Origin of the sequence: Priestia megaterium (assembly GCF_009497655.1) — a bacterium.
In the GTDB taxonomy this organism is placed as follows: domain Bacteria; phylum Bacillota; class Bacilli; order Bacillales; family Bacillaceae_H; genus Priestia; species Priestia zanthoxyli.
In genome coordinates this window covers 1740592-1798262 of sequence record NZ_CP023317.1, presented here as the reverse complement: position 1 = coordinate 1798262, position 57671 = coordinate 1740592, and the positions used below count along the sequence as shown (strand labels likewise).

65 protein-coding genes and 4 pseudogenes (1 of these 69 running past the window's edge) are annotated in these 57671 nt (G+C 34.8%); 16 read left to right on the top strand and 53 right to left on the bottom strand.

The annotated features are described in order from the left end of the window. Positions 1-555, bottom strand: partial view of an NADP-dependent glyceraldehyde-3-phosphate dehydrogenase gene (locus CEQ83_RS09060; RefSeq protein ID WP_049164067.1) — the beginning only. It extends 897 nt beyond the left edge of the window; the window shows 555 of its 1452 coding nt (coding positions 1-555); its start codon is at positions 553-555; its stop codon lies off the left edge, out of view. 524 nt (positions 556-1079) lie between these two features. On the opposite strand from CEQ83_RS09060, the gene CEQ83_RS27005 reads away from it, so the two are divergent. Next, a complete protein-coding gene (locus CEQ83_RS27005) occupies positions 1080-1220 on the top strand; it encodes a hypothetical protein (protein ID WP_165573386.1) in 141 nt (46 codons plus the stop codon). A 491-nt stretch (positions 1221-1711) separates the two neighbouring features. Next, complete coding sequence (locus CEQ83_RS09055; RefSeq protein WP_016763750.1) at positions 1712-1867, top strand: aspartyl-phosphate phosphatase Spo0E family protein; 156 nt, start codon at positions 1712-1714, stop codon at positions 1865-1867. A 135-nt stretch (positions 1868-2002) separates the two neighbouring features. On the opposite strand, the gene CEQ83_RS09050 is transcribed toward CEQ83_RS09055, so the two are convergent. Further along, the gene (locus CEQ83_RS09050) at positions 2003-2971 is read right to left on the bottom strand and encodes an extracellular catalytic domain type 1 short-chain-length polyhydroxyalkanoate depolymerase (RefSeq protein WP_049164062.1); all 969 of its coding nucleotides are present in this window, start codon (positions 2969-2971) and stop codon (positions 2003-2005) included. Positions 2972-3269: 298 nt separating this feature from the next. On the opposite strand from CEQ83_RS09050, the gene CEQ83_RS09045 reads away from it, so the two are divergent. Then, positions 3270-4031, top strand: coding sequence for an SDR family NAD(P)-dependent oxidoreductase (locus CEQ83_RS09045; protein WP_049164060.1), 762 nt, complete (start codon positions 3270-3272; stop codon positions 4029-4031). An 84-nt stretch (positions 4032-4115) separates the two neighbouring features. Here CEQ83_RS09045 and CEQ83_RS09040 read toward each other — a convergent pair whose 3' ends face one another. The 14 genes from CEQ83_RS09040 to CEQ83_RS08975 all read right to left on the bottom strand — a co-directional run bounded on the left by CEQ83_RS09040 (position 4116) and on the right by CEQ83_RS08975 (position 18932). After that, positions 4116-5462 (bottom strand): MFS transporter, encoded by a 1347-nt coding sequence (locus CEQ83_RS09040; RefSeq protein WP_049164058.1) that lies wholly within the window; start codon positions 5460-5462, stop codon positions 4116-4118. A 64-nt stretch (positions 5463-5526) separates the two neighbouring features. Further along, positions 5527-6546 carry a TAXI family TRAP transporter solute-binding subunit gene (locus CEQ83_RS09035; RefSeq protein WP_080974249.1) on the bottom strand — a complete coding sequence of 340 codons (1020 nt, stop codon included), beginning with the start codon at positions 6544-6546 and terminating at the stop codon, positions 5527-5529. Positions 6547-6684: 138 nt separating this feature from the next. After that, positions 6685-8097 (bottom strand): sigma-54-dependent transcriptional regulator, encoded by a 1413-nt coding sequence (locus CEQ83_RS09030; RefSeq protein ID WP_049164051.1) that lies wholly within the window; start codon positions 8095-8097, stop codon positions 6685-6687. Then, a complete protein-coding gene (locus CEQ83_RS09025) occupies positions 8069-10132 on the bottom strand; it encodes a transporter substrate-binding domain-containing protein (RefSeq protein WP_098999833.1) in 2064 nt (687 codons plus the stop codon). The genes CEQ83_RS09030 and CEQ83_RS09025 overlap by 29 nt, the downstream gene beginning before the upstream one ends. A gap of 374 nt (positions 10133-10506) precedes the next feature. Beyond that, a complete protein-coding gene (locus CEQ83_RS09020; protein WP_049164040.1) occupies positions 10507-10917 on the bottom strand; it encodes a GNAT family N-acetyltransferase in 411 nt (136 codons plus the stop codon). 87 nt (positions 10918-11004) lie between these two features. Then, a complete protein-coding gene (locus tag CEQ83_RS09015; protein ID WP_028413748.1) occupies positions 11005-11289 on the bottom strand; it encodes a DUF5316 family protein in 285 nt (94 codons plus the stop codon). Positions 11290-11453: 164 nt separating this feature from the next. Then, complete coding sequence (ybaK, locus tag CEQ83_RS09010) at positions 11454-11936, bottom strand: Cys-tRNA(Pro) deacylase (protein WP_045289895.1); 483 nt, start codon at positions 11934-11936, stop codon at positions 11454-11456. 294 nt (positions 11937-12230) lie between these two features. Then, positions 12231-12779, bottom strand: coding sequence for a hypothetical protein (locus tag CEQ83_RS09005; protein ID WP_154991450.1), 549 nt, complete (start codon positions 12777-12779; stop codon positions 12231-12233). 101 nt (positions 12780-12880) lie between these two features. After that, positions 12881-13255 (bottom strand): hypothetical protein, encoded by a 375-nt coding sequence (locus CEQ83_RS09000; RefSeq protein WP_154991451.1) that lies wholly within the window; start codon positions 13253-13255, stop codon positions 12881-12883. A gap of 230 nt (positions 13256-13485) precedes the next feature. After that, complete coding sequence (locus CEQ83_RS08995; RefSeq protein WP_098112787.1) at positions 13486-14475, bottom strand: ABC transporter ATP-binding protein; 990 nt, start codon at positions 14473-14475, stop codon at positions 13486-13488. Continuing rightward, positions 14468-15466: an ABC transporter ATP-binding protein gene (locus CEQ83_RS08990; RefSeq protein ID WP_098626723.1), complete on the bottom strand. Its 999-nt coding sequence runs from the start codon at positions 15464-15466 to the stop codon at positions 14468-14470. Before CEQ83_RS08990 ends, CEQ83_RS08995 begins: the two co-directional genes overlap by 8 nt. Beyond that, entirely contained in the window at positions 15463-16371 is a 909-nt protein-coding gene (locus tag CEQ83_RS08985; RefSeq protein ID WP_034264721.1) for an ABC transporter permease, read from the bottom strand. The genes CEQ83_RS08990 and CEQ83_RS08985 overlap by 4 nt, the downstream gene beginning before the upstream one ends. A gap of 9 nt (positions 16372-16380) precedes the next feature. Beyond that, positions 16381-17334: an ABC transporter permease gene (locus CEQ83_RS08980; RefSeq protein ID WP_028413754.1), complete on the bottom strand. Its 954-nt coding sequence runs from the start codon at positions 17332-17334 to the stop codon at positions 16381-16383. A gap of 59 nt (positions 17335-17393) precedes the next feature. Then, positions 17394-18932, bottom strand: coding sequence for an ABC transporter substrate-binding protein (locus CEQ83_RS08975; RefSeq protein WP_154991452.1), 1539 nt, complete (start codon positions 18930-18932; stop codon positions 17394-17396). 291 nt (positions 18933-19223) lie between these two features. On the opposite strand from CEQ83_RS08975, the gene CEQ83_RS08970 reads away from it, so the two are divergent. Then, positions 19224-19970: a gamma-glutamyl-gamma-aminobutyrate hydrolase family protein gene (locus tag CEQ83_RS08970; protein ID WP_154991453.1), complete on the top strand. Its 747-nt coding sequence runs from the start codon at positions 19224-19226 to the stop codon at positions 19968-19970. 140 nt (positions 19971-20110) lie between these two features. Here CEQ83_RS08970 and ppsA read toward each other — a convergent pair whose 3' ends face one another. From ppsA to CEQ83_RS08935, 7 genes are all read right to left on the bottom strand, one after another. Then, entirely contained in the window at positions 20111-22717 is a 2607-nt protein-coding gene (ppsA, locus tag CEQ83_RS08965; RefSeq protein WP_154991454.1) for a phosphoenolpyruvate synthase, read from the bottom strand. Between the two features lie 369 nt (positions 22718-23086). Next, positions 23087-23470: a hypothetical protein gene (locus CEQ83_RS08960; RefSeq protein ID WP_033578688.1), complete on the bottom strand. Its 384-nt coding sequence runs from the start codon at positions 23468-23470 to the stop codon at positions 23087-23089. Between the two features lie 349 nt (positions 23471-23819). Then, positions 23820-24263 carry a hypothetical protein gene (locus CEQ83_RS08955; RefSeq protein WP_063247207.1) on the bottom strand — a complete coding sequence of 148 codons (444 nt, stop codon included), beginning with the start codon at positions 24261-24263 and terminating at the stop codon, positions 23820-23822. 289 nt (positions 24264-24552) lie between these two features. Beyond that, complete coding sequence (locus tag CEQ83_RS08950; RefSeq protein ID WP_154991455.1) at positions 24553-24930, bottom strand: SMI1/KNR4 family protein; 378 nt, start codon at positions 24928-24930, stop codon at positions 24553-24555. 13 nt (positions 24931-24943) lie between these two features. Next, complete coding sequence (locus tag CEQ83_RS08945) at positions 24944-25459, bottom strand: SMI1/KNR4 family protein (protein ID WP_154991456.1); 516 nt, start codon at positions 25457-25459, stop codon at positions 24944-24946. Positions 25460-25579: 120 nt separating this feature from the next. Then, positions 25580-25912: a YolD-like family protein gene (locus CEQ83_RS08940; protein ID WP_098112796.1), complete on the bottom strand. Its 333-nt coding sequence runs from the start codon at positions 25910-25912 to the stop codon at positions 25580-25582. A gap of 14 nt (positions 25913-25926) precedes the next feature. After that, a complete protein-coding gene (locus CEQ83_RS08935) occupies positions 25927-27192 on the bottom strand; it encodes a Y-family DNA polymerase (RefSeq protein WP_155017190.1) in 1266 nt (421 codons plus the stop codon). Positions 27193-27451: 259 nt separating this feature from the next. Here CEQ83_RS08935 and CEQ83_RS08930 point away from each other — a divergent pair, with 259 nt between their 5' ends. From CEQ83_RS08930 to CEQ83_RS08920, 3 genes are all read left to right on the top strand, one after another. Next, positions 27452-28141, top strand: a complete 690-nt coding sequence (locus CEQ83_RS08930; protein WP_154991458.1) for a hypothetical protein — start codon at positions 27452-27454, stop codon at positions 28139-28141. Between the two features lie 29 nt (positions 28142-28170). Beyond that, positions 28171-28416 carry a hypothetical protein gene (locus CEQ83_RS08925; protein ID WP_228123044.1) on the top strand — a complete coding sequence of 82 codons (246 nt, stop codon included), beginning with the start codon at positions 28171-28173 and terminating at the stop codon, positions 28414-28416. A 353-nt stretch (positions 28417-28769) separates the two neighbouring features. Continuing rightward, positions 28770-29126, top strand: a complete 357-nt coding sequence (locus CEQ83_RS08920) for a DUF4181 domain-containing protein (RefSeq protein WP_155017189.1) — start codon at positions 28770-28772, stop codon at positions 29124-29126. 895 nt (positions 29127-30021) lie between these two features. On the opposite strand, the gene CEQ83_RS08915 is transcribed toward CEQ83_RS08920, so the two are convergent. From CEQ83_RS08915 to CEQ83_RS08880, 9 genes and pseudogenes are all read right to left on the bottom strand, one after another. Further along, positions 30022-30447, bottom strand: coding sequence for a hypothetical protein (locus CEQ83_RS08915; protein ID WP_033578676.1), 426 nt, complete (start codon positions 30445-30447; stop codon positions 30022-30024). 310 nt (positions 30448-30757) lie between these two features. Continuing rightward, positions 30758-31174, bottom strand: a complete 417-nt coding sequence (locus CEQ83_RS08910) for a WapI family immunity protein (protein ID WP_420812519.1) — start codon at positions 31172-31174, stop codon at positions 30758-30760. Between the two features lie 51 nt (positions 31175-31225). Continuing rightward, on the bottom strand, positions 31226-31504 hold the full coding sequence (locus CEQ83_RS08905) for a hypothetical protein (RefSeq protein WP_033578673.1): 279 nt from the start codon (positions 31502-31504) through the stop codon (positions 31226-31228). A 69-nt stretch (positions 31505-31573) separates the two neighbouring features. Then, positions 31574-32098 (bottom strand): DUF2695 domain-containing protein, encoded by a 525-nt coding sequence (locus CEQ83_RS08900; RefSeq protein WP_049164023.1) that lies wholly within the window; start codon positions 32096-32098, stop codon positions 31574-31576. Positions 32099-32114: 16 nt separating this feature from the next. Beyond that, entirely contained in the window at positions 32115-32399 is a 285-nt protein-coding gene (locus CEQ83_RS27405) for a hypothetical protein (protein ID WP_049166355.1), read from the bottom strand. Positions 32400-32525: 126 nt separating this feature from the next. Beyond that, positions 32526-32882, bottom strand: a pseudogene (locus CEQ83_RS27400) (barstar family protein); the annotation flags it as partial. Between the two features lie 80 nt (positions 32883-32962). Next, the gene (locus tag CEQ83_RS08890) at positions 32963-33301 is read right to left on the bottom strand and encodes an Imm8 family immunity protein (protein WP_033578671.1); all 339 of its coding nucleotides are present in this window, start codon (positions 33299-33301) and stop codon (positions 32963-32965) included. 39 nt (positions 33302-33340) lie between these two features. Beyond that, positions 33341-33823 (bottom strand): hypothetical protein, encoded by a 483-nt coding sequence (locus tag CEQ83_RS08885; RefSeq protein ID WP_154991460.1) that lies wholly within the window; start codon positions 33821-33823, stop codon positions 33341-33343. Between the two features lie 98 nt (positions 33824-33921). Next, entirely contained in the window at positions 33922-34836 is a 915-nt protein-coding gene (locus CEQ83_RS08880) for a DUF4240 domain-containing protein (protein WP_049164020.1), read from the bottom strand. A gap of 155 nt (positions 34837-34991) precedes the next feature. On the opposite strand from CEQ83_RS08880, the gene CEQ83_RS08875 reads away from it, so the two are divergent. The 3 genes from CEQ83_RS08875 to CEQ83_RS08865 all read left to right on the top strand — a co-directional run bounded on the left by CEQ83_RS08875 (position 34992) and on the right by CEQ83_RS08865 (position 36219). Beyond that, a complete protein-coding gene (locus CEQ83_RS08875) occupies positions 34992-35327 on the top strand; it encodes a hypothetical protein (RefSeq protein ID WP_033578669.1) in 336 nt (111 codons plus the stop codon). Between the two features lie 113 nt (positions 35328-35440). After that, a complete protein-coding gene (locus tag CEQ83_RS08870; protein ID WP_228123043.1) occupies positions 35441-35917 on the top strand; it encodes an immunity 26/phosphotriesterase HocA family protein in 477 nt (158 codons plus the stop codon). Between the two features lie 65 nt (positions 35918-35982). Continuing rightward, positions 35983-36219, top strand: coding sequence for a hypothetical protein (locus CEQ83_RS08865; protein WP_033578667.1), 237 nt, complete (start codon positions 35983-35985; stop codon positions 36217-36219). An 86-nt stretch (positions 36220-36305) separates the two neighbouring features. On the opposite strand, the gene CEQ83_RS08860 is transcribed toward CEQ83_RS08865, so the two are convergent. The 8 genes from CEQ83_RS08860 to CEQ83_RS08825 form a co-directional block, all read right to left on the bottom strand. Continuing rightward, positions 36306-36683, bottom strand: a complete 378-nt coding sequence (locus CEQ83_RS08860; protein WP_154991461.1) for a hypothetical protein — start codon at positions 36681-36683, stop codon at positions 36306-36308. Then, the gene (locus CEQ83_RS08855) at positions 36680-37288 is read right to left on the bottom strand and encodes a YxiF family protein (protein WP_154991462.1); all 609 of its coding nucleotides are present in this window, start codon (positions 37286-37288) and stop codon (positions 36680-36682) included. Before CEQ83_RS08855 ends, CEQ83_RS08860 begins: the two co-directional genes overlap by 4 nt. 127 nt (positions 37289-37415) lie before the next feature. After that, positions 37416-37742 carry a DUF6678 family protein gene (locus CEQ83_RS08850; protein WP_154991463.1) on the bottom strand — a complete coding sequence of 109 codons (327 nt, stop codon included), beginning with the start codon at positions 37740-37742 and terminating at the stop codon, positions 37416-37418. A 71-nt stretch (positions 37743-37813) separates the two neighbouring features. Further along, the gene (locus CEQ83_RS08845) at positions 37814-38218 is read right to left on the bottom strand and encodes a hypothetical protein (protein ID WP_033578663.1); all 405 of its coding nucleotides are present in this window, start codon (positions 38216-38218) and stop codon (positions 37814-37816) included. A gap of 86 nt (positions 38219-38304) precedes the next feature. Next, positions 38305-38838 (bottom strand): hypothetical protein, encoded by a 534-nt coding sequence (locus CEQ83_RS08840; protein WP_033578662.1) that lies wholly within the window; start codon positions 38836-38838, stop codon positions 38305-38307. A 477-nt stretch (positions 38839-39315) separates the two neighbouring features. Then, on the bottom strand, positions 39316-39687 hold the full coding sequence (locus tag CEQ83_RS27395) for an aromatic ring-hydroxylating oxygenase subunit alpha (RefSeq protein WP_228123042.1): 372 nt from the start codon (positions 39685-39687) through the stop codon (positions 39316-39318). A gap of 128 nt (positions 39688-39815) precedes the next feature. Then, positions 39816-40397, bottom strand: a complete 582-nt coding sequence (locus tag CEQ83_RS08830) for a hypothetical protein (RefSeq protein ID WP_033578661.1) — start codon at positions 40395-40397, stop codon at positions 39816-39818. 75 nt (positions 40398-40472) lie between these two features. Continuing rightward, positions 40473-40949: a hypothetical protein gene (locus CEQ83_RS08825; RefSeq protein WP_033578660.1), complete on the bottom strand. Its 477-nt coding sequence runs from the start codon at positions 40947-40949 to the stop codon at positions 40473-40475. 211 nt (positions 40950-41160) lie between these two features. Between CEQ83_RS08825 and CEQ83_RS08820 the strand changes: the two genes are divergently transcribed. Continuing rightward, positions 41161-41832 carry a hypothetical protein gene (locus CEQ83_RS08820; protein ID WP_033578659.1) on the top strand — a complete coding sequence of 224 codons (672 nt, stop codon included), beginning with the start codon at positions 41161-41163 and terminating at the stop codon, positions 41830-41832. Positions 41833-42480: 648 nt separating this feature from the next. Here CEQ83_RS08820 and CEQ83_RS27390 read toward each other — a convergent pair. The 4 genes and pseudogenes from CEQ83_RS27390 to CEQ83_RS08800 all read right to left on the bottom strand — a co-directional run. Further along, positions 42481-42903, bottom strand: a pseudogene (locus CEQ83_RS27390) (DUF7832 domain-containing protein); the annotation flags it as partial. A gap of 278 nt (positions 42904-43181) precedes the next feature. Then, positions 43182-43745, bottom strand: a complete 564-nt coding sequence (locus CEQ83_RS08810; protein ID WP_033578658.1) for an SMI1/KNR4 family protein — start codon at positions 43743-43745, stop codon at positions 43182-43184. A 382-nt stretch (positions 43746-44127) separates the two neighbouring features. Next, positions 44128-44391 (bottom strand): hypothetical protein, encoded by a 264-nt coding sequence (locus tag CEQ83_RS08805; protein WP_033578656.1) that lies wholly within the window; start codon positions 44389-44391, stop codon positions 44128-44130. 71 nt (positions 44392-44462) lie between these two features. Further along, positions 44463-44903: a hypothetical protein gene (locus CEQ83_RS08800; RefSeq protein ID WP_049164015.1), complete on the bottom strand. Its 441-nt coding sequence runs from the start codon at positions 44901-44903 to the stop codon at positions 44463-44465. A 151-nt stretch (positions 44904-45054) separates the two neighbouring features. Between CEQ83_RS08800 and CEQ83_RS08795 the strand changes: the two genes are divergently transcribed. After that, entirely contained in the window at positions 45055-45627 is a 573-nt protein-coding gene (locus CEQ83_RS08795) for a hypothetical protein (RefSeq protein ID WP_052191885.1), read from the top strand. 572 nt (positions 45628-46199) lie between these two features. Here CEQ83_RS08795 and CEQ83_RS08790 read toward each other — a convergent pair. The 4 genes from CEQ83_RS08790 to CEQ83_RS08775 all read right to left on the bottom strand — a co-directional run bounded on the left by CEQ83_RS08790 (position 46200) and on the right by CEQ83_RS08775 (position 49093). Next, positions 46200-46943: an alpha/beta fold hydrolase gene (locus CEQ83_RS08790; protein WP_154991464.1), complete on the bottom strand. Its 744-nt coding sequence runs from the start codon at positions 46941-46943 to the stop codon at positions 46200-46202. A gap of 181 nt (positions 46944-47124) precedes the next feature. Next, on the bottom strand, positions 47125-47376 hold the full coding sequence (locus CEQ83_RS08785) for a DUF5316 domain-containing protein (protein WP_228123041.1): 252 nt from the start codon (positions 47374-47376) through the stop codon (positions 47125-47127). Between the two features lie 203 nt (positions 47377-47579). Beyond that, entirely contained in the window at positions 47580-48506 is a 927-nt protein-coding gene (locus CEQ83_RS08780; protein ID WP_155017188.1) for an aldo/keto reductase, read from the bottom strand. A gap of 215 nt (positions 48507-48721) precedes the next feature. Beyond that, positions 48722-49093, bottom strand: coding sequence for a MerR family transcriptional regulator (locus tag CEQ83_RS08775; protein ID WP_033579506.1), 372 nt, complete (start codon positions 49091-49093; stop codon positions 48722-48724). A gap of 261 nt (positions 49094-49354) precedes the next feature. Here CEQ83_RS08775 and CEQ83_RS08770 point away from each other — a divergent pair, with 261 nt between their 5' ends. Beyond that, positions 49355-50533, top strand: coding sequence for an MFS transporter (locus tag CEQ83_RS08770; RefSeq protein WP_033578650.1), 1179 nt, complete (start codon positions 49355-49357; stop codon positions 50531-50533). Positions 50534-50853: 320 nt separating this feature from the next. Here the strand turns inward: CEQ83_RS08770 and CEQ83_RS08765 are convergent, their stop codons facing one another. The 3 genes and pseudogenes from CEQ83_RS08765 to CEQ83_RS08755 all read right to left on the bottom strand — a co-directional run bounded on the left by CEQ83_RS08765 (position 50854) and on the right by CEQ83_RS08755 (position 53420). Then, positions 50854-51513 (bottom strand): DUF3885 domain-containing protein, encoded by a 660-nt coding sequence (locus CEQ83_RS08765; protein ID WP_033578649.1) that lies wholly within the window; start codon positions 51511-51513, stop codon positions 50854-50856. Between the two features lie 215 nt (positions 51514-51728). After that, positions 51729-52439, bottom strand: a complete 711-nt coding sequence (locus tag CEQ83_RS08760; RefSeq protein ID WP_049164005.1) for a type II CAAX endopeptidase family protein — start codon at positions 52437-52439, stop codon at positions 51729-51731. Between the two features lie 728 nt (positions 52440-53167). Then, positions 53168-53420 (bottom strand): annotated as a pseudogene (locus tag CEQ83_RS08755) (SunI/YnzG family protein). 195 nt (positions 53421-53615) lie between these two features. Between CEQ83_RS08755 and CEQ83_RS08750 the strand changes: the two are divergent. Next, a pseudogene (locus tag CEQ83_RS08750) lies at positions 53616-54085 on the top strand (DinB family protein). Positions 54086-54394: 309 nt separating this feature from the next. On the opposite strand, the gene CEQ83_RS08745 reads toward CEQ83_RS08750, so the two are convergent. Next, positions 54395-54838, bottom strand: coding sequence for a hypothetical protein (locus CEQ83_RS08745; RefSeq protein WP_063247023.1), 444 nt, complete (start codon positions 54836-54838; stop codon positions 54395-54397). 185 nt (positions 54839-55023) lie between these two features. Here CEQ83_RS08745 and CEQ83_RS08740 point away from each other — a divergent pair, with 185 nt between their 5' ends. Both CEQ83_RS08740 and CEQ83_RS08735 read left to right on the top strand, forming a co-directional pair. Continuing rightward, on the top strand, positions 55024-55749 hold the full coding sequence (locus CEQ83_RS08740; protein WP_154991467.1) for a ZIP family metal transporter: 726 nt from the start codon (positions 55024-55026) through the stop codon (positions 55747-55749). A 453-nt stretch (positions 55750-56202) separates the two neighbouring features. Then, the gene (locus tag CEQ83_RS08735; protein WP_081213958.1) at positions 56203-57138 is read left to right on the top strand and encodes a cation diffusion facilitator family transporter; all 936 of its coding nucleotides are present in this window, start codon (positions 56203-56205) and stop codon (positions 57136-57138) included. A gap of 333 nt (positions 57139-57471) precedes the next feature. Here the strand turns inward: CEQ83_RS08735 and CEQ83_RS08730 are convergent, their stop codons facing one another. After that, complete coding sequence (locus CEQ83_RS08730; protein ID WP_155017187.1) at positions 57472-57621, bottom strand: hypothetical protein; 150 nt, start codon at positions 57619-57621, stop codon at positions 57472-57474. Positions 57622-57671 lie beyond the last annotated feature (50 nt).

Below are 57671 nucleotides of genomic sequence, written 5' to 3'. Positions count from 1 at the left end.
TTTGAAGATAACTGCATTTCCTGAAATAAGCGCAGGCGCAAGCTTAGCAGCTGACAAATTTACCGGATAATTAAATGGAGGAATCGCAAGTACCACGCCTAAAGGCACGCGTTCAACAATGGCAACTTTAGACTTAGAACCTCCAGGAAAACTATCTCCTTTCATGCTTTCTCCATTCATATGAAGGGCTTCTTCAACTGTATAGCGAATAAAATCAGCTGTGCGCACGACTTCATTCCTTGCATCTTTTAAGCTTTTTCCAACTTCTCTCATAATAATTTCGGCAATTTCACTCTGCATTTTTACCAGCTCATCTGCCCACTTATATAAATATTTGGCACGGTCTTGCAGAGAAGTTTCCGCCCACTCCTTCTGAGCTTTCTGTGCGGCATGTACCGCTTCATCGACTTCTTCTTTTGTGATAGCCTGCACTTTTCCAATCACATCATGACGGTATGGAGAAACAATATCGATCGTCTGCCCTGATTTGCTTTCTTTCCACTCACCGTTAAGATAAAAAGAATAAGTTGATACATTTAAAACCGTTGTTGTCATAAAAAGTCCCCCTTAATAAAAGTGAAATTTATTATCAAAATTTTCAGTCTTTTTTACGAATGAAAACTATGTGAATATTTGAGCAAAAAGAATTCTACTTGTATTCATTTCTATAACTTTTATATTTCGTGTAACTCCCTAATCTTATACTGCTTACTTGTTGCCTTTAAAGCAGCAGCTTCTTTCTTTTTAACTTAAAACAAACCCTCGTATAATTTAATGAATATTTCGTATTTTTAATATATATAAATTTCTTTCATTCGTACAATATAAATAAGTTATCTTAATGATTAATAATTTTAATGATTCATGCCCCGAATACGAAGAAATCTTTATGGTTTCCTACTTTTTTAAGTGAAATGTCTGTTTTAAGCTCCCTTGATTGTATTTACTTTGGATGGATATTCAGGCGATGCATACACTCTTTTTATTCTATGTGTTGAGAAAATAAAATAAGGGTATAAAATAAATATAGGAAAATGAAGATGAAAGTAGAATATATATTCTAAAGGGAGGGATTTATTGTGATTGTTACTTTAGGTTTTGTGGCATCAATTATTGCGTTGTTTATGCTTTTTACTAACCGGACGTCCAATATCCCGGAAGAAATAATCCATGAAACAACAAATGCCAATAAAGAAGAGCAGTATATGTATTATATATAAAGCGTCTTAACAGACGCTTTTTTGTTGCGCTTTTTACAAAGTCTATAGCGGTTAGAAACGGCCCTCACCTATCATTTATCTTTATTTGTCAGTGCCCGATACCCATAAATAGTTAAACAGAAACCAATAAATGAAAAAAAGATATGTTTTGGTTTAAAGTTGACTAACTTAAATAAGTCCAATCTTATGTTAACATGCCTAAATGTAATCTGATTATGCCTATATCCAAAAAACAGGGTAAGCTCTGTTACTCCGTCAGTTATTTACAACCGGTGGAACAATCATAATTAAGACAGAGCGCAGCTTCCAGCAAAACGTTTAAGAGTCAATTCTTTTTAAATGAAAATATCTGAATTCAAAATACGACAGACTTCGACACTATCTATTTGTTACTATATTTTTTAGGTTCTATTTTTAGATTTGAACCGTTTTTACATAAAAAATTCAATAATTTAAACCTTTAAAATGACGTGGCAAGTGGAGGAAACTTAATGTGTTTCAAATGTAGGCTACTGCTGATAAAGATAGAATTTATACGAAAAATGATGATGATGATTGCCCTAGAAGAAGGGTTTACAAGTAGTAATACGATTAAAATCAGTCAGGATCTAGATGTATTGTTAAATCGGTTTGAAGCTACTTGTTAAGAAATGCTGGTTGATAACAGAAAAAGGATCTTTCGATAAGATCCTTTTTTACTGTTGATCGACAATTATTTGTTTCAAAAAAATGAAGGCAGATGTTATTTAGTAGTACATCTTGATCGTTCGTTCATATTTTATTTAATCATTCTGTGCCTCAAAAAAATCCCACATCATTTTTGAAGCATTAGGACCTTTTGAATCAGTATCTGATCCATTGTCATTTCCACCTGACCATGCATGCCCCATATCCTCTACCATAATTTTTTTCATCCAGATTTTATTTTCTGCATCTACGTAGTCATAAGTTATGTAACTATAATGATTTTCGTTTTCCCTTGAAGTGTAAGAAGCAGCATTTTCATGTAGGTCGATACCGAAATGCTTATATGTATAAATCCACTGCTGAATTAATGTAGACGCATTAATTGGATTAACTGTTGTATCTGATTGGCCATGAAACGTAATGATGGGAACAGGCCGTGCGTAAGGTCCCATTTTCTTATAAGCTTCATCACCGTCAAATTCAGGATTTAGAGATCCATATAGCATAACTTCTCCGGCTGTTATGAGGTCTACAGCATACGCATTACTGCCTGCTGAATGAATGCCTACCGCTTTAAATATATCAGGATAAGCAATAGCCATCACATTCGCCATAAAGCCTCCAGCTGACATGCCAGCAAGGTAGATATTAGTAGAATCAATCGCATATTTAGTGGTTATGTGATCAATCATATCTTTTATTATGTCTGGCTCTCCATTACCGCGAAACTGGTTATACTCATAAAACCAATTCCAGCACCCGTTGGAATTAGCAAAGTAATTCATTTGGGGATAGAGAACAATAAAACCTTTTTCTTCCGCTAGCTTATTCATTTCCGTACCCGCAGCAAAATCATCTGCGTCTTGTTGACATCCATGAAGCATAACGATTAATGGTACTTTACTTAACCCAGTATATGTACTTGGAACATATACCTTGTAGGTAAAGTAATCATCATAATTATACTCTTTCCAAATAGGGCGAAAGAACGCACTCTGTAATTCTATTAAAAAAGTTGAAGCGCTTAAAACTGGATTCATAAAAAAGGAACATAAAGTATTCACGGAGTTTACCCTCTCTCTATTTCTGATGTATATACTCTCTATTTCGTTATATCACAAAATAATCCTTTTATTATGTATCTTATCTTTCATATATGTCTTTCATTATTTTTCTCTTCACTCTTTAGTGGTACAAATTCATAGAGTAAGTTATGCTCTGCGTTGGGTAACAACTTTAGGTGATTTAGTATGTTTAATACAAGTATACGCGTGGAATATTAGACAAAGATAATGAACTTCATTTCGAATGCATCCCGCTGCTAATCAGTGGGATAAATTTGTGATAAAAGGAGACATACACATGAAATATACAGTCATCACCGGAGCAAGTTCAGGAATTGGATATGAAACGGCTCTCGCGTTTGCAAAGCGTGGCAAAAACCTTATCTTAGCTGCTCGCCGAGAAGATAAATTAGAAGAGTTAAAAACTGAAATTACAAGTAACCATCAGAACGTCGACGTTGTTATTAAATCTGTTGATTTATCAACTGCAGAAAACGCGCATGAGTTTTATAAGTCGTTGCAAGGTTATGAACTAGAAACGTTTATTAACAACGCAGGCTTTGGAGATTTTAGTTTGATTGCAGATCAAGATTTAAATAAAGTGGAGAAAATGCTTCATTTAAATATCGAGGCATTAACCATTCTTTCATCTTTATTTGTAAAAGATTATGAAAACGTTGAAGGCACACAGCTTATCAATATTTCTTCAAGAGCAGGCTATAACGTAGTAGCTACTTCCATTACGTATTCCGCCACAAAATTTTATGTAAGTGCATTTACAGAAGGCATAGCTCAGGAACTAAAAACAAAAGGAGCTAAAATGCAGGCAAAAGTATTAGCCCCTGCTGCTACGGAAACAGAATTTGCTCAGCGCTCGTTTGGTACAGACAGCTTTGAGTATAAGGGGAAAGTTGCTAAGTATCACACGTCAAAAGAAATGGCTGAATTTCTGTTAGCCCTCTACGATAGCGATAAAACAGTGGGTCTTATCGAAGAAGGCACGCGTGAGTTTAGCTTAAAAGACCCTATCTTTCCTTATTCTGAACCAACTACAAAATAAATATCTTTTAAGTGTATAAAAAAGGACTGGCTTTTTATAGCCAGTCCTTTTTATGTTATCGAACGATTATTTGTTTAAGCAAAATTAAAAACTCACATTATTTGGCGGGATGTTGTCGTCTTTGTCATCTGTTTTCAACTCGGACTCTATGTATGAATCTTTAGAGGATTCTCCCATACGCCAATAAACAAGAAAGCTGATGGCAATACACCCTGCTACATAGAAGAAGAAAATTGATTCATGGCCAATACTTTTTAGCCATAGGGCGATAAATTCTGCTGTCCCTCCAAATATGGCAACTGTAAGTCCGTACGGTAATCCTACACCAAGAGCTCGAATTTCCGTTGGAAAAAGCTCAGCTTTTACAATAGCGTTAATAGATGTATAGCCTGTTACAATGATAAGTCCAACTGTCATTAATAGAAAGGCCATGACTGGGTTATGTGCTTGTTTCATAAAAAGAAACAGCGGTACAGTCAGCAATGTTCCCAAAATACCAAAGCTCATTAACAGAGGTCTGCGTCCAATTTTATCAGATAGCATCCCTGCTATTGGCTGAATGACAACAAATACAAGCAGCGCACAGAAGTTAATCCAGCTTACGACCCCTTTATCCAGCCCTACACTGTTTACCATAAATTTTTGTAGATACGTTGTATACGTATAAAATGCAACCGTTCCTCCTAATGTTAAACCAATAACGGTCAACACTGCTTTAGGGTGCTTCATGAGTGCTTTAATAGTCCCTGCATTTTCACGGCTTTCAGAGTCCATTTTAGAAAATTGCTCTGACTCATCCATCGTACGTCGCAGCCATAAAACGCTTAGCGCGCCGATGGCTCCAATAACAAAAGGAATACGCCAGCCCCATGAAATCATATCTGCTTCACTAAGAACGTTTTGCAGAATAATTTGAACACCTAATGCTACCAGCTGACCAGCAACAAGCGTTACATACTGAAAGCTTGAATAAAATCCTCTTCGCCCGCTGCTCGCCATTTCAGAAAGATAAGTTGCAGACGTTCCGTATTCTCCCCCTAAGGAGATTCCTTGAAGCAAACGTGCGAGTACTAGAATAATAGGAGATAATAACCCTATTGTGCCATAGCTAGGGGTACAAGCGATAATCAAAGAACCGCTCGCCATGATGGTAATAGATAAGGTAAGCGCAGCACGGCGACCATATCGATCGGCATAGCGTCCCATTAGCAAACTACCGATTGGACGCATTAAGAAACCAACAGCGAAGATTGCGGCTGTGTTAAGCAGCTGACTTGTTGGATCGCCTTCTGGGAAAAATTGCGATGAAAAATAGACGGCAAAAGCAGAGTAAACGTACCAATCGTACCATTCAATTAAATTTCCAACAGATCCTTTAAAAATATTACTTGTAACACGCCTGTTGTTTGCAGCTTCACTAGTATGAGCCATAATTAATCCCTCTTTTCTTTAAGTAGTGTTTTCTTCTGTACAACTTTATAGATAAAGATTTAGTTTATTTTATAATGCCTTTTTCTTCATAATACTTTTTTGCACCCGGGTGCAGTGGTAAAGGAAGTTGTTCTACCGCTTTTGCTAACGTTATTTTTTCAGCAGAGCTATTTGTTTGCTCAAGCTCTTCTATGTTTTCAAACAAAGCTTTTGTCAGTTCATATACTTTTTTTTGCGGCATATCTTTATTAGTAATCAAAAGGTTTTTAACCATGACTGTTTTTGTTTCTGTGTTGACATCCTTATATGTATCAGCCGGAATCATCCCACTCCCTAGTGGCGGGTATGATTTTTTTAATTTTTCTGTCACTTCTTCAGGCACTGAAATCAGTTCAATTTCGTTCGTTGAGGCTAACTCTGTAATTCCTGAGTTAGGATATCCAGAAGAAAGAAAAGCTGCATCTGCGGTTCCATTTTTAATTCCTTCAATCCCTTCAGAAAAAGGTAGAAACCGTGCATGAAAATTCTGAGTGCTGATGTCCATGCTGTTTAGAATTCTCATAGCCAATACCTCTGTACCACTGCCAAGCGCTCCTACTACCACGTTTTTCCCTTTTAAATCTTGAAGCGTATGAATTCTAGCCGACTTCAGAGCTACAATTTGCATATAGTTTGGATATAAAGAAGCTACTGCTCTTACATTGGATAAATCTTTCTTATTAATTACGGCTTTTTCTTTTCCCCGAGAACTTGCCAGCATATCTGCCATCGAAAAGCCGAGCTCGGCTTTTTTTTGCGCAATTTTACTAATATTTTCTACAGAAGCGTCCGTTGTCTCTACGCTGGCTTGGATTCCTAGCTTTTCTCCATAAACTCTGGCTAGAGCATTGCCTAACTGAAAGTAAACACCTGTTGGTCCTCCTGTTACAATAGTAAGCGGTTTGTCGTCAAACCCTTCACTAGCCTTTGCGTTAGAGTCAGTGCTGTTTTCTTTTTCCTTATGAATAGTTAGTAAATCTCTATTTAAGACGGCTATGATAAATAGTAAACAGAAAACGAGCGCCACCCCTATATATCTCTTCATTTATTCACCTCTATTTTCTTTGATGTGGGCGCTTACAATAATATGTTGCAATTTTCGTGCCAACAAAAAAACGCTTAAATGGCAGAGGAACTGACAAGAACCCGGCAAAAAATGCCGGGTAGAAACGGAAATATGTTCCTACTCGGCATTTTTTGCCTCCTTTTGTTGAATTGTGCGGTAAAGATGAAGTTTGTTACGGATACTTCGTTCACTGATACCGAGTGCCTGAGCTGTTTTTCTGCGGTTGCCTCCACACTCTTCAAGGACTGATTCGATAATTAGCTGTTCTGCTTCTTTCATCGTGTAGTTAATTGGAATATTAATTAATTTTGTTTCTTCGGTGAAATTTTCATTCTCATAGCGTGACAAAGAAATCTCTTGTTCGTGTTGAACAGTTATAGGTAAATCTTTTTCCATAATCGTTCCATCTTTGGTCATAGCAACTGCATATTCAAGAATGTTCCCTAGCTGTCTTATATTTCCAGGGTAATCATACGTTAAAAGCTTTTTATATGCATTTGAAGACAGCACACAAAGCGGTTTCTCCATTTCTTCTGAGTATTTTTGCAAAAAGTATGGAATAAGCAGCGCTATATCTTCCTTCCGTTCCCGTAATGGCGGTAGTGTGATAGGGATGACATTCAAGCGGAAATATAAGTCTTCGCGAAAGCCATTTTCTTTTACCATACGATTTAATTCTTTATTAGTGGCACTCACAATCCGAACATCTACTTTTCTTGTTTCCGATGAGCCAAGAGGCGTTATTTCTTTTTCTTGTAAAAATCGAAGCATTTTTGCTTGCAACGACGGAGGCATCTCACCAATTTCATCTAAAAAAAGAGTTCCTCCATCAGCTGCGGCTACTTTCCCGTTTTGATTGCGAGTAGCTCCTGTAAAGGCGCCTTTTACAAAACCAAAAAGTTCACTTTCAAGTAAAGTCTCTGGAATAGCCGCACAGTTAACGGAAATAAACGGTCCGTTTGCTCGCTTTCCCTGACGGTGAATCCCTCGCGCTACTAGCTCTTTTCCAGTACCGCTTTCACCGAATATAAGCACGTTCGAATCAATGTCTTTTACTCTATTAATAATCGAAAAAACTTGTTTCATAGCTGCACTTTCACCAATCATTTGATCGTAGCCTTTTATTTTCTCAATCGTTTCGCTTAATTCACGAACTTTATCATGAAGCTCCTGGTGTTCAAGCGTTTTTTCAATTAATATATGAAGCTCTTCAATATCAAGAGGCTTTGTAATGTAATGGTAAGCTCCTCTTTTAATAGCTTCTATAGACGATTCAATCGTCCCGTAAGCCGTCATCATAATAATGGATGTTTGAGGCTGAATGTCTTTAATTTTACTTAGCACTTCAAGCCCATTATATTCGCCGAGTCGCCAATCCAGCAAAACAACGTGGACAGGCTGACTGCGTAAAAATTGATAAGCTTCCGGTACTTCTGTAAGATTGGTCACTTCGTAGTTTGTTTCTAGAGCAAAACGAAGAGATGAACCAATAGCAGGTTCGTCATCGAGAATGAGAACAGTCGGTTTCATATGAATGGCCTCCTTTTTCTTTCGTAACAGGCAAGACAATCGTAAATGTTGTACCATTTCCTTTTTTTGTTTGCATCGTAATTTCTCCATTATTCTCTTCTATCCACTGATAGCATAGTGATAAACCAAGACCCACGCCCTGCTTTTTTGTTGTATAGAAAGGTTCCATAATATGTGGGACGTCTTTTTCATCTATGCCTTTTCCTGTATCACTAACATTAATAAAACCCAATCCATTTTCTGTTACAGCCCTGATAGAGAGCTCCTTACGAGGACTGCTTTCCATCGCGTCCAGCGCATTTAACATCAGGTTTAGCATAATTTGTTTAATTTGATCGGGATCACTGTAAAGACGCATACCCGGTTCAATATCAAGAGATAAGTGAACCGCTTTTTTTTTTAACGTAGGGCTAATAATAACCGCTACAGAGTTTATAAATGTTTCTACGTCAAAAGCTATTTTCTGAGGGTATTTAGGCCGGGCATAATCTACTAAACTTTCAACAATACGATTCATTCTTCTCAGTGCTTCTGGAACGTGCTTGGACAGTTCTTTTCGAAACTCTGGATTTTCATATTTATTTGGCAGCAAATCAATAAACGTTTTTACGGATGTAAGCGGATTACGAATTTCGTGTGCCACACCTGCGACCAGCTGACCTAACGCACGCATTTTCTCTTGAGTTGCTAACTTCTTCTCAAGCAGTCTTTCTTCAGAACGATCGGCTAGTGTCAGTAAATAACCGTTCATTTTAGTTGTATCTTCATAAAGCGGAATTACTCGATACAATACAAAATAGACTTCTCCATTTTGTTTGTGCTGAATTTCTTTTGTAAATGGCAATGCCATTTGCGATTGCTTTATCGTATTATACGTTTTAAAAATTTGCTGGATAAGCGGATGTTGATGAATATGACTAGATTGAAATGTTTTATCCTCTATGAGAAGAATTTCTTTTGCCCGCTGATTGATAGTTGTAAGGTTTAGCGATTGATCAAATGTAAGAATTCCGTAATACATATGGTTAATAACTTGTGTCTGAAATGCATGCGCCTGTGAAATTGCTTTTTGCTGAATCTGCAGCTTTTGATTCGCATCAGCAAGCGCCGATGTACGTTTTTTTACTTCTTTTTTTAATCGCTTGTTCCAAAGATATATGGTAAATAAACTACCTAGTGTTAAGACAACTATAATAAGAAGAAAAACAATCCAATTGCGCAATTCTTTTAGGCGTTCTTCTGAAGAAGAAACAAACCATTTTCTATATAGTTCTTGATATGTTCCATCCGCCTGCATACGTGAAATTGAACGGTTAATGATCGATAAAAATTTTGCGTTTTCAGGTCGAGTTGCAACCGCAAACTCTGAAGGTATTCCTACATTATCGAGTATAGTGTACTGTCCTTTTTTCTTTGATTTCTCAAGATAAAATTCCGCGGTCCACTTGTTTGAAAAAAAAGCATCAGCCCGATTTAAAAACAGGAGATTGAGCGCATCCTCTGGATTTAAAGCCACTTGAAACTCTATGTTTCTTACATTCATCAGCAGTTCAAAGGAGATTTTATCTTCCCGCATGGCAACTGTTTTGCCTCGTAAATCGGTTAAAGATGTAACCGAGGATTTTAATGAGTTTGGAATGACTACGGCATCTGCCATCGTAAAATATGGATCGGAAAACTTAAACACTTGATTTTGATTAGCCGAATACTCCAAGCCCATAATGGCATCAATTTTACCTTCTTGCAGTGCTTTTGTTGCTTGATAAAGATCCATTGGAATATATGTAAATTTCACATTCTCTTCTTTCGCTATTTGATTGAGCATATCAATACTAAAACCAGTAAATACTCCTTCATCGTTCACGTAAGAAAAAGGCGCAAGATGTTTTTCTCCAGCAATGCGGTATGTATTTTTTTCGGCTGCGTAATTTGCTTTTTTATTGGGTACAGTTTCTGCTTTTACAGAAACCGGAAGATAAGCTAGAAATAAGATAATAGATAAAATAAAACAAAACGGGCGGAGTGTAACATACATAAGATATAGCTGTCTCCTTTTAAAAAACCTTTAGTTAAGTAGATGAAAAATGTCTTTTATTATTATGTATTTCTTAAGGTATTGGAATTTCAAGAACCAAAATAAAATGATATTGAAATATTCTGTCAATCTTTTTTATAAAGAAAAGCCTCTTTCTAGAGGCTTTTTGTTATCGCAAACAAAACATATTTGTTCGGTAATTAATATTCTTTTACTCTCGGCCTTTAGCTTCTTTGATGTTAAGTTGTATGTAATTTTAGCCCTATAAATATAAGGAGCTGCTAAATGTATTATATCATATTTTGAATGCCTTTTATTTGCTTTCGTTATTGGTCATCTTGCAGCTCTCTTTTTCTTGCAATCCAAAATTTATCTCATTTAACTTTAAATTCACACAAAAATCGCTCCACTCCGGGATATTTTTCACCTAAACTTGTTATTTGGAAGCCAAACTTAGAATAAAAGTTTACTGCCTCTTTATCTGTCTCAGCAAAAATAGAATGTATATCATAGTTCTTACAAAGAAAGCGAATGATGCTGCTTCCTATTCCTTTCCCTCTCTCTTTTGGTAAAACAGCTATATGTTTTATAACAGCTTCCTTGGCGTTAAGAAATTTAACTCCTATACAGCTAACTGTGTCTCCATTTACTTCAATACTATATAATTTCCGACTTGGCAAACACGTGTATTTTTTATACTCTCCATCAACCTTCTCTTCTAAAGTTGCATAAGATAACAGCTTTTTTATTGTCGGGTTCACCATAGTTGAAGTGATTTCTTTCATCCTAGCACCTCTTTTCGCTATTATCTTATGAATAATTAGTTTGTTTTTTAGGACCTTGCGGGTTGCTCTTACATGTCGAAGAATAAACTATACAAAGTAATGAATGAGAAGAAATACCCCGAGAACTGGAGCGGCAGCTAACATAAGGTTTATAGAATTTGTTATTCTCCACTTCTTGTCTGCTTTTGATTCTGTGGAAAGGTTAGCTCTCATTCGATCACCGCTTACAGCTGCTCCAGATATGATAAGAGCTAGCCCCACTAATATAATGAAAGCGGTGAAAAGTACTGTTTCTGAATTTACGTTAGCTATTGTACATGCTACTAAAAGTATAAAAGATAAAATGAACCCACCAATAATTGATTTAATCATTTTTGTCCTCCTCCTATCCTTTTTATAAAGTTTCCATATATTAACTATATAATATCATTTTTTCTGTCTTTTTACTTTTGTTTTTGTTATTCCAACAGTAATTAAACCAACTAAAAAAGCGAAACGCTTATGTCTAAGTGCGTTTCGCTCAAGGGAACTACATTTTAACTATCTTTTGTGATGTCTGCCGGACGTATACGAATTACTTTTGATAAGTCACTTAGTGGTAGCTGTATCTGATGACCTACACGCCCGCCTGAAAAGTAAATCGTTTCACAGTCTTCTGCCGTAGAGTCAATGAAGGTTGTGAACTGCTTTTTCATCCCGATAGGAGAACACCCTCCGTGAACATATCCTGTCAGAGGCAACAGCTCTCTTTGAGGAATCATTTCTAGGGATTTTTCACCAGCTGCTTTTGCCGCTTTCTTTAAATCAAGCTCCTTTTCAACCGGTACCATGAAGACATAATGTTCTTTTGATTTTCCAACGGTCACAAGTGTCTTGAAGACTTTAGCAAGATCCTCTCCGAGCGAAGTAGCTACCTGTACTCCACTCAGATTTTTAGTTTCATAAGAATAATAATTGTACTCAATTTTTTTCTGATCTAAAATTCGCATTACGTTCGTTTTGTCTGCTTTTTTACCCATAATTATCACCGATACCATCATAACACGTTTTGTTTTCATATCTCCATATATTAGGATAGGTAGGTTAAAAAGGGCCATTCATCTATCTTATCGTGATACAATCATTGGTCGTAAGGCACTAAACTTTTTTTAATATCACCCGCCCCTATGTCACAAAAATTTCTTTTCTAAAAGAAAACAAAGGCTTTATCTAAGGAATAACTTGTAGAATAAATGCCGTAATTAAATAGTTAGAGGCAACATAGACCTTCCTTCTTTAACACAAAAAACAAGTCAATAGGCAAAACTTCTTGTTTAATATGCATCATTAAGTAAATCAATAATTTCACCTGTCTTAGGATTTACTGAGTACCATCCATAGGTAGCTTCGTGTGCTTCGCTGTAAGGTGTATTAGGGTCGTCTTTTACATCTTCAAGATCGTGGATAACATAATTCCCATCCTCATCATCGTGGTCATAAACAACAATGTGTACCGGATCATTAATAGAATAACCTTGTTGTTTTCTAACTAACTCCTCCGCTTGTTCGTGAGTCAGTAATGTTTGCGTATCCTCGGCTGGTGCGTCTTCAGCAGCAGATTTTTCGCTACCTTGTGGATTTTGTTGTGAATCCTCAGCATCATCTGTTCTTTTTGCTTTTATCTGAGGTGTTTCCGACATACTTCCTTTTTGATATTTTCCATCATAGTAAACGCCTATTCCTCCACCAGAACTGGTACAGCTTGGCTGATAATCAACTTTTATATAACTTGTATAGTTAGTCATCGTAATCATACAACCACCGTCTATATCATCCGTTATTTGAGTAGCGACATTTCCTTTAATCTTTGCAGTTCCTTCCACATCCCCTGCACTCACAATTCCAGTACTAACATCTTCTGGGTTGTCAAAATGATTTGCGTTTAATTTGAACTTAAACGTGTCGCCTTTTAAATTAGTAATATCTATTCCAGCGGGGTCTGTATCAATATTTCTGCTCCACGTGCTACCCCAGTCAACTTGACTAGGCGCTGATTCAGTTTTATCTGCTGCTTGCGTAGAATCTTCTTTCTGTTTATCCCCTGGTTTTGAGGAGTCTTTCTCTTTTTCTGTGACTTTATTTGTTTTTTTATCCGACTCTTCTGTAGCATTGTCTTGAGGCTCTTTTTTCTTGATTGCTTCGTTACTTTCTTGATTGCTTCTACGTTTTTCTTTGTTGCGTTCTCCTTGGTTTCTTGAGTGCTTGTAGCGGCTTCCTTTTCATCTGAAAAACTACACCCGGTTAAGCTACCTACACATAACAGTAGTGAAATTCCCAAAACAAAAGATCCCTTTTTCATATAAAAACCCCTTTTTATGTATATTTATAGAACTATATTATCGTTAAAATATTCGTTTTTTATATAAAAATGAATCTAATATGCTAAATAATGACTTTTCACTACCCTTGGAACCCAATGTTTTCAAAGAAAAAAGCCACTAGATGTACTAGTGACTTTTTCATTTCTATTCATTCAATTATGCTGCTGCATCAATATGTTTGTTTTCTCTATCGCTACAGATTTTCACCTTAACTATATAGATGACATTTTACTTTATGCTTGCTATCAATCACTGTATCTTCAGGTGTTTCTTTCATGCAGCGGTCAAATGCGAACGGGCATCTTTTATGAAACGCACAGCCTGAAGGTGGATTAAGAGGAGAAGGAATTTCACCTTTAACCTCAATTTTTTCACGTTTTTCATGTTCGTTAATCGCTGGGACAGATGATAAAAGAAGTTTTGTGTAAGGATGACGAGGGTTTGAAAAAATCTCATCTGTTGGTCCTTCTTCTACTAATCTTCCTAAATACATCACGCCCACGCGGTCTGCAATATGTCTTACGACGCTTAAATCGTGGGAGATAAAGAGATATGAAAGCTTCATTTCTCTTTGCAAGCTGCGCAGTAAGTTTAAGATTTGGGCTTGAATGGATACGTCCAGCGCTGAAACCGGCTCATCACAAATGATGAGCTTTGGATTCAAAATCAATGAACGTGCAATGCCTATACGCTGGCGCTGACCGCCTGAAAATTCGTGCGGATAGCGGTTGTAATCTTCTTCGTTAAAACCAAGCTTTTTTAATAACTCAATGACAAGCTGCTTTCGCTCGCTTTTTGCGCCTACATTATGAATTGTTAATGTTTCTTGAATGGAAGCTCCAATCTTTTTCCTTGGGTTAAGGGAAGTATGCGGATCTTGGAAAATCATTTGCAAATCTTTACGAATGGTTCGTAAGCGTGATGCTTTGGATTCGAAAATACTTTCTCCATTAAACTGTGCTTCTCCGCCTGTTGGTTCTACTAATTTTAAAAGCGTGCGCCCTGCTGTACTCTTTCCGCAGCCAGATTCACCTACTAATCCGTACGTTTCGCCTTCATAAATGTCAAAGGATACATCTTGGACCGCTTTGATTTGTCCCTTCGCTTTTCCTAAAGCAGAACGAACCGGATAGTATTTTTGCAGGTTGCGAACTTCAAGCAAGGGCCTCACGCTTTGCTGCTTTGCTTCACTAGACATACGCAACCTCTCCTTCTTGAATTTTTTCATAGTGCCAGCATCGAACGCGATGCGTCTCATCGGCATGCTCTAAAACAGGCACTTCTTTATGGCATTTTTCCGTTGCAAACGGGCATCTTGGTGCAAAACGACAGCCATCTGGCACGTTTGAAAGCGGCGGAACGGTTCCGGGAATGGACGAAAGTTCTTGTGTTCTGTCGCCATCTAAGTGAGGAACCGACTTAATTAAGCCCATTGTATAAGGATGAAGCGGCTTTGAAAACAGCGTTTTAACGTCCGTTTCTTCCATCACTTGTCCTAGATACATCACGGCTACTTTTGTACAAATATTAGCGACAACGCCTAAGTCATGGGTGATGAACAGCACGCCCATGTTGAGCTTGTCTTTTAAATCCATCATAAGATCAAGGATTTGCGCTTGAATGGTTACGTCTAAAGCCGTTGTTGGCTCATCGGCAATAAGAAGCTTCGGCTCGCAGGCTAAAGCCATCGCAATCATAATGCGCTGCCTCATTCCTCCCGAGATTTCATGCGGATACTCTTTTGCTCGCTGCTCTGGAGACGGAATGCCAGTTAGTCTTAAAAGCTCTACGACTTTCTTTTGCGATTCTTTTTTAGAGACTTTTTGATGCAGACGAATCACTTCAGCAATTTGTTTTCCAATTGGCATAACGGGATTTAATGACGACATGGGATCCTGGAAAATCATTGAGATTTCGTTTCCTCTTAGCTTTTGAATTTGCTTTGAAGACATGTCTAATAAGTTTTTTCCTTCAAACAAAATCTTACCATCGTAGCTTGTTAGGTCTTCATCTAATAACTGAAGAATAGATTCGGACGTTACGCTTTTTCCAGATCCGGATTCACCGACAATGCCCAATACTTCTCCTTTATTTAATTGAAGAGATACATTGTCAACAGCCGTTACTTCTCCGCTATACGTTGTAAAAGTTACTTGTAAGTCTTCTAATTTTAAAAGGGCGTTACTCAACGTTTTTTCCTCCTTTTCTTCAGCATTACGTTTTTCGGATTTAACCAATCGCGCAGACCGTCACCAAATAAATTAAGGCCAAGTACAATTAAAATGATAAATACACCCGGAAACACGGTCATCCACCACGCGTTGTAAATCGCAAGCTTTCCGTCATACAGCATATTTCCTAAGCTTGGTGTTGGCGCAGGAATTCCGGCTCCTAAAAAGCTTAGCGAAGCCTCTGTTAAAATCGTCACGGCAAACACGTATGTTACTTGAACGATTAAAGGCGATAAGACGTTTGGTGCCATATGAAAACAAATGATTCGAAGTGAGCTTGCTCCTTGAGCTTTTAGCGCTTCAATAAATGTTTTTTCTTTTACAACAAGCGCAGCTGAACGAACAATTCTCGCAATCGAAGGAATAAATACAAGGCTCAGTGCGATAATAACATTGCTTGTTTTAGGTCCTAAAGCAGACATGATGGCAATTGCTAGTAAAATAGACGGGAAAGCAAACAAGCCGTCACAAATTCTCATTAAAATATAATCAAGAATTTTATAATAAGAAGATAAAAGTCCAACGATTAAACCAAGTACAGTAGCAATAATCGTTACTGCGGCTCCAATCATTAACGATATTCTGACGCCGTACATTGTCCGACTAAATACATCTCGCCCAAAGTTATCCGTTCCAAACCAGTGCGTGCTTGAAGGCGGTGCTAATCGATTTGCAGGGTCGATTTGTAAACTGCCAAAAGGAGAAATGAGCGGAGCAAAAACAGCAATCAAAATAGATAATAAAATAAGTATCGCTCCTCTTACTAGCAAACGATTTGAGAAGAAACGCGCTGCCGCTGGGTTTCTTTTTTTCTTTGAAGTTACTGAAATGGTCTCTGTATTTTGTTGTGCGTTCACATTCATCACCCTCCTTTAATCATGATAAGAATTGCGTACACGCGGATCGATCACGGCATACAGCAAATCAACAACTAAATTGATGACCACGTAAGCAACCGTAATTAAAAGTACAGCTCCTTGAATAAGCGCGTAATCTCGGCGTTCAATTGATGAAACAATCAGCTGACCTAATCCCGGGATGTTAAATAATGATTCTGTTACTGCCGCTCCGGTCACAAGTCCCGCAAATGATTCTCCGATAACTGTTAAAATCGGTAAAAAACTCACGCGCAGCGTATGCTTAAGCATAATTGTGCGTTCATTTAATCCTTTTGCTTTTGCCGTTTTAACAAAGTTTTCAGAAATGGTATCGAGTAAAGATGAACGCGTCATACGCGTAATTAATGCAGCTTGAATCGCTCCAAGCGTAATCGTTGGTAAAACTAAATACTTTAAGTATTCAAATAATCCGGCATTTAACGGAACGTATCCTGAAACAGGGAAAATTCGAAGCTGTACAGCAAAAAGCAAAATAAGGAATGAACCGAGAAGAAAGCTAGGAATAGAGATACCTAAAAGGCTGGCTCCCATAATGCTTTCATCACGAATCGTTCCTTTATGTTTAGCTGCATATATACCAAATAGTAAAGCAAACACCACGCCAAAAATTTGCGCAAGTATAGCTAGAGAAACCGTAGGACCTACGTTATCCCAAATTGCCCCGAGCACAGGTTTATTTAAAAAGTAGGAATAACCAAAATCTCCGTGAAAGATGTTAGATAGCCAGATAAAGTATTGATTGACAACAGGCTCATCCAATCCCATTTCTTTGCTTAGCGCTGCAATTTGTTCCGGACTTGCGCCTTGTCCTAAAATGATTGCTGCGGGACTCCCAGGCGTTAAGCGTGTAATTAAGAACACAACAATAGATACAATGAATAAAACAGGAATTAGTGCAAAAAGTCTCTTAAGTGTATAAGCTCCCATCGTAAACTCCTTTCTAAAACAGAGAGCATAAGCCCTCTGTTTACTAGAATAATAAGATATTATTTTGTTAAACTCATATTGTAGAAAATTGGACCTAAATTATACTCATAGCCTTTTGAATTGTTAGAAACGGCATTGATGTTCACTTTATGACCAATAAGTGTGAACGGAAGCTCGTCCCATACGTATTGCTGGATGGCATCAATGTCACCGCGAGCTTCTTTAACAGAAGGAGCAGCTTTAATTTTGTTTAAGTAGTCCATTGATTTTTCAACTGATGTACCTTTTGTCGTCCAGAATCCTTGGAAGATGGTAGAACGAGCATTCCAGTCAACAGGATAGATGTCCCATTGGTTTGTATCACTCATTTTATCGCTGAATGTCGCCCAGTCGTATACTTCTAATTTTACATTCATACCAATGTCTTTTAATTCTTGTTGAACCACAACAGCTGTATTGTATTGATCTTGGTAATCACGAGACGCCATTAAGCGAATTTCTTCTCCGTTATAACCAGATTTCTTCAAATATTCTTTTGCTTTTTTCTTATCATGCTGGTTATATTCTTCTTTTCCAGCTGTACTGTAGTAGTTTGGATACTCTTTGTTCACAATGGATGAAGAAAGCTTGTAATAATCTGAGCTTCCGTAAGAACTGTCTAAGATATCTTTTGAGTTAAGAGCTGCGTTAACTGCTTTTCGCGCATTGATGTCTTTAAAGACGCCTTTATCTGCGTTGTAGAAAAGTCCCATAAATCCGCCTGGTGATGTTTCTACTTTTGCATTTTGACTGCCTTCAACTTGTTTGGCATTATCGCTTGATACAGATAGCGCAACGTCAAATTGTCCGGTTGTAATACCAGAAATCCTAGTTGACTCATCGCTTACGAAACTAATCTTAATTTCATCAACGTGAGGAGTTTTCTTAACTTCGCGGCCTTTCGAAGAATAATCTTTAAATTTTTCTAATAAAAGATATTGATTTTTCTTCCACTCTTTTACTTTATATGGACCTGTTCCTATGTAGTCTTTGATCCCTTCATCAGATGCATTGTCAACGACTTCTTTTGGTAAAATAGCTGCTGCGGGGATTGGATCAGCTAATAAAGATAGCGTGTTAACATTTGGTGATGGTAAATGAAGCTCTACCGTATAATCACCGGCTTTTGTCATTTCAGCACCAGAGAAGTTTGTTTTCCCAAGGGATGATAGCTTAATCCAGCGGTTAATAGAAGCGACAACGTCATCTGCAGTCATTTCTTTACCGTTATGGAATTTAACCCCTTTTCTTAATTGGAACGTGTATGTTTTTTTATCATCGCTAATATCTACTTTAGACGCTAAGTCAGGCTTAGGATTTCCTTTGTCGTCTAAAATCATTAACCCTTCATAGATACTGCGCGTTGCATCTTTTACATCTGAGTCCCCAGTGATTTGAGCATCTAGCGTTGCTGGCTCACTTTGAGACGCGACGTTTAGCGTTCCGCCTTCTTTTCCTTCTTTTTCACTTGAAGTATTTTTACTTGCGTTACCACTGCACCCTGCTACCATGAGGACAATGATTAAAAGAGAGATGAAAAGTAAATAAGTCCTTTTCACTAAAATCACTCCTATTTCCTTGTATAAAATTTTAATCCGACTATAATAAGAAGAATAGTAGGAATGTGAACAATTGTAGCACTACCTTCTACCTTTGGCAATTAGTATTTTTGACACACAGAGGCTATTATACCATTTTCTATTAAATAAATATGGTATATATGTATAATAGTTGAATAAAAGAACCATTTATTTCTTATAAAGCAAGCGATTGAAAACACTTTATCAACGCAGTAAAAAAGAAAAAACATCTTAAGAAATGGTAATTTAACAAAAAAGGAGAAAACAACAGTGGGATTTTTAATTGGTATATCAGGAAGCATTATTGTGGATCAAGGAGGACGCTTTCCAGGCTATAAGCGAGCGTATGTGAATAACGACTATATCGAATCAACAGCGCTCAGCGGCGGAGTTCCTTTTATCTTGCCAGTACTAGAAGATGAAGAAATGATTAAAGCGCAGGCAGAAAGTATAGACGGGTTGATTTTATCAGGTGGACAAGACGTCAATCCCCTTTTATACGGTGAAGAACCGACAACAAAAACAGGTTCACCTTTTTTAGCACGAGATCAGTCTGAACAGCTATTGTTAAAGCATGTGATTGATCAAGGAAAACCGGTATTAGCGATTTGCCGCGGTTTACAAATTTTAAACGTTGCTTACGGCGGCACGCTTTATCAAGACATGTCAGACATTAAAGAGTCATTTATCAAACATGATCAATACAACAATACAAGCGACCCTTCTCATTCCATCATGATTAAAGACGGAACACGCCTACATGACCTTTACGGTAATCAAGCTCTTATTAATTCATTTCACCATCAAGCGATTAAAGACGTAGCGCCAGGCTTTGAAGTTTCCGCATGGGCAAAAGACGGAGTCATTGAAGCCATTGAAAAACAAGGAAATCAATTTGTAGTCGGCGTCCAGTGGCATCCAGAAATGATGGCAAAAGAACATATTTCAATGCTGAACTTGTTTAAACTGTTTATGGAGCATGTGCAGCAGACAGCTACGAAAAAAGTCAGCATTTGACGTTTCAATCTACTTTGCTACCAATATAAAAAAGGCAGACCATTGTGGCCTGCCTTTTTGTATGAACTGAAGATGCGCAAAGAAATCTAGACAAATCTTCATCTATTAATTAGATAAAATAGTGCAAGTATTTTTGGCTTTTACAGTATTTCAATATACCCTTCTGTTCCATGTACGCGAATTCGCTGACCGTCTTTTATTAGCCGAGTAGCATTCTCTACTCCGACAACCGCTGGCAATCCGTATTCGCGGGCAATGACTGCGCCGTGAGTCATCAGTCCCCCAACTTCCGTAACAAGCCCCTTTATCCCTACGAATAACGGGGTCCAGCTAGGGTCGGTAAAGGAAGTGACTAATATATCTCCATCTGATAGATTAGCTTTTTCCATGTTTAAAATGACGCGCGCGCGCCCTTCTATCACTCCGGAAGAAACCGGTAAACCTACAATTGCTTGGGGCGGGAGGTTTTCTCGTTTGTACGCACCTGTAATAATTTCACCTTGAGACGTGATCACACGCGGAGGCGTTAGCTTTTCATATAATTTGTACTCTTCTTTTCGCTTGCTGATGATTTGGTAATCCAGTTTATGTGTGCGCAAGACTTCGTGAAGTTCTTCAAACGTCAAATAGTATATATCTTCTGATTCATCAATAACGCCGGCTTTTAAAAGCTGCTCGGCTTCTTTCAGCAGAGCCTGCTTATAAACAAAATAACGGTTAATCATCCCGTATTTGGGATATTCACGATAACCGATAAAATTCCGGAGGAGATTAATTCTTTCTTTTGTTTCTTTTGCTTTTTGTTCGCCATTGGGCAATTGCTTTAATCTACTTAATAGCTCTTTCTCTTTTTTTAAGGCTTCCTGCAAACCTTTTTCAAATTTTTTCTTGCTGGCATTAGCCTCAAAGTTTTTAATATTACCAAGAATCACCGGGATAAGTGCAGCTGGCTTTTCGCTCCAGCGAGTTTTCGTAATATCGATTTCTCCAGGACATCGCATTCCGTATTTGCTGAGATAATCATAGATAGCGTCTTTGGTTTCCTGCCCACCTTTAAACTTAACTACTTCATCCAAAAAGTTATCATCTTTTACATGTTGTAAATAATGGATGACTTCTGGATAAGGACGAATTACATCTGCGACATCCAATAGCGCAAGACCCATTTCTGAAGTAATATTGTTTGGGACAGATTGAGAAAGCGTATCTGCTGCGTTTTTTTCACCTAGCCACGTCTCCATTTTTTCATTGATCCATGATGAAGCATCCATAGCGGCCATAAACACAGCTGTACTTTGTGGATCAAATAAAATCTTCTTTAATGTCCCGATATCTTCTGAAATGAAATCGACTAATTCCGACTCTGACTTCGTTTGGATGGTTTGTTTTAGCTCTTCTATTGAAGCTTGATTCTTCTTGATCAAGTCAAAAACGATCGTAAAGTCGTTTTCGATTTGTACCTTAGGTTTCGTAGGCGGCACGCTTTTATTGCTTTTACCGGAACTTTGATCATTAGATAAAGATTTTATGAAATCTCCTCGCTCTATTATGCTTGTAAGTGCGTCTTTCATGAGCGGATCATGTTGTCCCATGGCACCTAACATCATTTTTCTGCTGTCAGGTGAAGCCAGCATAGGGGTGACATCAACAAACAACCTTCCACCGGCTGTACGCATCGGTGCATTAGTCGTTAACAGAAAAAAAGACAATCCCAGTGGTTTCATGGCATCGGTCATCATTTGTTGGTGTCCAACAGATACATACACGTGATTTTCTTGATCAGCTGCTTCTGGAATTGGATATAAAGTAGTGATTGGACGACTTTGGACAATATAAAATGTATCATCAGCCAAGCACCACTCGATATCTTGAGGACAATCAAAATAAGCTTCAAGCTGTCTTCCAACGCGTTCTAATTGTAAAATTTGAGAGTCAGTGAGCGCTTGCGTTTTTTGCACACCAGAAGGAACTTCCTTCGCTTCTGTTCCGCCTTCTTTTAATCCATAGATAGCTAACTTTTTAGCTGCTATTTTTTTATCAACGATTTCTCCTTCTTGTACTTTATAGCAATCGGCAGATACCAAACCAGACACCAGCGCTTCTCCAAGTCCGAATCCTGCATCAATGGATAACAGCTTTCGGTTAGAAGTAATTGGGTCAGCGGTAAATAAAATACCTGAAGCCTGCGGGAAAACCATTCGTTGAACAATAACCGATGCGTGCACTTGACTATGGTCAAATCCATTTTTTATCCGGTAGGTTACCGCGCGATTTGTAAACAGGGAAGCCCAGCATTTGCTAATGTGCTCAAGGATGGCTTCTTTGCCTCTGATATTTAAATAAGTGTCATGCTGACCAGCAAAAGAAGCATGTGGCAGATCTTCAGCTGTCGCACTTGAACGAACTGCATAAGCATGCTCTTCCCCAAACTGAGAGAGAGAATGAATAACTGCTTTTACAACGTCAGAAGGAATTTTTATTTCCATAATGGTTTGGCGAATTTTTTCGCTGATTTCACCAATTTGATCTCGATCATCAGCATTTAGCATCGTCAGCTGGTTCAGTAACGCTTGAAATGTTTCATTTTGTTCAAGAGCTTTTTGATACCCGGCCGCTGTCACACAAAATCCTTCCGGTACTTGTATTCCTTGAATTTTTGATAACGCGCCTAAATTTAAAGCTTTTCCTCCAACAAGTGAAAGCTGTGTATCTTTTATTTCTTGAAAGCTAAGAACTAAAGAGTTCATTCAACATCTCTCCTAACCGGTAATGTTTTATTGATTTTACCAGCAGTAAATGAGAATAAACAGTCTATATCGGCATTTTTTTATGTGGTATAATTAAAGTAGGAAGAGAAATACATACCTTTTTGTTTGCGGTTACATATTTAAAAGTTGTAATAAATAGCTTACCTAATTGATTCGTATCCTGTTTAAAGCAGGTAAGTATATGCCTAATAACGCTTCTATTCTTCCCTCCTCGTTTGACTGCAAGAGAATTTTTTTCAATGTTTTTAATCGCTTTATCTTCTCATACAGAATGAATTTCTTTTTACCCCTTCTTTCAGCTAGTCATCTGAAGAGTCTGGCCCATCAAATGACTAACTCTCTTTTTTGCTATTTTGAAACCATAGCGTTACGAATGTATCTCTTCGCTCGCTTTCTAGCAACTGTATAAACAATCATCTGCAGTACAAGCGCCGCAAGGCTTATGAGTACGATTTGCTCAACCGAAGTAACAGGCGAAAAGTATTTTTCCCATTTTGGATCAGGAAGTCTTAACGCGTTATAAAAATATGAAGTACTAAAAGAAACGATATTTCCTAAAATAAGTGACAAATCTGCTCTAATCAGCCCGCTTAGATAAGATAGTACGACTGTAACCATGGCCATGATTATATAGTTTATTTTTGAATCATCTTCAAAATCTTTTCGTATAGATAGATAAACATATGGAATGCAATAAATGGTAAAAATTATAAAAGGAAGTATTCTTCTCATATAGCAATCTCTCCAATATTTAGGATTCGACATAGTTCTCTATTATTATAAATGAACGAAGAGAATTTTTTCCAGTTTTTTGTGCACAGCGAGTGTAGAAATACCCATATGTATCATGATTGTTTGTAAAATCATTTCTTAAGGCAAAGTAAAAAGCACTCTTGTGAGTGCTTTTTTACAGCATATTTATTTAAGCAGCACATGTGTTTATTCAACTATTCTTTGTTTACTAAAGAATAGTGCGTCTTTGTATACTACCTCTTTTACTCTTGACTGTAGCTTTTTTTCTATCCCTGCTTTAGCATTTTCAAAACATACTTTAAAGCGGTAGTTAAAATATAAAAGCACGTTAACTCGGTTCTTCAGCAAGTACCCAAGGGACTTCTATCTCAAAATTCAGTTGAAGTACGGGTCTGGCAAATCCACCAGGGACAAATTCCAAATTTTTAGAAAAGCCAATATGTAAATTATTACTTATTTGGATTGCATCATCTGAATTTATAATTTCAAGAGGCGTTTGAAGAGATACCTTACCTACAAGATGATAACAGCCAATATAGAAGTGTAGCCCATTTTCTTGAGGATCAAAATGTGATAAGTGATTACATTGAGAAGGATTAATACCTAGTTGGTAAAAAAGCTGAAGCTCTATCTCTGATCTTGACTTCATAGCTTCATAGAAGTTTAGACAATATAGACAATCGCACAAATCCCACTTCTTCAAATACTGTTTTTTTGTTTCTTCAACATCAATTTCTAAAATCCAATTATTAATCTTTATAGTTTGATACATAGTCTTCACTTCCCATACTTAGGCTATTTAGAAGTTACCTTCAGCTGCAGAATTCTTTAGCTTAATTTATAAGCTGATTAGAAAGATAAATTATAACGAATTAGCAAAAGCATCTAATAATTCTTCACTTTTATCTTCTGAAATCAATTCCTACCATTAGTCTCTTCCTCTCTCTACATTCTTTCTAAGTTTAATAGATGCTAAAAAAGAGGACAGCTAGGTAGATATTAAACTACTATCTGTCCTCTTCTGACCGTACTCTTATCAAAATCTTTTAACGAAGCCATAATTAAGTAACATTTTCTACAAACTCTTCTAGAGAATCATACATTTCTAAAGCGTCCCATTCACCCATACCATGTTCAGCTGTAAAAACTGGATAATCTTCATTCGCTATATCAATAAAAAGCGGGTCACCGCCGATTTCTTCATCATACCCTATGACAAACCAGCTTTCTTGCCAATCTCCTTCTTGATTCCCTATAAGGGAATTGGCTTCTAGATCTTCTCTATAGCCTAATTGTCCATCTAAAAACTCGCTTTTAAGATAGATATAATAAGGAGTAGAAAGAATTTCTCCCACTTCATCTTCAAATTCTACTTTCACCGACGTACCTGGAAGTGCTTTAAGAATTTTATAGATTTTCTCTATATCCGGCTTTATCATTTGCTTCTCCCCTTTAATGATCTGTATGATTTATCGTGGCCATTACCCATTCTTCTAAGCTATCTGCTATTACTTCGCGCTGTTCCCAATCGTGCCAAAAGGTGATAATTTGGCCGACTTTTCCTCCTTCAGCCGGATCCAAGTCTATACAAATATCATCTCCTCCCCCATTCGTGGCAATCGAAATCCAACGCGGGTTCCACCACAATTCTTTTTTCACTGGTCCAACAGGTTCTACTTCTGGAAAATCTTCAAATTCTCCTCCGTCTAAAAGCTCTTTTAAGGTTTGCCACGTATACAGAATCTCCTCTAGAGGTAATAGAGTATAATTTTCAATAACTCCTATATACTCATCGCTCTGTCCATTATGTATCATTAACCAGTCTTTAAGGTTTTGGGGGAAGGTTAGTCCCATCTTTTGTTCAACCGCTGCAATTTCTGATTCAGCAGCTGCTTCGTTAAGTGTTCCTACTGCTTCTGGCCGATTTATTCTCAACCACTGTTCAAATTCATGCCAAACCTGCTTCATTTTAAAGGCCTCCTTATATAACATTACTAAATGAATCTATGAAAATGATCCTGTACTTTTTAAGCTTATACTAATTATGTATGGGAATCTTATGTAAATAAACTGTTTTATTACTTTCTACTACATGAAACGAACATCAATTAGCTCGCTTAACCTCATTTTATTCGCCTGGTTACCCCCCTCATCTATAAAAACAAATAATCCTCCTAGAGAATCAACAAACTGAATAACTCCTGTTTCTGTTATACACTGCCCATGCTTGTAATACGTCAGGTACACTTTTTTATGTGTATGAAGCGCTTCAATCAAAGTGAAATTAATCTGTTCCATTTGATCTTCTGTTAAAAAAGGTTGTGGTATTTCTGCTTGTTTTTTTATAATTTCCTGTAATCCTTTGTATTGCTCTGGCATAGTGGCGAACGGTCGCCATTTTTTCATTCCTCTGTTCTGCATAGCAGCTTCCTCCTTTATGCTTTATGACCTCCTAGAAGGCCGTTTCGATAACGAGCCGTTGAATGATCGAGATAGCTTGAGGCCCGTAGAACGCTATTCTTTCCATAACGAAGACGAATGTCATCGATCGTTTTTGCAAGTGCATAGGCTCTTTCCCGCTGATCAATATCCTCAAATAAGCTCATTTGTTCTTCTTCTTGAATGCGTGTGTTCGACAAGGAAATCCCAATGGAACGAATCGGCATTCCGCTATCATGTGTATGTAAGATGGTTAAACAATACGGAAAGATATCTTGGCTTAAATTCGAAGCTCTCCCCATTTTCTTTTGTCTTGAGAAGCCTCCACCTGTTTGTTTGCTGTAACCAATAGATAAATGAACAGTCTGAGCCACTACTTGATGCATGCGTAAACGAAAACATACATCGTCCAATAGCTCTAACAGCAATAACTCCACTTCTTTTCGGTTTGTATAATCATGGAATAGAATCTGACTTTTTCCAAATGAACGAGAGCTAGGAATGTACACATCAGAAATGCGACTGTAATCAATCCCATTCGCATGTTGATACAACTCTTCACCCAGAATGCCAAATTCTTTTTGTAACATCTCCTTTGAAGAAAGAGCGAGTTCTTTGATGGTGTGAATGCCTAACCGTTGTAAGCGTCTTTCCGTAGCAGACGAGATTCCCCAGAAATCCTTCATCGGATGAATGGACCACAGCTTAAAGGGAATATCCTCATACCGCCAATAAGCAACTCCTGTTGGGCTATTCTTGGCCTCATGATCTAAGCTCACTTTTGCCAGTAAGAGATTGGGACCGATTCCGGCAGTAGCTGTCAGCCTTGTTTTTTGATAAATCTCGTTGATGATTTTATAGGCTAATTCTTCTGGTGTTTTAGCGAATAAATGCAAAGAAGTTGTCGCATCAATAAACAACTCATCAATGCTGTACGCATGAAAGTCTTCAGGAGCCACATACTGTAACACCAAACTAGAAATATAGTTCGAAGCCTTGATATACCTCTCCATAGATGGATTCACGACATGGATATCTTTTCTTTTAGGAATATCGAAAAGACGGCTTCCCGTTTTGATTCCTTCTTTCTTTAGTAAGGGTGTGGCAGCTAACACAACCGATCCAGACCGTTTGATATCTCCTACTACCGCAAGCTTTGTTTTTAGCGGATTCAATCCCCGTATGACAGAAGAAACTGAAGCGAAAAATGCCTTCATATCGATGCATATAATGACTCTGTTTGGTAGCTGGGCATAATCCATTGAAAGAACTCCTTAGATAAAGAACGTTTGTTCTCTATTATATACGAACAAACGTTCTTTATTCAATGGAAATTCTAAATTTTTCCCGATTATTGTTACTGCAATATGATATATCTCTTTTTAATCAACTTACAGAAAGGTCTATATAACTATAAAAATAACAAATTATTATTTTTATGTATATTTTTGTTACATTTTCTGTTTTTGTATAGTATAATTTCTCATTGTTGACAAAATATGAAAAAGGGGAGAAAATCAAGTGGTAAAGAATCGAATTTTAGTTAAAGCCTTTTTATTAATGATTTTAGGTCTATTTTCGTTTAGCAGTATATCTTACGCAGATGAATGGAACGATGATGAATTTCAGAAGTTAGTTTTGGAAGAAAAAATTGAAGTATATGGATTAGATGAACTTAAAAATGCAGGGATTTTAGAGAACGATGCAATCAACAAAGTTACATATACTGCTTTTTTTGAAGATGGAGTTAGTTACGATATCAATTTACAAGTGACTACAAACACAAGTGGGGCTATTACGGCTGTTGTATCTGATGCTTCGACAAGTACTTTTGAAGCTTTAAAAAGAAGAGGTAAACCTAAAAAGGGAAAGAATAACACTGTTCCATATAAATTAAATGGTGGAATGAACAAATCAAGCTTTATCAATGAGCACGCATATGATAGGCATAAGTATAATCCAAAGAAAAAATCTACACCTAATGATACTCAATATGGTCGCAATGTTGATGTCAAAAAATTAAGAGAAGAAACTATGAATAATTACGATAATAAATGGTCACAAACTGATAAAAAAGGAAATACTCAAGTTTTTTACGCTAAACGTTTTGATTCTAATATTAGTACCTCAGATACTTCGACAAGAGATCATAGAGTTATAATAAATAAAAGCAACTCTGCAAAGAGTACGCAATTTCCACTAGCATTCTAATTGTGCTATAGATAAGGGGTAGACAACAAATGATTAACGTAAAAAAAAGCCAAGTTTTTATAGAGCTTGATATAGCTAATTGGGATAATACTGAGTTTGGTAGCACTTTGTATGAAATGTGTGAAACTAACAAAGAATATGAAAATGATTTAGTTGAAGTTCACCAAGTTGTTTTTCTTGGTAAACGAAAAAGCCAAGATCATTATTTAATCATTTTAAATATTACTCAGGATATAAACAATTTAGGTAAACCTGTAGAAAATTTATATAGATAATCTAAGAGGCTGGGCTTTGTCCCGGCCTCTTATTATATTCTAGTTCACATAAGTTTAATTATCGGAACCATACAAAAATATGAGCTCTTGGTATACAAGGGCTCTTTAACTTTCCATCTTTTCTTTACATAGTTATTTCGTCATTACATCATCTTCCTCAGTAACATATATTTTAAATCTTTATAAAACGCAATTTTATAACTTTCAATTGCTACTATGTTTTCATTCACAAGTGAAGCCTCTTCTTACTGTTCAATAAAACCTGCCTTAAATCATATGATTAATTCCACAACAAGTGGATTAATTTAATTAAAATAGAAAAAAATGATATTATTGGATATTAGGAGGTATTTATGTACAAATTTTTGATTTTTATTATAGTAGCGTTTTATATCGCTCGTTATGTCGAAAAATACTTAAGAAAAAAGATGCACTTAGAAACCGATCCAGATATTTATAGAAAAAAAGTAAACAGGTGGCACTCAAGAATAGAAGTTGTACTATACATAATATTTTTATTTTCCCTAAGCTATTATAATCAAGTTCCTATGTGGATTATTTTAGCTGCTTTTTGTATTGTTTATCAGGGATTTAATATATTTATGGAATGGAAATTTGCAAGAGAAACAAAGGAACACCTTTTAGCCGTTATCTTCTTCTTCTTTTATTTAGCTTCTATAGGAGTTGGTACTTTGTTAAATGTATTTTAAATAGGAGTTGAATATTATTGCTAAAAACATTTTTATACCTCTTACTATTATTGTTAGTAGCATCTCTTATTACAAAGTATCTTGCTATAAAATTAAATGTTAAAGATGACCACGACACTGAAAAAATCATGTAAACAAGTGGCATAAATGGGTAGAAAAAAGTTTTTATATTGTTTTTATTATACTCTTTATTGCTTTTGAACAGCTTCCTATGTGGGTCATGTTAATTATTTTCTGTTTATGTTATTTAAGTTTCCGAATCTTTATGGAGTGAAGATATAACAGAGAAACTAGGGAATATTTAATATCATTTAGTCTCCTGATATATTTTTTAATAGCAATTATTATTGGAGCAATATTGAATGTTTTCTAATGGTTTATTTATACATACACAAAGAGCTATGTACGTTATAAAAAGCATAGAAAATAAATACACTATAATACATAAGAGCAGGTGGAAATAATTTTTATACCTATATTAGTTTTACTAGTTGGTTTGTATCTATTAATCTCGGGAATTTTAATCATCGTAAAAGATAAAAACACAAAAGGAAAGACTAAAAAAACTTTAGTTGTTTTAGCAGTAGCATCCGATATAGTTACTGATCCAGTGTCGTCTTCTGGGTTCCGTATTATGCTTGGTGCTGTTCTTATAATAGGTGGATTAATTTTATTATAAGAAATACCTATTGGTATATAACTATGTTTCAAAAGGATTCATATCGATTAACCGGTATGAATCCTTTTTTATTACTAAAAATGTTCGTAAAAGTGCATGGATTCCAGAAGACGTTCGTAATTGTTTTTATAACTTAAGCAAACGATAAAGATGATAGATTTCTTACGAAAAAGAAAAGTTCGTAAAGGTATACCTTTACGGACTATGTATTCTTTATCATTTGAATGTAAAGACTTTTACTACGCTCAAATTATTATCTCTATACAAAGAAAATTGATACTTTCCCGCAGAAAGTTTTCCTGAACTAATTTTAAATTCGTAACCCGCAGTGGCCTCGTCATTAGGAATAATTTCTTCCATTAAAACATTGCTCTTATCCTTGATATTAGCTAATTTTAGTACAAACTTTTTATTTTGTTTTTCCTTTTCCGAATTTTCTTTAAAATGTGTAGAGACGATTATTTCCTTATTTCGATCCACTTTATTCTGTGGATCAATAATGTGTTGAGATTCATCATTTGTTTTATATCCTATTTCTATATTATCTCTTTTGATTTCTCCATCTTCTTTGAGTATAAAAAAGAAAAAAGTAATAGAAATTAATAGAACAAATAAAATCAAAAACCATTTACTTTTTGACATGTAAATTACCTACTTTGTTATATTATAGTAGATTTATACCATAATAACGTTTTATTCACAACAGTATATACAAAGGAGCTTTTTTAAGATATTAGGGCATGTAATTCTGGGGATTTATGCCTTTGCGAACTGTACCTTTTTATAGGATAATCGAAAGCTACGTTATTGAAATTTTGAATTTTTGTTATCATTGATCTTTCTAAAACAATTTATTGTATATACACTCTTAGTTAATGTAGGAGAGGTTTTGAGAAATAAAAACACCAAGGTACTTTACCCTACCTTGGATTTCCTTTTTTCATTAATTATCTCAGCTAATATCCCCATATTGACTCAAAAATGTTTTTAATTCATTTAACGTAGCTAAAATAAAACTTTGATCACTTTCTATTTCAAATTGCAGTACGTTTTCCAAATAAGGCTTCTCTCTATAATAACCTTGGATAACGACTTGACCTAGATTATTAAATTCAAATTCTATTTGAAGAGACGTTTCGTAGTTTATAAAAGTGGCTATGCCTTGGAGGGTATTATAGCATTTGTTTAATGCTTGATAAAATTCATACATATCGTTTGTAGTGAACCACAATTCTCCTAATACATAGTAATTCCCAGTCTTTATTTCAACCGTTCCTTCAATATCATAACCTCCAAAATGACTTTTTTTATTGGAAAACCCATATTTCTTTTCTGACTTAATTTGAATAAAGCCCTGTTTACCTTCAATTTTAATTTGATTCTTGCATCTCTTTTCTCAACGATAGTACTTATATCTTTATTAAGATAATTGAATACCATGTTTTATTTTCTCAATCCATTCTTGAATTTGTCTATTGTCGTAGAAATATATATCGGGTTCCATCTCTAAATCGATGCCTAATAAGAAAATAAAGTATTCATGTAATTGATTCTCATTTAAGGAAAGATTACTTCTATTATCTAGATTTTGAACCCATTTGTAGGCCCACATATTAAATTGCTCTCTAGATACGTCTCCTTTGAGAACATCTTCTAGCTTATTTATCAAATCTTTGTTTGTTGGCTGACTTTCAAACATTCGTTTCACCTTTTCAAAATAGATATTTATTAAAGTTAGTAAAATAAAGACTTTCAGTAGTACTTTAACCTAATCGATCACATTCATAAGAACTTCACAATCACAAAAACCACCATGATTTTGTAAGGCCTTTACTAACTTAGACTTTTTGTTTCTTAACACGTTTATATCCAACCACTCTCTGGTATAAATTAACGTATGATTACAACCATACGATTCTAATTTTTCTTGTAGATATATTTCTAACGATTTTAATTGCTCTGATGTTATTCCAAGCTCTTTCCATTGGTTTCCGTATTCTGTTAGCATAGCTAATCTTTTTAGTAACTTTTTATCTTTTTCGCCAAGAGATAGGGCATTCTGAAGTGCCGTTAAGGCCTCGTTATAATTTAATAGATATTCTTCAGCCTCCGATAGCAATTGCCAAGCTAAAGCATTAGTAGGGTATTGGTTAACATAATCCTTTAAACCTTTTCTTGCTACTAAAAGATGAGGAATGGCCTTTTTTGAGGGAGCTCTTCTTTGATAAGACCCTTGCATAGCTAATTTTTGTCCTGTGATTAATTCAATCCGTAAATCCAGTAAATTATCCATCTACGTACCCCCTTGTTTAAAACCAATATGCCTTCATTCCTCTTAAGAATTCTTGGGTAATGGGCAATCCAGAGCTGTAACCTATTACAGAATCAATCCCGCAGTAAGGACAGATAGCAGTATCATCGTCAGTGTCTATCCATTCTTCAATTTTCATCGGATGAAACATTTTCAAACAGTAAAAACAGCCGCATATTTGATCTTGGACTAAATTCTCCTTATTATTCTTACAAAATTGATGTGCTCTTTGGAAATTCTGTAATGCTTTATCCTGTTTTTCTAGTTGAAAGGTATTTACCAGCTCTATTCCTGCATCAACAAGCCTTTTTTGAAATATTTCCTTATGTACATCACCACATTGAAAAATAATATGAAAAGGAGTCGGTTCCGTAGGGAAAGAATCATAATACCTACCTTCAGTCCATTCTTGAATAGTGTTTTTTAAAATATTGATTAAAATTTTAAAATTTTTCTTCTTCTTTTTTAAAATGAGATGTGCGTCCGTAATGAATAAGATGTATCTATCTGCAGGAAGCCAATCTAGATCATTTAAACACTCGTCAAAAGCAGCCCAATTCTCTCCAAAATAATCTGGGAATTGGAGAGCAGCAGCCCATTCATCCATTAGACCTGTGATATTCCTACACTTTTTTCCCCTAATTACTTTGAATTCTGTCTTATTTAATTCCCTAGCTTGAACCTGTAAGTTAAATAATAATGCTGTATCTCCTACAGCTATATGAAAATAGGGAGCCCCTAACTTAATTAATTGATCTAAATTCATTCTCTGCCTCCCTTGAGCATATATGTAAAATAATCCTGTTAATTTAACCTTAGTCTTCGTAAAAGGAATTCCAAACTTTATTACGTTTCACACTCTCTAATAGCATATCGACTAACTGCAAGTAAGCATTCTTCCCAACTTGGTCTGCTGCAATGTAGGAGTAATTTCTTAAGTCGATCTTCTACAGCCTTAATATTAAAATCATTCATAATAAATAAGCCTCTACTTGTTTCGATTTCTTGGTCTTTTAGCATTGAACTTAGTCTACAGGGGCTCGTAACATATATTGAAAATACTTCTATTGGGCTTTTATGTCCTTTTATTCCAATGTCAGCTTCTAATTTGACGTAAAAATCGTTATGATTCTCTCCCCATTCATCATCTATAATTGTTAAATCATATAAATGTAGTGTCAGCAATATCTATCATTCTCCCTTCTATACCAAGTAATCTAGTACTTATTCAAAATCATCAGGACACCAAATGGCGATATTATCGCCTGGGGTTGCTACTAAAAGCCAATCACAACTCCCTCCTGAAAAATGATCTCCTAATTGCCAACATTCATAGTTAGAATCGTGACCATTCACAAATAAAACTTTCCCTGATTCTAGCGTGATAATAAGGTGAGGAGATGAAGTTCCTAATACAAGATCCACTACCTTTTCTCTTCTCATGTCCCAAATATGCTTAAAATGCTGCTCTTCTGTATTAAATGGCACATCACTCTCTGATGATGGGTACGTATCATTAAATTCAGAATATACAGTCCAAGTTGTCTCGATGTTTAATACAAAATCGCCGTCTTCTTTTCTAGTGTAGTTAGTAAAATACAATAAAGTTATGGCATTATCGGTCCCAAACTTCACGCCATCTATTTGACTGCCTATAAGTAAGTGCTTCAGAATCCGTTCGGTAAATGTTTTATCTTCTATTTTCATTGTACTTACCCCTTTACGATTGTTTTGGTGTATACCCTAGAACAAATTAAGTACTGCAAATCTCTTTAGATATTAAAAAATGAGCTAAAAAGCCCACTTTACTGTAAAAATCCTTCTGACCAACCTTTTCTATTTGAAAATGTCTCATAACTACAGCCACTGTCATATTCGAATTCTTTCCCCTTTTTTAAATAATAAGCTTCCGACGAAAGAGACAGTAAGGTTTCAAATTCAGTGTCCTTGAGCATTTTTGAAGGATTAGATAAGACATCTTCAAAAACTTCTTTACCACGAGCGACTACTGCACATCGTGCATATAAGAAGAGGTCAGGTGAGAAATGTTGATCTTGTTGAGAAAAACAATATTCTCCTATTTCTTTTGCATGTTCTTCTGTATCTAATAAGAAAAGCTTATAGGAGAGAGTTTCTTCAAAATGTCTTATTTTCCATGCAGTGAAAGTAGAAAGTTCTTTGATAGCAGCCTCTACAATCGCCTCTTCATCTTCCTTACTCCAGTCTAATAAAGAAATAACCCTCCAAAAATTTTTCTCATCCAACATTTTTTTTGGTTTTGATATAGAGTTTTTTAAAGCGAGAGCTTCATCTTCTTTTTGAATTTCGAGTGCAAATCCTTCAGGATCAGTTTGTCTACGCCACTCAAAATAAACTGATAGAGCACAGTCTTTTGACCAATTTCCTCCGTATATATTAGATTCGATTCCCTGTTCCTCTGTAGTTAAGGACGTATTTCCAATAAAGATTAACTCTTTAGGAATTCTTCCATCTACCCACTTATATAATGGTTTCTTTGCATCACCTATTATAAGTTCGGTAATCAAAGCTTGATGAATTTTTTCAGAGTCAATTGTAGGTATTTGTTTGTCTATATAGCTTGTAATGCCAAGAAGATAAGAGCGATCAATTATATTCACTACTTTAACTGCACCATACTTATTCATCGGTAATGGGGTAGCAAAGATATCTCCTACTTGCACAGCTCTCTTTGAGTTCACTATATGTAATTCCTTTCAGTTAAAAGTTTAGTTATAAGTAGAATAACAAGTAATGCTAAAAGTGTATATAATAGACAGAGCTAGTTACCCTAGTAATCCCTTATATAATAATGTCCTAGAACTATATAGAAACCTTTTTATAGGAGGTATTAATATTGTTTGTACGTTTATATGTTACAGCAAAAAATAAAACTGAAGCTGAAAAAGATTTAAAATTTTTTTTAGAAAAGATAAACCAAATATTAGTTAAAGCTAACGTAGAAAGATTAGAGCCTTACTGGAAATTCGATGATGTATATGTTGTAGAACTCAATTTAATCGTGAAAAAGGATTTAAGTCTCAACGAACTAACTCAATTATTAGAGACGATTTCTGATAAATGGCAATACTATGGTGACCCAATTAATGAGTTTTTAGCTTCAAAAACGGCTGAAGGCTGTAACTATATATTAAAGGGTGTAGAAATGATCAACATTTATTTAGATGAATAAGATATAAAAAGTTAGTTAACATAGCCAATCCTTATACAAAGGAATGATTAGATTCATCTGCTAAACTAAATGCTAAAGAGCATTTAGTATCATTCGAGGAGGACATCCAAATAGTGAAGAAAATTTCATATCCATTTTATCCAAAATCAAATAGATATCTCATGCCCGGTCAATTTTGGCCCATTCCTTTAAGTGACGGAAGATTTGCTTGTGGCAGAGTATTAGAAACTAGTCCTGAATATACAAAAAACTTCATCGCTGGTTTAATGGATTGGGTAGGAGATGAACCACCTACTAGTGAGGATTTGAAAGGACGAATCATACTTAAACAAGGTGATGGACATATTAAAATGATACAAGAAACAGCCTTAGATGGCATGATTTCTGGTTATAGGGATTTAGAATTAGACAATTTAGAGGTAGCTTATTTTAAATCACAAGAAGCCTTTGCAGATAATTGTATGTTGCAAAAAGGATACACAGAAATTCGACCTATAACAAGAGAAGAACAACAACTGTATAGTACTTTTTCTACATGGGGTTACAGCGTCATCAAATTTAGGGCCGAGGATATGTTTGTTAAGAAATAAATATTACTAAAAGATAAATAGACTTTTATCAAGATAGAAAATATATAGATGAATGGGTGTTAATGATGGATAGTAAAAGAAAATACTTTAAATATAATGAAGACGATATTCTTGAAATACTTTCTGAGTACCTTTATACAGACTGTAATTCTGAAACCATAGGCTCAAAGGCAATAATACTCGGTGAACCTGGGAAAGATCTACGATTAGTTGCAGTTGTAGGGGATGGTGAAGACGAGAAGCTTTATGAAACAAACTTAGTGGAAGTTGATCAAAAAATAGATTTCAATGGTTCACATTAAAAATACAATCTAGTTGACGTAATCAGGACTATGAGAACACGTAAAAAAGAGAGGAGACACAAATATCTCTTCTCTGTCTTAATCTGTTATCTATAAAGGTTCTGGTTGATTGCCCTTTTAATAGGACCTTTTTTAGCAAAATGCCATTCAATGACATGATCTGCCAACCGATCATATAAGTCATCTTCTAAATAGGGTTCATACTCAGAAGTAAGTAGGATATTTACATCAGATTGAATTTCTAATAATATATCTGGCTCAAACACGTCGTTGTCATTTAATATTTCTAAAATATATAAACCCAACATTTCAAAACCTTCATCCCAATTCCCATTCCCATTGCTTTGAGCTTCCCATTTTAGTTTTTCAATTGCCCTAATTAGTTCACCCTCTACAATGTCTGATTGCCCATTTTTAGGGACATATTTAGTCCATATTTCTTTCGCTTGTTCAAAGTATTTCATTTGTTCTCCCCCCAGTAACTAACTGAATAGAAATATTCTTCATAAGAAATATTTAATCCAAATTTGAAATCAGGAGCAACTATGTAGAAGTGTGAATACATAAAATTATTTCCCATAAATTCTGTTATGTTGTTATATAAAGTATTGTTTAAACCTTTATCTATCATAATATTTCCTATTATATTATTCATTCCATGTCCAATAATAACGTTATGTTCTTTCAAAAAAAACATAGAGTTCCCTAATTTATTTAAAGTCTCTTTTAAATATTGTTTGTCTATATGTACTGTACCTGTCTTTTCAACAAGCTTATGGAAAATTAAAAGGTGCTTATGAGATAACCTAATGCTTCTTGATAATTCTCCGCGAAGGTGTTTATTAATTTCATTGCTATCGAGAGAATTGTACAGCTGAAATATCTCTTCATAACAGACTTGCTCCTCTAACAATCTGTTATGTTCATTCGTTTCTTTACAACTCTTAAAATCTTCAATTCTTAATTTATAGTCAAAATATTTACCAAAAAGAGCAATAACCTTTTCTCTTTCGTTTCGTACATGGTTTTGTTTTAATAACCTTTTCATTTTCTGCTGTCTACTATCCATAAAATTCTCCAAACTTAAAAATTCTCTTAGTTAAGAGTTCGATTATTTAAAGAATATCAATCTATTTCAATGATGTATACCATATAAACTTATTTACCATAACACGAATTATAAGAACCATCAGCTATTATAAATAATCTATAGGATTGTTATTTTGAACGTATCCATAAACTTTTATAGCATTATCTTTCGTTTCTCCTGGTACGTTAATTGTTCTAAGTTCATTTATCACTTGGCCCTTCTCTTCCAAATTTTCTACCTTTATTTCTAACCATTCAATGTTTTTATAATTACCTTTGAAATGATAAAACCAATCTCCATCCCAATCACTTATATACTTAGTTTTGACATCTTGTGTTCTCCAAAATGCATTTATAGAACAATCATTCATTTTATTTTTAATTTCTTCCCATTTGGTATTATTCATTACTGATTGATATTCACAAAACCTCATAAAAAAGCCACTCCCTTAGTTGTCATAAGCATAATTATCCTCAGAAAAGTTATTTGGTACATATTAAATTATTAATTATCAATAATTGGTGATTCCTTAACACCTAAAACTTCAATGCTGTTACAATAAAAATCGATATCTTGATTTTCTACATCATGCACTTGAAATCTAATATTTTCCCAACTTCTATCACGAAGATCTATTATCTCTAATATAGATAACTGTAAAGCTCCCCCACTCGCATATAGTTTGAAATTCCCTACGCTATAAAAATTCATACTAACTTCATGAAAGGTATGAGCACCTTTAGTTTTTAAAAGAAAGACTATATGTAAATTAGTTTTGTTCTCTTCATCAAACAATAAACTGTTTCTATACTCTGTAAAGTACCTTACTTCTATAATATATTTCATATCTAAAAAAGAAAAATCTGGTGAAAGACTAGTTAGCAAATGAAAGTTTTTTATTTTTAACATTTTAATAATCCTCTCTTCAATATAACTTTTCTACAGGTTCCATATATAATGAGTTATTTGTGTTGCCACGGTGGATATCTCACTAGCTACTCTTTAATTCGCATGATTGGATCTTGATCATGAAATCCTATACATAAAGGAACATCAACTTTGATGTTTTTTACAGCTTTCGCGAAAGCTACAAGCGTTCTTACAATTAAAAATAGCGTTATAACCCTTTCTTTTTCCGTAGCATCAAAACCGTTCTCTTGATAAATCTGAGCAAACTCTTTGTTACTAGGTCCTTCAATTTCGTCTATCCAATCACTGGCCCAGTCATCATCTTCTTCAAAGAGACTACTATATCCATCACAAATAAAAAATGTACTTTCCCAATCACTATCCATATCATATTCAAAATAAATGGCTTTTGCAGACTGTGCATTTACTATATGCACAGCTTCTTGAAGGCTACTCTTTACTTGCGTTTGAAAAGTATCTAAATTTATATTATGAATCCGTTCTGCTTCATTACCTTCCACGTTAGTAGAGCATAATTCATAATACTTAGCTTCCATTTCTTCGTATGATTTCTCAAACAATTCTCCTTGTAGTTCATCTAAGCAATCAAAGATATTCATTAAGTTTCTTCCTTTCCATAAGTACCGTCTAAATAATTGGACCGCGGGATTCCCGGTACTTGAGTCGCAGTTGTCGACATCCTCGTGCTCAAACATACCGCCGCTGCCGAAGCACATGAGATACGCCTTGTAGGAAAGGGCCTTGTATTCGTCTGGGGCGTTTTTGTCGACCGCGAATCACGACAGGACCTCCGTGTCGTTGTCGCTGATCGGCTGCCACACGCGGATGGAGATGAAAGGGAGCACGTCCTCGGAGCCTTCCTCGACGCGGGGCCAGTTGTGGACGAACCTCATGTTAGGGAAGACCGATGCCGCCGAGACCATGAAACCATCCTTGCCGACTACCTCAAGCTGCTCCTGGCTGCAATGGTCCTTCATTCGGGCGATCATGTCGTCGGGGTAGCCGACTTAGCGAAGCCGATCCTCCAAGGTTCCCTCCGGGAGCTTGTAGGTGGTTCCCCCGCCGTTGCCGGCCCACTAGGTCGTTCCGTCCTTGCGTTTCTCAGCCTTGGGTTCGCGGAAGAGACCGATTTCAGCGACTGACGTGTGCGTTTGGGGAGTCTGGTACATGTCGCCGGCGAAGTTTTCGGCGCCGATTTTACAGTTCGCCTTGACACGCCACCGGTGGGGGCCGCGAAGATCGATTCCGTCCGCGCTTTGGTTGGTGTAGTAATCTATGTAGAACTTAAAGTCGCCCAGGAAGTCGTCAAGCGGTTCCGCTTCAGGGTCGAGGCTGATGAATATCAGGCCGTTGTATACCCCCAGGGAAGGAGCGGGGAGCAGTGTCTGGCCCTTTTTCTTGAAGCCGTCATCGCCACCGTAGGCCTCTTTGTGAAACGGCAGGCCCACGACTCGTCCATCGTTCCGGTAGGACCAACCGTGGTAAGGCCAGCGGAACTGTGAGGCGTTTCCTATCTCGGCCCGCCAAACGTGGATACCGCGCTGGTGTCATATTAAAAGCTAATGATCGATACTTACTATCTAGGTAATTTTCTACGTTTTTTTTGGGGTGTATATATAGAATCTGAACTTGAAGACAGTGCTTGTACTAACGCACATTCATATAATTCTTTTAATGTATCGCTCTCCGCATAAACCTTCATATATTCAATACCGTTAGAGGCCGAAAAGCAAAGACCAACTAGCTTTTCTTTCGTAACTACATCTTTACAAAATCTAATAGCTGCAGCACTTTCTCCTGAATTAGGATTTTCCGAAATACTAGGATCATAACAGGAAGTGAAAATATTTAGCTTCTTAAGCTTTTCTGGCTCTAGAAAGATTAAGATAGAACCTCTCTGCCATCCTGTTGCATTCCAAAGTTGTTCATATCCTTTGATGACTTCCTTTTTTAAATCTAGTTTGTATTTGTTACGAGTAAAAGAAAGTATATCATTACACTGTTGAAATAATTCTGTATCTTTTTTGAGGCCATACACATAGCACTCTTTGGCACACAAGAGTAGTGGTCGGAGAATTAACTCATGTGCTGGAAGTACCTCATTTTCTTCATAATCGTAGTATCCATTTGGGATTAAGTTAACAAAAAAATGATCCAAAAAAGCTCCACCTTTCAACAAAAAATCAATTATTTTAATGGAACAAATACTGACTATAAAAATTTAGCGTTTGTTTCATTCGGATATATCTTTAATATCAAATTCAAATACAGATTTTTTCTCCTCTTTAGACATGCCAGTAAAAAACTTTTTATGTACTCTTAATTTTCTCGTCTTTTCAGGTAATATCGTTTCTAACCATGTGGCTCCTATAGGAGTATGCTCTGGTTTAGCATTTATCTTTTCGAGAAATTCTTCATATTCTTTTAAAACTTCCTCATTTATGAGTGAAACATCTATTTTCCTGTTTTCATAATCAAGCCTAGCAAGATCTTCTGCTGTAATATATCCTTCAATTGTCTTTACAACTCCAAATTCTGAAGGCATACGCTTACTATTTAAAGAAACGAAGAAATAAAGATAATTTGGTAAACGAAAAAGTCCCTTTTTTGTATCTTTTTTATTTGCAAGATAGAGCCAATCTCCCCGGCTAGCATAACAATTTAAATCTTTATTATTAAACCCCACTAACATTTTCTTGTACTTCTTCATAATAGTAACTCCCTCATACAATAATTAGCTTAATTATATATTCTAAGTTGTGAATGTTGTATAAATTTATAATATAGTCGGGCAGGTGAGCGCTCGTTAGAGTACACACTTGCCCGACTTAAGTGAAAATCTATATCTCATACAACTTATTAAACATAACTTATGTTGAGGTATAATAAGGTTACCAATTATATAAAAGTGAGGACTTATAATGATAAATGAACCCTATGGACAGCATTGGAAGGGTCATAAAGGATTTAGAGCTATTGAAGGTAGTGGTGTTTATAATCATCGTTTCGGAGGACAAGAATGGAATGTACCAAAATGTCAGTTATGTGGCGAAGATTTACATCAGATTTTATGTTTTGATCTAAAGGATGATAGATTAAGTGAACTAAGAACTTCTAAACTTGAGGAATTACCTTTAATATCATGCTTAAATTGTTCTACTGTATGGGAGCCTCAACTATTTCAATTAAATCCAACAACAAAAAATGTTACTGTTTTAAGCCAAAATGATAAGGGAAAATGGATTCAAGACGAAGAAGATAAAATACCTGTTCCTCTTCCTTATACGAAATTCAAACTTATTAATATGTTAGGAGAAGATATACCAGTCAATGAAGACGCCTACTATGATGCATTTGACTTATTTGGTCGGGAGTATATATGTAGAGTGTTGGGAGCGCCTCTATACGTGGAAAATCCAAATGATATAAGCTGTCCAACCTGTAACCATGACATGCAATATGTTTCCAGTATCACTCATGATTTTGAAGTAGATCTTGTATCCGTGGTGGACCTTTTCTTGGGAGAAATGATTATCTATTTTTATTTTTGTAAGGAATGTTTAACCCTAAAAACAGAGGTACAAGGTACGTAAGCTAAAAAAAGCCCTCGTAAGGGCTTTTTTTACTTCTAATGATAAAAATATTATGGTAACTAAAATGTATAATTTTACGAACATATACCTTTCTATTTTTTAATATAGATAATGAATTTAGTTACCATTTTCGTCAGACCATTTGTCTTCACTATCGATCCATTTGTTCTTCTTTAAATCAAAAGATTCTATATCATCATGAAAGTCTAGATAAACAGGCAGCTTTATTCTATTATCGCCAGCTTTATTCCAACAAGAAATAAACCAGTTTGAAATCAATTCTTTCTCAGCAGCAGATATTTCTTCTTCATTTTGTTCATAAAAATCCCAAAACTCATCTGAATGCTCGTCGGCTAGCTCATAGTATTCAAACTCTTCAAGTAGCTCATAACTACCTGAAAAAATGGCACGATTGTTTCCTTCATAGAAAATTTCATTCGCTTCATTGTCCATAGAAAACATCCTAATAGACAAATCAAATGGCTGAATGAAGATTTCAAAGTCTAGTAAGTCAATGTCCTTATAATAATGAAAAGTATGTACTTTTTCGATATTGTTAATTAACTTATCTTCATTTTGTTCAAGTGTTTTCTTTAATGAACCAATATATGAATCAACCGTAAATAACTTATCACCTTTATTTTCTTCTTTTGTATGCTTCCAAGTATCAAAACGCTCATTAATCTTTGTATTAATAGCCTCATAATTATTCCACGTATCTTCTACCTCATAAAGGGATTTTATATGAGGAAATATAGCTTCATAATCATCTAAATAAGTACCTTTATCGAAATCAAAGTAATCTTTTGTAAAGGCCCTTCCTTCCGCATTCAGCATATCGCTGGCAAAGACGCCATCCCATTCCATATATATTTCAGTTCCGGTCATGTTCTTTTGTTTAAACTTTATAATCTCCTGCGCAGCTTCTTCTTCAAATTCTTTGCTATATAGGTTTTCTTCAATAATCCAACCGAGATACATTCCAGTATGAACGAATGCCTGCTTTTCACTCAAGTTACTTGGAAAATCTCCTTCATAATGCCATTTAGCTTTATCATAGACGGTTATCATGGCCTCTTCCTCTTTCTCTATATCTTCTATTAAGGTAGTTTCTTCTTGTTCACGACTACTTTTTTTATTTAATGAGTCTTCGCAGCCTTGCAGGAACAAAATAATAAACACAAAAAATGGAATGCACTTTAATTTATACAAAATTCCCTCCATGAATTACATTAAAAATAAACGATATACTGCATTATATACTGTAGAGGTTAAACAATATATATTAAACCAATGAAAATAAGATTATAGCAAAAAAATGTAGTCTCTAAAAAACTGGTTTAGCTTAATCATTGTTTGCGGCTATAACTGCTTTTTAATTGCTTTGGATTTAGTGGGGGTACACGAAATAACTGCTTTAGAAAATCATCGAAAGTATCTGCTATTTTGATATACTCCCATTCTATAGTATCGTTTGTTGAAGCTGAGAAGTTTTCTGCGATATACATAACAGTAGGATCTTGTGATCTATTACGATAATCCAACACGACCCAATAGTGAAAATCCGTCCACAAAACCACAAATTCACCGGTGAGTTTGACTTCTTTTAATAGTTCTTTGGAAGATAAGATACTTATGTCATCATTTTCAAAATGTATAGGGTCAATTGAATCAATATTTGCTCTTCCTCCATAAGGAATACTTTCTGCATCGCCATCAGGTAACATAAAGTGTGGGTAGTTTAATCCCCCACCATTTCTTATTTTCAGTAAATCCAATAATGAACTAGGTAACTTAATACCTAAAATAACTTCAGCTTTCTTTATGATTTCATCATTTATCGGATAATCTATACGCTTATATTTGCTATCGTCGCTCCAAAAACTATCTCCCAAATAAAATTCTTTTTTCAAAACTTCACCTTCTTTAATTTAACTTTATACTCAGACAGAAAGTATCTCTTTTGTTATTAGCTATTTTTAGACTCACCTTAGCGCTTCACTATCAGCTCTACGCTCCTACAATAAATATTGCACGATTACACCTTATATTTAACGTGAAAATAGTTATCGGAAATGAAAACCCAAGGCTATTACACGGCCTTGGATTTTCTTCTTGTATAAATCTCGATAGCAACTATGCCAAATGCGACCCCATAAGCAGTAGAGAATGCTTTTAGGAAATCAGCCTGAGATTTAAGTAATATATTAATAATTAAATTACCTCCAAAAAAGACTAGAAAATATAACAAGAATTTTATAGCACCTTTTTTCAAAACCTGTACCTTCTTTCGCTTTACGTGTTGAGTAATTGTTTTAATTCCTTTTTAAAGCTTTTATAATGCCAATTAATATGATCAAGTTCGACCTCTATTTCAATTAATTGATCTATTAGCTTCTCTTGGTCTAGTGAAGAACTAAGAGTGTCTGTAATCAATCGATCAAGTTTATTACTACTTTCGTAAATATCGTTTAAATCAACTGCTAATTCAACATATTCCTTGCTTGAATCGAGTAAGGAAATCTTCTTTATGAGTTCATCTACAATAGTTGGTTTCATTCTATCTCCTCCCCTTTAATTAGTGTATATTCTAGGTACTTCAAGCCTTCATAAAATGTTATTGAAGATGGTTAGAAATCTAAAATTGAATCAATGTTTTCGGCATATTCATCAACTAGTTGAGACCCTTTCTCTTCAGCTTCTTCCTCCTCTAATTCCTTATCCTCCAACCACTGTTGATAATGACAAAGTTCATGAGCAATGCTTTCTAACATCGCATACAATGCATCTATTTTTCCTCTTTCTCTGATCAAGTCTTTATAATCTCCAGTAGCAATACGGATATATGGTTCAACATCTTTTTCGTAGGGAGCAAAGAAAGTGGCTGTTACCAACTCCTTTGTCGTCCGGTTCTTAATTTGATAATCCTTTTTTAGGTAAATAACAACTCGGATAGGAAACTCCATTTGCGTTCTTAACCATTTGCAAAAGTTAATGCACACTATTCTTACTTCTGGGTCTACGCCAGGCTCACTCCTTAATCTTAAGCCTGCTCTAGGATAGTCATTCATGCTTATTTCCTCGCATTCAATCTTTTAGTGACATTAGTAGTTTAATAGAATGATTTAGTTCCATAAATTTCTTTATTTGTCATATTATCGACTCATTTTATCATACATCATGTATAATAAAGAAACTTAATAATAGAAAGTCGGGAACGAATTGAAAAAATTTCTTCTTTATATGTTATATTTCTCTCTTCTTTATGATGTGGTTCATTTAGTATATAGGACTATAGCAAAATATAGCCTTGAGAACCTCGTTTATGACGCCTCTTTAGTAATAAGAGATTTAATTGTCATTTTGATTATCTTTAAGATCACTCGTCCTAAGAAAAAGCGAACAAAGTTTAAGCACTTTCATAATGCGGCTATTATTGCAGAAATGGAAAGAAAATACGAGAAAGCACTTGAGATTAGAAATGAAGGTCTAAATCTTTCAGGGTTGAGCAATGCGGAGCGCGCGGGTCTACATGCTGGAAATGGAGGAACATACCTCTATTTGAAGGATTATAACAATGCTACTTTTTGTTTTGATAAAGCTTTTGAACTAGTTCAAGAAGAGAAATTTCCATATGATAAACAATACATTGAGGTTATTGATAGTTATGTAAAAGCGAATCGAAAAGAGGATGCTCTTAAGTTAGTGGAAAGTTTATTGCAACGGCAATCTTATCATAAGAAATTCAAAAAGTTAGAACCCGTAAGAGAGAAATTATTAACAAAATATAATTAACCTTATTTACAATACATAGTCATGAGTGGGATTACCAAACCTCTTAATTCAATATAGGTTGTAAAATTAATATTTAAAAATATTGAACGGAGTGTAATTATATTGTTCATTTTAGTTAGAAACTCTTTGATACTAGCTATTGGTTTTTATTTATCAGCCATCTTTTTACCTGAGGTATTGCATATAAACGAAACTGTTTCTAAATATTTAATGGTAATACTTGCTGGCCTATTGATTCTTAGATCACGAAATAAATGGTGGTTCAATATGGTTTCTGTCATTTTAGGGCTTGTTATTTTCTTAATTTTCCTTGAGATGACCCTGTTATAAAGGGGAATGATGTATAAAAGGTAGTTTTTTTACTCATTCTTTCTTCGTTCATGCTAATCATAAATACTAATAAATCAACAATGTATAAAAAGTTGCATAAAAGAGAAAAAGAGAACTTCTTCGAACCCTTGGGGCGTAAGGGTTCTCTTTTTTGATGTCTTCCGGAAAGAGTGATTATGTTAACTATGATTGTATATGATATTCATTAACATAATTCAATTAAACACAGTATTGTACCAGACTTATTTTTTTACTTCTTTCAATGCATCTTTAATAATATCTATGATAATCTGAGGTTGATCAACGTGCAGTAGATGTCCTGCATCTTTAACAATAATATGTTTACTCTTCGTTGATAAACGTGTTAAATCACGTTGAAATAGATTCCATGCAGCAAAAGATTCCGTTGTGTGATAAGACTGTAGGCCAGCGCTCACAACTGTAAGAGGTACGTCTCCTAATGATTTAACTTCACTTATTTGTTCAAAGCTTTTTTCAATGTCATCTATAGAACCTTCGATTGAAAACTGGTTAAAATAAATAGACCTCATTTCTTCAGTGAATAATGGGGGCATAATTTTGTTTTGATCTTCATGACAGGAATCTAAAAGAATAATTCCTGCTATTTCTTCAGGATATTTGCTAGCATATAACCTTACATTAGCTCCTCCAATTGAATGACCTACAAGTACATATGGTGGTTTAATATTGGCATTTCGTAAAAGAGTATGTAAATTCTCAACGGACTGCTTACTGTCTTTTGGTCTATCGTCTTGTTCACTTTCTCCTAAGCCTGGTCTATTGTAGATAAAAAACTGTGCAAATTTTGAAATTTCCTCTTTGATTGGGTTCCAGTAATCAGAAGTGCAGCCATATCCAGATTCAAATATAATTGTCATATTTTCATTTTGTCTTTCGAAAAATTCGTAATAAAGTTTAATACCACCAATATCTTGCATCATTCCTAATTTAGTGACTTCTTTCATATAAAAAACCTCCAAATATATCCATATCATTTTTAAGTATAAGGTAAATGCTACAATAAGAGCTACATTTTATTTGGAAGTTCCTAGAACAAACATTATGTTAACTAGAGATGTATGAAATATACATTGCAAAGAACCAAAAAATAGCACTACCCATTCAAACTGGATAGTGCTATTTTTATTAATTTATTATATAAACCAATGCTGCTAACAAATTAGGAACAGCTAGTGAAATAAATCTTTTAGCGTCTTCTCTACGCCCTATTTTACGTGTTTCTTTTTCTGAAGAGAAAGATCCTTTGTTTCCTAAAATCAAGCTATCAATTAGATATCCTAATGCAAGCGCAACAGATGCTACCCCTAAGGTTCCTGATACATAATAAATATAACTCCAGTTTCCAGTAAAATAAGAAGTTCCTAATACAATGATCAATGCTATTGTCCCTGCTATGAGTCCTTTTTTAATTATAATAATCCCTCTTTTTAAAAAAATAACTTATTTGTATTTTACCGTAAGATTCCCAGAAAGATAGGGGTAAAAGGAATAATTAAACTAAACGATGACATGACTAAGAATTGTGTAAGACTTAGAACACGCATATTCATTTTCCAAACTTCCACTTTAGCTTACTTCTCTTACTTATTTATTAAATTCATGGAGGTTGAAGGATAACGATTGCCTGCTGCTCTACCAATTGGAGCAATTTCATCAATAATAGCTTTAATATCTAGGGGTAAATTTATATCTGTAGCAGCCACATTCTCTTCTAAATAAACCTTTTTCTTTGTTCCAGGTATCGGAATAAGATCATCTCCATTGGATAATACCCAAGCTAAAGCAAGTTGTGATGTACTAATATTCATTTTGTGCGCCACTTCTTCTAATTTCATAACTAAAGAGAGATTATGATTAAAATTTTCTTTTTGGAATCTAGGTGTATTTCTTCTATAGTCATTTTCCGGAAGTTTACCGATGGATTTAATTTTACCTGATAAAAACCCTCTTCCTAGGGGGCTATAAGGTACAAGAGAGATTCCTAATTTACGGCAAGTTGGTAAAACATCTTCTTCTACTTCGCGGCTCCATATCGAGTATTCAGTTTGTAAGGCATCTATGGGATGTATTTTATGAGCACGTTGAATTGTTTGAGCAGAAGCTTCTGATAGACCAATATGACGAACTTTTCCTTCTTCTATTAGCATTTTCATAGCACCTACTGTTTCCTCAATTGGTACCCTGGTATCAACGCGATGCAGATAGTAAAGATCAATATAATCTGTTTGTAGACGTTTTAGACTTGCTTCACAAGCTTGTTTTACATATTCAGGTTTCCCATTAATTTCAATAACTTTTCCAACTTTATTTCTAACAAAACCAAACTTTGTAGCTATGTTTACGCTACTTCTTTGATTTTTTAAAGCTTTTCCAATCAATTCTTCATTTTTACCTAAACCGTACTGATCTGCAGTATCAAAAAAGTTAACTCCTAGGCTCAAAGCATGGTGAATTGTTGAAATGGATTCACCTTCATTTTGATGGCCATAATATTCAGACATACCCATACAACCTAATCCCAAAGCTGAAAAAAGATCCAATACTTCTATATTTCATTTATTTTCCTCCTTTTGTTTTTCTATACATTAGCAGTATATCGATTAGAGTACGCTATAAGGCAAGGGAGAAATAGTTCATTTATAGAAATAATTGGTATTTACTAATTAAAAACAAAAAAAAGACCTCTTAAGTAAGGTCTCATTAAACAAATTTGTTAAATAATTTAAATTTTCTCCTCCAACTTTTTATAATAATCGATTTTTTCACTGATTTTTGTTAGATTACTTTCTAGTTCTTTTATTTGTTTAAGAACATTTTCTTGGTGGATTTCTAATAATTCTCGTCGTGCGGTTGCTGTAGAATCGCCTTGACGCCTTAATTCTGCAAATTTCTTCATGTTAATTATCGGCATTCCAGTTTTACGTAACTTGATAAGAAAATCAATCCATAAAATGTCGGTTTGCCTGTATGTACGGTATCCATTTTCGTCTCTCTCAATATTACTTAGTAGACCAATATTCTCATAATAACGCAGAGTATATGTACTAAGGCCTGTAATTGAGGAGATATTCTGAATTGCTAATAGTTTTTCCATGAACATTATTATAACATATTTACAATATTATACAGATTCTAAATTGATGATTATAGAAATTACTATAGTGTATTGATACAGGTGACTATAGTTTAATTCTTAAAGGGTAAACATTAATTGGAGTATAAGCTGTTTTTTATTTATTAAAAAACTTCATGATTTATAATGAAAACCTTCTGAAATACCTAAAATACATCTTGCATTAGAGCGCACTATAAGGAGTATTCTTTAATCTATATTTATATTTCAGGAGGACTTACAATGAATAAAGGAATTTTTATTTTAGCAGTTACAACATTTGTTGCCGGTACAGTGGAATTAGTAATCGCAGGTATATTAGGGATGATTGCTGAAGATTTACATGTTTCTGTAGGAACAGTGGGTCAGTTGGTTTCCATTTTTTCTTTTGTTTTTGCGTTTGGAGCACCTACACTTATTGCTTTAACTTCACGAATTGAACGACGTAAATTGTTGCTTATAGCCATGCTTATTTTCTTGGGAGGGAATATTTTATCTATATTCAGTATGAGTTTTACAGCCTTATTAATCGCTAGGGTTATTCTTGCAGCTAGTTGTTCTATCGTAGTTGTTGTCTCCGTTACAATGGCTGCTAATACAGTTGCTGCTGAATTAAGAGGGCGTGCTATAGGAATTATTTTTATGGGCTTAAGTGCTTCACTCGTGTTAGGTGTACCATTAGGCACGATAATTGGTGAAAATTTTGGTTGGAGAATGACATTTTTATTAGTTGCAGTACTTAGTATTATATCTATGTTAGGGATTATTAAATTTTTACCTAAGGTTTCTCCACAACCTACGGTATCTTTACTTAAACAAATAGCTACATTGAAAAGTAAAAAGATTGTTTCAATACATCTTATATCTGTTTTAGAGTTAACAGGACATTTTACTGTTTATACTTATTTTACACCATTTCTTCAAACTACAATGGGATTATCAACAAACATGATTAGTATTGTTTTACTGATTTTTGGTGTAGCTGGAATAGCAGGAGGATGGATTGGTGGCTGGTCTTCTGATAAATTTGGAGGAGCTAGAACTATTTTAATATCTCTCGTGTTATTTGCAACTTCTTTATTTGTATTACCATACGCCACAGGATCAATAATTAGTTTACTAATTGTAGTTATACTATATGGAGCGTTAGTTTGGGCACTTAGTCCAGCAGTACAAAATTATCTTGCTAAAGCAGCACCTGAATCTTCTGATATTCAGCTAGGTTTAAATACTTCATTTTTACATCTTGGAGTGGCTTTAGGTTCGGGATTTGGAGGTATATTAATCAACCATTACCCTGTTACAACGAATCCTTGGGTTGCAGGTATAATGGTTACTTTAGCACTTTTTTCAGCAGTTTACTCTCTTATGAAAACTAAACAAGATCGTGTTTCCACTAGATTAACGATTTCTAATAGATAAAGATAATTTCTATAAAAACAAAAAAGCACAAACCACTATAGGGGACTGACCCCATATGTAGGTTGTGCTTTTTTAATCAAAGAATAACATTTTAACGCTTTAAAGTAAAGCTTGAAATCGTTTTTAGTCATTTCTTTTCTTCTTAGTAAAAATTTAATCCCAGTAGTTATAAAGAACTTCCCCTACAGTAATTGGTTTCCAATATGCTATTTGTGCTAATTCTGCATGGTTTAGTTGGTTGTCATTTTTTATTAGAACAGATCCTTTTTTACGCATATATAGTAACCTTTCGTTCAGTGACTCTGCATTTAATAATGTTTTTATTTAAATAAAAGATCTATTTCTTCCCGGTCATAATCTAAAATCCAATGATTATATTCTTCATAAAGAAACTTTATAGATTCTTTATTAGAGGCTAATACATCACAACCTCGATCATCATACAAATGAAAAATGATTTCTTTAGAAAGATTAACAAAATAAATATCATAACCACTTTGTGGGTTGTTTTTAAGTATGCTAGATGGATGATCAAAGTCTTCATAACAAATAGCTTTTAAGAGTTGTACATATTTTAGTTCTGGTTTCTTACAAGAAAGTACAAATCGATGAGTGACAGATTGATCATCTGCCTCATCAAATACACTAGGTAAAGGATGATGACTTAATTGATATAGCTTTTCCTTATTTTTTATGTATTTTAAATATACGTTTAAAGGTCTTTTTTGGAGGAAGATATCTTTTTTTATGGAGTGTACATCCGTAACAAGAAGAATCTCATCTTCTTCTTCAAATACTGCTTCAAATAATCGGATTGAACGATAAAATGCTTGCTCTAAATGTTCCTTCTTATAATAATGTATCAAAGGATCCGATATTTCAAAACGAATGCTATTTTTCCATGAATAAAATAGAGAAGGGCCTAATATTAGTCTTTCAAAATGTTTTTCTAAAAATGAGTGTAGAATATCATGGTTCATATATTTTTCTCCGTGGTTTTTGATTTTATTTTAACATTTTTCTAAGTAAATTCTTTATATACGATATAAAAAGCTCTCTTTATAAATTCTGTTCTCAGAACACATTAAAAAGGAAATTTTATGAAACTTCAATACTCAATTTAAAGGTAGAAATGAATAGTAATAAAAAAACACCTGAATAATAATTTATTCAAGTATCTCTTGATAATAGTGATTTAATTTTCTTTAATTACACTTGAAGGGCTCTTTTTATTAGGCAAAAAGACAAACTTCGAATCAATAATGAAATGTAGTGCGATAGGAACCCACAAAGAGCCTGTCCCCACAAGAAGAAAAAACATAATGCCACCTAAATAGGAAGTGAATAGTACCCCTTTCCAGCCTTGGTATAGGTGAACAATTCCAAATAACAGACTTGAAATAATTCCAATTGCAACGGTAGATAAATGAAAAGGGAGGTGGTCGAAATAATGAAACATTGCACCACGAAAAATAATCTCTTCGCAAACTCCTGCTGTAACTGCTACCAAAAGAAAAAACAGCCTTTCCTTGAAGTTTGATGGCAACAGGAATTGAATACTCTCATCACTTAATCCTTCGGAAATTTTCTCTCTAGCATTTTTGGAAAAGGAAATCATAAAAACAATCATTATAATACTAATTCCTGCCCCCACTCCCGCAGACAGTAAAAAATCTTTATCTAAAGAAAATAAAGGTTTTTTAATAGAAAATAAGTTGTTAAACGTGTGTTTAGTCAAAAACCAATAGACTAGAAATATGATGACCAATATCCATTGAGTAATAACAATTTCCCCGTACATTCTCCATTTGTTTAGTTGATTACTTTTTATTTTCTTTAAATAAAAATAGTCCCATACTGGATACCCTACAATAATTAATAGTAAAAACAGAGTAAGAAATATCATGTTTATCACCTCTTAGTTGTTAAATATTTTCAAACCCATTTTATTATAACATTGTGATTTTTAGTAATTAGAATAAATTATGTTTTATTTTCCAATTGTAAACAATTAATACTGTAACCATTTTTGTATTGAATATTAACAGAAGACAGGTGTTAACACTGAGACAACTGTCTAGGGTTCCTATTTAATGAGCAAAAGAAGTCCCCCCCCTCTCCCAAAAGGTAGGTTCTTTTGTTTTTAAGTTCTATTTAATTTTTTTATACCTCTAGTTTTTATAAACCAAGTTATTGGCGCAGATTCAACTATATGGTAAAATAACCCTTTAAAGGATTAATAAAGAAATAGGAGTGTATTTTATTTGTTACATGTAGTAATACCGCTTTTAGTACTAACAACTGTGCTCTACTTTTTCATTTTAAGAGCTAGAATAAAAAAGGTAGGTTTTCAACCTAAAGAACTTCTCTCCAGTTTATGTTTTTATATCATATCCATTAATTGTTTTTTATCGATGTGGCTAAATTATAACGGTACAATAAGTTGGGTTGTTAATATGATGTTACTATTACTCGCTGCTTACTTTACAAAGTATTTAAAAGTAAATAAAAATAAAAATACATAAGATATTTGATTTGTAATTAATATAATGCACTTTATTGGTAGTGAAGCTAAATATTAATGACCACATCTGTGATTAGATATGGCCATTATTTATACATAAAAACTATCGATTATGAGTTTATTCTGTTTATGATTGTCGCCCTGTTTGTAGTGAAAAGTATGTAATTTTGCTTCTTAGTTTTAATGAATATTCGATCAGTTGTTCCATATGGAGGACCTATACGGATTGCATCAACTTCTTTACCTCCGTACGTCTCCCGTAACCTCAATAATATCTTCTAGTGCAATATTAAATTTAGCAAGTTGCCATTTTATGATTAATTCTTTTTCTGTTTTCTTAACGTCAATCCCCTCTGTAAGCATATTAACATCCCCTTTTTCCTTATAATTACATTTTAATACACTGTAAAGGAAGATAAATTAATGAATACAATATGCCGAGTTAATTAACATACAACGTATTATAAGAACCATAAACATTTGAAAGAAGTTTAGTTAGATGTTTCTCTTTTTGATTTGGTGAAATTCTCTAAGAAGATAAAAAGGGGGGAAGAAAGCATGAGCACAACCGAAATCATATTATTAAACATAAAAGAGATTAGAAGAAGAAGCATCAAGATACGGGAAGCAATTCCTCAAACTGAATTGGATTGGAAGCCAGATAAAGAAGCTATGACATGCATAGAGATGGTTCGACATGTCTTAGAGTCAGAATACTATTATCATCTAGCTATTAAAAATAGAGGTATCTTAAAAGAATTTGACTCTCCTTTTGAAAAAAACCATTGATTTCTGTAAAAAGTGAATTAGAATTTGCAGAGACATACCCTCAACAATTTCTAGAGATGTTAAATAACTTTTCAGATGAGGATTTAACATGTATTCAAATAGATCGTTCAGATGTAGGCTATATTCGTTCTTTAGGTGATATGTTATTGAGTATAGGTTATCATGAGTCCGTACACGCAGGACAACTCTTACAGTATTTAAGAACAATGGGAGTTGATCGTCCTAAAGTCTGGGATTAAACCAGTTAAGCGCTTATGTATACTACATATACAAACCCAGTTAACATAATCAGCATTTGAGATTCTAACTGTTTCATTAGAATCTCAACTCTGAGACATATAGTGAAATTTTCACTATACACCGCTTGGAGATATTATAAAGTGCCTTGCTGTCGATAAAAAAGTTCCAATTAATTTGACATTATCCAGTCCCTAGAAACCTAACGCGTTTTCTTTTTCAGGTTTCCATCCAATATGCCATATTCGTTTTGAGAAATTCTTTCACTTTCTGCATAGCTTATAGATTACAATAAGCAATGTCAATTCCCATTAAGTGCCCAAAATGGTGATATACGAGTGTGTTTGACATACCTTTGTTATCCACACTGTAAATTCGTTAATCATGTTAATTAACTCACGAATGTACTGGTTTTTGTGATGATCAAACTGTTTGTACGTTTCCTCCACTTTGCTAAAATCAATCCATTTCTTTAGTTTAATCATAGGCGGGTTGGTGCTCAAAAAATACGCGAGTTCTTGCAGCTGATTACTGATTCTCAGCCATGTTTCTGCTTTGATTTCTGTCACTTGGGTAGGTTGATACTGTGGCACATACTTGCAAATCGTGGTGTAGAAATAAGCAAAAGCTTCATCAGCAAAATAGACCGATTCTTTATTCCAATACTTTGCATTGTACTCACCTGGCTTCACTTCGATATAATAAGCATTTTCGACCTTGTCCACGTTGGTTATCATTTCAAAAGGAGATTCCATAGTAACACCTCTTCTTTAGATAACGTTAGTATGTCCGTTTTTATTAGTGATTCACCTAAAAATCACTCCCAAGTTAATATCACGTAATTTTATTTTTTTAACCATTTATAAAACATAGGTATGATTGCCCTTCCTTTGAATAGGTTAGTTGTAAAAAAACATATAGCCGAAAGGAAGTAGCAATTATGCATATAGAAATAAATACCTTATTTACTTTAGGTTCTTTAATGGGTTTATTAGTAGGTGGAGGACTTCTTAAATTAGTTAGTCACCTGTCACGAGGTAGAATTCAGTTTATGTATGCGATGTGTGGAGGAATCTTATTAGGGTTGTTATTTTTTGATATCCTTCCTTCCACATCGCATCTGTATGATTTAAAAGGCGTTCTATTAGGCATCGTAGCAGGATATATCGTTATGCTATGCATTGACCTCTTTTTGCATAAAACAAATAGTGCAATTTCACCTTTTCAGTCACTTATTTTATTAACGGCTGCAATCTTTTTTCATAATATTATTACAGGAATTACCTTTGGGATAACAGATCTACATCAGTCAACTTCCGTATTCGTAGCTACCCTCTTACACCAAATTCCAGAGGGTATGGCCCTGATGACGGTGCTCTCCATAGCAAAAATACCTAACGTCTTCTTTTTATTCATTATAGTCCTTCTATCACTATCTTTGGGTGGGAGTCTATTACTTGGAGAAAATGTACAAGCTTCCTCGCTTAAAATACAAGCCTTATCTACCGGAGGAGCAATTGGCACCCTATCCTTTGTTATTTTTCATGAAATAATAGGAAAGGCCATTAGTCACTTCAGAAACCTACATGTATGGCTATTAATATCGCTAGGAGTACTAATTATTTATATTTATCACTATTCCCTTTCACTATTTCATAGTCATTAAACTTATATAGAAAATTTTAGAGATCTTAATTTATAAGGTCTCTTTTTTTATTCTTATAAGATTAATCATATTACATAAGAAATTCAAAAGTCGTGATCCGAATTTTTTCTGATTTGTTAAAAAGAAGTATGAGATTGATTTGGAAACAGCTTTTGAGTGACATAAATGATTTTTGATGAAGTTGAAAATACTAAAACAAATGGTCAAATTAAATCTTTAAATGATGAAGCTTCTGTTAGGGTTTCCCAGAACTTAAAAGCACCATCCCATCATAAAAGAATTAACATTCTATATCTACTGTCTTAAAAGGAATCTTTAGTATATAAGGCTTTCGGGGATTTAAAGATCCACCCATTGAGTTTTTTGAATAAACTACTTTTAGTGAAATCCAGAACAAGAGAAATAACGTTTTTTCAAACAATGATCATGTTTTTGCAGCAAGGAGAGATTTTTATGGGAAACAACCACAATCACGACCACGGAGATGTATTTCACTCCCATGCTCCGATTGGGAAAATGAAATTAGCATTTTTTCTTACTTTAATTATCCTGGTAGTCGAATTAATTGGAGGATTCATTTCACACAGCTTAGCCCTACTTTCTGATGCTGGACATGTACTTACAGATATTGCAGCCATAGGGCTATCGTGGTTTGCTATGCACCAAGCCCAAAAGCCAGCTTCGGAAAATTTCACTTACGGGTATCACCGTTCAGGGATACTAGCTGCTTTTATTAATGCCATGACGTTAATTGTTATTGCTGTTGTCATACTATACGAAGCGATTGATCGCTTTAAGGATCCCCAACCAGTGGGAAGTACATGGATGTTCATTAGTGCATCTGTTGGTTTAGCCATGAACCTTTACTTAGGTCTTGGCTTAAGGAAGGAAGACAACATCAATGTGAAAAGCGCCGTACTTCATATGATTGGGGACGCAATGGCTTCGGCAGGAGTTATTATCGGAGGACTTATTATCCTATTCACTGGCTGGAATATCGTAGATCCAATCCTAAGTGTTCTTATTGCATTCTTAATTGCTTTGGGCGCATGGAAAATTGTAAAGCAGACAATAGGAATTTTAATGGAAGGTACACCGAAAGGAATCTCTTTAGAAAAAGTAATGGAAACAATTCATGCAGTTAAAGGTGTACTAAATGTCCACGATTTACATGTTTGGAGTATAACTAGTGGGAAAAATGCATTATCCTGTCATGTGGTGTTAAATAATCAAATAAGTTTCCTGGAAAGTCAGGTCATATTAAGAGAAATTGAATCCAAACTTCAACATCAAGAAATTGAGCATGCGACTATCCAGTTAGAAAACGAAGAGCACCCTCATGATGATTCAGCTATTTGCTCTACCACCAAACGTGAAGGTCATTACTAATACAATTTGGTGTTTTTATATGTGTAAACCCTGAAGAATATTGCTGTCGATAATAAACTAAATGTGTAGGTCAACAGACAAAAAAATCATGACTCACTTTTACGAATTATTATTTCCCAGCTCTTTCTTACATTATGAATGAGTTTTTGTGTTTTTAAAAAGATATATTTTCACGAACAAAATATTCAAATCTATTGCAGCGTGTTAAAGAAATTATTATCGTTAATAAAATAAAAAGCCATCTAGTATTTGAAGTAAAGGTGGCTTTTTACTATAATATGCACGTCCAGACATACATACTATATCTTTTCATACAATCACATGTAAAAAAGACTATAAGAATTTAAAGAAAGTATTAATAATAAAAATCACACTTAAAAGTGCAATAAAAACAATCAATTCAATTGTTTCCTCACTATCTTTTATTTTATACTTTAAATCTCTATCTTTAAGCTGTATGTTTTTCTTATATCCTAATTCCATATGATTAATTCCTTCCCTTTATGTATTCGTTTTAATTGGCATGTTTACTA

Coding starts and splice junctions, on each gene's coding strand:
- CEQ83_RS09055 (WP_016763750.1), top strand. CDS start 1,712: ATGTGTTTCAAATGTAGGCTACTGCTGATAAAGATAGAATTTATACGA.
- CEQ83_RS09045 (WP_049164060.1), top strand. CDS start 3,270: ATGAAATATACAGTCATCACCGGAGCAAGTTCAGGAATTGGATATGAA.
- CEQ83_RS09040 (WP_049164058.1), bottom strand. CDS start 5,462: ATGGCTCATACTAGTGAAGCTGCAAACAACAGGCGTGTTACAAGTAAT.
- CEQ83_RS09035 (WP_080974249.1), bottom strand. CDS start 6,546: ATGAAGAGATATATAGGGGTGGCGCTCGTTTTCTGTTTACTATTTATC.
- CEQ83_RS09030 (WP_049164051.1), bottom strand. CDS start 8,097: ATGAAACCGACTGTTCTCATTCTCGATGACGAACCTGCTATTGGTTCA.
- CEQ83_RS09025 (WP_098999833.1), bottom strand. CDS start 10,132: ATGTATGTTACACTCCGCCCGTTTTGTTTTATTTTATCTATTATCTTA.
- CEQ83_RS09020 (WP_049164040.1), bottom strand. CDS start 10,917: ATGAAAGAAATCACTTCAACTATGGTGAACCCGACAATAAAAAAGCTG.
- CEQ83_RS09015 (WP_028413748.1), bottom strand. CDS start 11,289: ATGATTAAATCAATTATTGGTGGGTTCATTTTATCTTTTATACTTTTA.
- ybaK (WP_045289895.1), bottom strand. CDS start 11,936: ATGGGTAAAAAAGCAGACAAAACGAACGTAATGCGAATTTTAGATCAG.
- CEQ83_RS09000 (WP_154991451.1), bottom strand. CDS start 13,255: ATGAAAAAGGGATCTTTTGTTTTGGGAATTTCACTACTGTTATGTGTA.
- CEQ83_RS08995 (WP_098112787.1), bottom strand. CDS start 14,475: ATGTCTAGTGAAGCAAAGCAGCAAAGCGTGAGGCCCTTGCTTGAAGTT.
- CEQ83_RS08985 (WP_034264721.1), bottom strand. CDS start 16,371: ATGAATGTGAACGCACAACAAAATACAGAGACCATTTCAGTAACTTCA.
- CEQ83_RS08980 (WP_028413754.1), bottom strand. CDS start 17,334: ATGGGAGCTTATACACTTAAGAGACTTTTTGCACTAATTCCTGTTTTA.
- ppsA (WP_154991454.1), bottom strand. CDS start 22,717: ATGAACTCTTTAGTTCTTAGCTTTCAAGAAATAAAAGATACACAGCTT.
- CEQ83_RS08960 (WP_033578688.1), bottom strand. CDS start 23,470: ATGAGAAGAATACTTCCTTTTATAATTTTTACCATTTATTGCATTCCA.
- CEQ83_RS08955 (WP_063247207.1), bottom strand. CDS start 24,263: ATGTATCAAACTATAAAGATTAATAATTGGATTTTAGAAATTGATGTT.
- CEQ83_RS08950 (WP_154991455.1), bottom strand. CDS start 24,930: ATGATAAAGCCGGATATAGAGAAAATCTATAAAATTCTTAAAGCACTT.
- CEQ83_RS08945 (WP_154991456.1), bottom strand. CDS start 25,459: ATGAAGCAGGTTTGGCATGAATTTGAACAGTGGTTGAGAATAAATCGG.
- CEQ83_RS08940 (WP_098112796.1), bottom strand. CDS start 25,912: ATGCAGAACAGAGGAATGAAAAAATGGCGACCGTTCGCCACTATGCCA.
- CEQ83_RS08935 (WP_155017190.1), bottom strand. CDS start 27,192: ATGGATTATGCCCAGCTACCAAACAGAGTCATTATATGCATCGATATG.
- CEQ83_RS08925 (WP_228123044.1), top strand. CDS start 28,171: ATGATTAACGTAAAAAAAAGCCAAGTTTTTATAGAGCTTGATATAGCT.
- CEQ83_RS08920 (WP_155017189.1), top strand. CDS start 28,770: ATGTACAAATTTTTGATTTTTATTATAGTAGCGTTTTATATCGCTCGT.
- CEQ83_RS08915 (WP_033578676.1), bottom strand. CDS start 30,447: ATGTCAAAAAGTAAATGGTTTTTGATTTTATTTGTTCTATTAATTTCT.
- CEQ83_RS08905 (WP_033578673.1), bottom strand. CDS start 31,504: ATGTTTGAAAGTCAGCCAACAAACAAAGATTTGATAAATAAGCTAGAA.
- CEQ83_RS08900 (WP_049164023.1), bottom strand. CDS start 32,098: ATGGATAATTTACTGGATTTACGGATTGAATTAATCACAGGACAAAAA.
- CEQ83_RS08885 (WP_154991460.1), bottom strand. CDS start 33,823: ATGAAAATAGAAGATAAAACATTTACCGAACGGATTCTGAAGCACTTA.
- CEQ83_RS08865 (WP_033578667.1), top strand. CDS start 35,983: ATGGATAGTAAAAGAAAATACTTTAAATATAATGAAGACGATATTCTT.
- CEQ83_RS08860 (WP_154991461.1), bottom strand. CDS start 36,683: ATGAAATACTTTGAACAAGCGAAAGAAATATGGACTAAATATGTCCCT.
- CEQ83_RS08855 (WP_154991462.1), bottom strand. CDS start 37,288: ATGGATAGTAGACAGCAGAAAATGAAAAGGTTATTAAAACAAAACCAT.
- CEQ83_RS08850 (WP_154991463.1), bottom strand. CDS start 37,742: ATGAGGTTTTGTGAATATCAATCAGTAATGAATAATACCAAATGGGAA.
- CEQ83_RS08845 (WP_033578663.1), bottom strand. CDS start 38,218: ATGTTAAAAATAAAAAACTTTCATTTGCTAACTAGTCTTTCACCAGAT.
- CEQ83_RS08840 (WP_033578662.1), bottom strand. CDS start 38,838: ATGAATATCTTTGATTGCTTAGATGAACTACAAGGAGAATTGTTTGAG.
- CEQ83_RS08825 (WP_033578660.1), bottom strand. CDS start 40,949: ATGAAGAAGTACAAGAAAATGTTAGTGGGGTTTAATAATAAAGATTTA.
- CEQ83_RS08820 (WP_033578659.1), top strand. CDS start 41,161: ATGATAAATGAACCCTATGGACAGCATTGGAAGGGTCATAAAGGATTT.
- CEQ83_RS08805 (WP_033578656.1), bottom strand. CDS start 44,391: ATGAAACCAACTATTGTAGATGAACTCATAAAGAAGATTTCCTTACTC.
- CEQ83_RS08800 (WP_049164015.1), bottom strand. CDS start 44,903: ATGAATGACTATCCTAGAGCAGGCTTAAGATTAAGGAGTGAGCCTGGC.
- CEQ83_RS08790 (WP_154991464.1), bottom strand. CDS start 46,943: ATGAAAGAAGTCACTAAATTAGGAATGATGCAAGATATTGGTGGTATT.
- CEQ83_RS08780 (WP_155017188.1), bottom strand. CDS start 48,506: ATGGGTATGTCTGAATATTATGGCCATCAAAATGAAGGTGAATCCATT.
- CEQ83_RS08775 (WP_033579506.1), bottom strand. CDS start 49,093: ATGGAAAAACTATTAGCAATTCAGAATATCTCCTCAATTACAGGCCTT.
- CEQ83_RS08770 (WP_033578650.1), top strand. CDS start 49,355: ATGAATAAAGGAATTTTTATTTTAGCAGTTACAACATTTGTTGCCGGT.
- CEQ83_RS08765 (WP_033578649.1), bottom strand. CDS start 51,513: ATGAACCATGATATTCTACACTCATTTTTAGAAAAACATTTTGAAAGA.
- CEQ83_RS08760 (WP_049164005.1), bottom strand. CDS start 52,439: ATGATATTTCTTACTCTGTTTTTACTATTAATTATTGTAGGGTATCCA.
- CEQ83_RS08745 (WP_063247023.1), bottom strand. CDS start 54,838: ATGGAATCTCCTTTTGAAATGATAACCAACGTGGACAAGGTCGAAAAT.
- CEQ83_RS08740 (WP_154991467.1), top strand. CDS start 55,024: ATGCATATAGAAATAAATACCTTATTTACTTTAGGTTCTTTAATGGGT.
- CEQ83_RS08735 (WP_081213958.1), top strand. CDS start 56,203: ATGGGAAACAACCACAATCACGACCACGGAGATGTATTTCACTCCCAT.
- CEQ83_RS08730 (WP_155017187.1), bottom strand. CDS start 57,621: ATGGAATTAGGATATAAGAAAAACATACAGCTTAAAGATAGAGATTTA.